General features: G+C 66.9%; 53 protein-coding genes (2 of these 53 cut by a window edge). 18 read left to right on the top strand and 35 right to left on the bottom strand.

Annotated features, from left to right (window positions below):
* A protein-coding gene (locus VFB33_15820) for a sulfatase (GenBank protein HZO83163.1) crosses the window boundary here: on the bottom strand, positions 1-1,520 show its 5' portion. 388 nt of this gene lie to the left of the window's left edge; 1,520 of the gene's 1,908 nt are visible here — the first part of the coding sequence; it begins with the start codon at positions 1,518-1,520; its stop codon lies off the left edge, out of view.
* A gap of 6 nt (positions 1,521-1,526) precedes the next feature.
* Complete coding sequence (locus VFB33_15815) at positions 1,527-1,835, bottom strand: hypothetical protein (GenBank protein ID HZO83162.1); 309 nt, start codon at positions 1,833-1,835, stop codon at positions 1,527-1,529.
* A gap of 102 nt (positions 1,836-1,937) precedes the next feature.
* Between VFB33_15815 and VFB33_15810 the strand changes: the two genes are divergently transcribed.
* The 5 genes from VFB33_15810 (at position 1,938) to VFB33_15790 (ending at position 7,121) form a co-directional block, all read left to right on the top strand.
* Positions 1,938-3,146 (top strand): FAD-dependent oxidoreductase, encoded by a 1,209-nt coding sequence (locus tag VFB33_15810; GenBank protein ID HZO83161.1) that lies wholly within the window; start codon positions 1,938-1,940, stop codon positions 3,144-3,146.
* A 97-nt stretch (positions 3,147-3,243) separates the two neighbouring features.
* Positions 3,244-4,209, top strand: a complete 966-nt coding sequence (locus VFB33_15805) for a MoxR family ATPase (GenBank protein ID HZO83160.1) — start codon at positions 3,244-3,246, stop codon at positions 4,207-4,209.
* A gap of 37 nt (positions 4,210-4,246) precedes the next feature.
* Entirely contained in the window at positions 4,247-5,659 is a 1,413-nt protein-coding gene (locus VFB33_15800) for a VWA domain-containing protein (GenBank protein ID HZO83159.1), read from the top strand.
* 140 nt (positions 5,660-5,799) lie between these two features.
* Entirely contained in the window at positions 5,800-6,336 is a 537-nt protein-coding gene (locus tag VFB33_15795) for a bifunctional nuclease family protein (protein HZO83158.1), read from the top strand.
* 53 nt (positions 6,337-6,389) lie between these two features.
* Positions 6,390-7,121, top strand: coding sequence for a tetratricopeptide repeat protein (locus tag VFB33_15790; GenBank protein ID HZO83157.1), 732 nt, complete (start codon positions 6,390-6,392; stop codon positions 7,119-7,121).
* Between the two features lie 258 nt (positions 7,122-7,379).
* Here VFB33_15790 and VFB33_15785 read toward each other — a convergent pair whose 3' ends face one another.
* From VFB33_15785 to VFB33_15765, 5 genes are all read right to left on the bottom strand, one after another.
* Entirely contained in the window at positions 7,380-8,438 is a 1,059-nt protein-coding gene (locus VFB33_15785; protein HZO83156.1) for a thioredoxin domain-containing protein, read from the bottom strand.
* 288 nt (positions 8,439-8,726) lie between these two features.
* Positions 8,727-9,080, bottom strand: a complete 354-nt coding sequence (locus VFB33_15780) for a glycine zipper domain-containing protein (GenBank protein HZO83155.1) — start codon at positions 9,078-9,080, stop codon at positions 8,727-8,729.
* 40 nt (positions 9,081-9,120) lie between these two features.
* Positions 9,121-9,750 (bottom strand): hypothetical protein, encoded by a 630-nt coding sequence (locus tag VFB33_15775; protein ID HZO83154.1) that lies wholly within the window; start codon positions 9,748-9,750, stop codon positions 9,121-9,123.
* A 261-nt stretch (positions 9,751-10,011) separates the two neighbouring features.
* Positions 10,012-10,677 (bottom strand): tetratricopeptide repeat protein, encoded by a 666-nt coding sequence (locus VFB33_15770; protein HZO83153.1) that lies wholly within the window; start codon positions 10,675-10,677, stop codon positions 10,012-10,014.
* A complete protein-coding gene (locus tag VFB33_15765; protein HZO83152.1) occupies positions 10,664-11,824 on the bottom strand; it encodes a deoxyguanosinetriphosphate triphosphohydrolase in 1,161 nt (386 codons plus the stop codon). The genes VFB33_15770 and VFB33_15765 overlap by 14 nt, the downstream gene beginning before the upstream one ends.
* Positions 11,825-11,991: 167 nt before the next feature.
* On the opposite strand from VFB33_15765, the gene VFB33_15760 reads away from it, so the two are divergent.
* From VFB33_15760 to VFB33_15750, 3 genes are all read left to right on the top strand, one after another.
* A complete protein-coding gene (locus VFB33_15760; protein HZO83151.1) occupies positions 11,992-12,681 on the top strand; it encodes a septal ring lytic transglycosylase RlpA family protein in 690 nt (229 codons plus the stop codon).
* Between the two features lie 218 nt (positions 12,682-12,899).
* On the top strand, positions 12,900-14,114 hold the full coding sequence (locus VFB33_15755; GenBank protein HZO83150.1) for a hypothetical protein: 1,215 nt from the start codon (positions 12,900-12,902) through the stop codon (positions 14,112-14,114).
* Positions 14,114-15,484 carry a hypothetical protein gene (locus tag VFB33_15750; protein HZO83149.1) on the top strand — a complete coding sequence of 457 codons (1,371 nt, stop codon included), beginning with the start codon at positions 14,114-14,116 and terminating at the stop codon, positions 15,482-15,484. Before VFB33_15755 ends, VFB33_15750 begins: the two co-directional genes overlap by 1 nt.
* On the opposite strand, the gene VFB33_15745 is transcribed toward VFB33_15750, so the two are convergent.
* From VFB33_15745 to mdh, 21 genes are all read right to left on the bottom strand, one after another.
* On the bottom strand, positions 15,481-15,969 hold the full coding sequence (locus VFB33_15745) for an NUDIX hydrolase (protein HZO83148.1): 489 nt from the start codon (positions 15,967-15,969) through the stop codon (positions 15,481-15,483). The genes VFB33_15750 and VFB33_15745 overlap by 4 nt on opposite strands.
* Before the next feature lie 5 nt (positions 15,970-15,974).
* Complete coding sequence (gene recG, locus VFB33_15740) at positions 15,975-18,062, bottom strand: ATP-dependent DNA helicase RecG (protein ID HZO83147.1); 2,088 nt, start codon at positions 18,060-18,062, stop codon at positions 15,975-15,977.
* Positions 18,063-18,121: 59 nt separating this feature from the next.
* A complete protein-coding gene (gene carB / locus VFB33_15735; protein ID HZO83146.1) occupies positions 18,122-21,352 on the bottom strand; it encodes a carbamoyl-phosphate synthase large subunit in 3,231 nt (1,076 codons plus the stop codon).
* A 47-nt stretch (positions 21,353-21,399) separates the two neighbouring features.
* On the bottom strand, positions 21,400-22,596 hold the full coding sequence (gene carA / locus VFB33_15730; protein HZO83145.1) for a glutamine-hydrolyzing carbamoyl-phosphate synthase small subunit: 1,197 nt from the start codon (positions 22,594-22,596) through the stop codon (positions 21,400-21,402).
* On the bottom strand, positions 22,596-23,972 hold the full coding sequence (locus tag VFB33_15725; GenBank protein ID HZO83144.1) for a dihydroorotase: 1,377 nt from the start codon (positions 23,970-23,972) through the stop codon (positions 22,596-22,598). Before VFB33_15725 ends, carA begins: the two co-directional genes overlap by 1 nt.
* Positions 23,969-25,915: a phosphoribosyltransferase family protein gene (locus tag VFB33_15720; GenBank protein ID HZO83143.1), complete on the bottom strand. Its 1,947-nt coding sequence runs from the start codon at positions 25,913-25,915 to the stop codon at positions 23,969-23,971. The genes VFB33_15725 and VFB33_15720 overlap by 4 nt, the downstream gene beginning before the upstream one ends.
* Before the next feature lie 6 nt (positions 25,916-25,921).
* Entirely contained in the window at positions 25,922-26,497 is a 576-nt protein-coding gene (pyrR, locus tag VFB33_15715; protein HZO83142.1) for a bifunctional pyr operon transcriptional regulator/uracil phosphoribosyltransferase PyrR, read from the bottom strand.
* Between the two features lie 267 nt (positions 26,498-26,764).
* Positions 26,765-27,460, bottom strand: coding sequence for a hypothetical protein (locus VFB33_15710; protein ID HZO83141.1), 696 nt, complete (start codon positions 27,458-27,460; stop codon positions 26,765-26,767).
* Positions 27,461-27,475: 15 nt separating this feature from the next.
* A complete protein-coding gene (gene lepB / locus VFB33_15705) occupies positions 27,476-28,216 on the bottom strand; it encodes a signal peptidase I (protein ID HZO83140.1) in 741 nt (246 codons plus the stop codon).
* Positions 28,217-28,228: 12 nt separating this feature from the next.
* A complete protein-coding gene (lepA, locus tag VFB33_15700; GenBank protein ID HZO83139.1) occupies positions 28,229-30,031 on the bottom strand; it encodes a translation elongation factor 4 in 1,803 nt (600 codons plus the stop codon).
* A 79-nt stretch (positions 30,032-30,110) separates the two neighbouring features.
* Positions 30,111-31,043, bottom strand: a complete 933-nt coding sequence (locus VFB33_15695; GenBank protein HZO83138.1) for an NAD-dependent epimerase/dehydratase family protein — start codon at positions 31,041-31,043, stop codon at positions 30,111-30,113.
* An 18-nt stretch (positions 31,044-31,061) separates the two neighbouring features.
* Positions 31,062-32,369, bottom strand: coding sequence for a UDP-glucose/GDP-mannose dehydrogenase family protein (locus VFB33_15690; protein HZO83137.1), 1,308 nt, complete (start codon positions 32,367-32,369; stop codon positions 31,062-31,064).
* A 1-nt stretch (position 32,370) separates the two neighbouring features.
* Positions 32,371-33,309, bottom strand: coding sequence for a glycosyltransferase family 2 protein (locus tag VFB33_15685; GenBank protein ID HZO83136.1), 939 nt, complete (start codon positions 33,307-33,309; stop codon positions 32,371-32,373).
* Complete coding sequence (locus VFB33_15680; GenBank protein ID HZO83135.1) at positions 33,294-34,217, bottom strand: PfkB family carbohydrate kinase; 924 nt, start codon at positions 34,215-34,217, stop codon at positions 33,294-33,296. Before VFB33_15680 ends, VFB33_15685 begins: the two co-directional genes overlap by 16 nt.
* A 72-nt stretch (positions 34,218-34,289) precedes the next feature.
* Entirely contained in the window at positions 34,290-35,153 is an 864-nt protein-coding gene (mtnP, locus tag VFB33_15675) for an S-methyl-5'-thioadenosine phosphorylase (GenBank protein ID HZO83134.1), read from the bottom strand.
* Between the two features lie 19 nt (positions 35,154-35,172).
* Positions 35,173-36,255, bottom strand: coding sequence for a 23S rRNA (adenine(2503)-C(2))-methyltransferase RlmN (gene rlmN, locus VFB33_15670; GenBank protein HZO83133.1), 1,083 nt, complete (start codon positions 36,253-36,255; stop codon positions 35,173-35,175).
* Positions 36,256-36,355: 100 nt separating this feature from the next.
* The gene (locus tag VFB33_15665; GenBank protein ID HZO83132.1) at positions 36,356-36,730 is read right to left on the bottom strand and encodes a nuclear transport factor 2 family protein; all 375 of its coding nucleotides are present in this window, start codon (positions 36,728-36,730) and stop codon (positions 36,356-36,358) included.
* Between the two features lie 34 nt (positions 36,731-36,764).
* Complete coding sequence (ndk, locus tag VFB33_15660; GenBank protein ID HZO83131.1) at positions 36,765-37,187, bottom strand: nucleoside-diphosphate kinase; 423 nt, start codon at positions 37,185-37,187, stop codon at positions 36,765-36,767.
* A 12-nt stretch (positions 37,188-37,199) separates the two neighbouring features.
* Positions 37,200-38,081, bottom strand: coding sequence for a succinate--CoA ligase subunit alpha (gene sucD, locus VFB33_15655; protein ID HZO83130.1), 882 nt, complete (start codon positions 38,079-38,081; stop codon positions 37,200-37,202).
* A 12-nt stretch (positions 38,082-38,093) separates the two neighbouring features.
* Positions 38,094-39,254, bottom strand: coding sequence for an ADP-forming succinate--CoA ligase subunit beta (gene sucC, locus VFB33_15650; GenBank protein ID HZO83129.1), 1,161 nt, complete (start codon positions 39,252-39,254; stop codon positions 38,094-38,096).
* Between the two features lie 73 nt (positions 39,255-39,327).
* Positions 39,328-40,269 (bottom strand): malate dehydrogenase, encoded by a 942-nt coding sequence (gene mdh / locus VFB33_15645; protein ID HZO83128.1) that lies wholly within the window; start codon positions 40,267-40,269, stop codon positions 39,328-39,330.
* A gap of 245 nt (positions 40,270-40,514) precedes the next feature.
* Here mdh and VFB33_15640 point away from each other — a divergent pair, with 245 nt between their 5' ends.
* Positions 40,515-41,039, top strand: a complete 525-nt coding sequence (locus VFB33_15640; GenBank protein HZO83127.1) for a nuclear transport factor 2 family protein — start codon at positions 40,515-40,517, stop codon at positions 41,037-41,039.
* A 33-nt stretch (positions 41,040-41,072) separates the two neighbouring features.
* Here VFB33_15640 and VFB33_15635 read toward each other — a convergent pair whose 3' ends face one another.
* On the bottom strand, positions 41,073-41,852 hold the full coding sequence (locus VFB33_15635; GenBank protein ID HZO83126.1) for a hypothetical protein: 780 nt from the start codon (positions 41,850-41,852) through the stop codon (positions 41,073-41,075).
* 174 nt (positions 41,853-42,026) lie between these two features.
* Positions 42,027-43,274: an NADP-dependent isocitrate dehydrogenase gene (gene icd, locus VFB33_15630; GenBank protein ID HZO83125.1), complete on the bottom strand. Its 1,248-nt coding sequence runs from the start codon at positions 43,272-43,274 to the stop codon at positions 42,027-42,029.
* Between the two features lie 193 nt (positions 43,275-43,467).
* Between icd and VFB33_15625 the strand changes: the two genes are divergently transcribed.
* Positions 43,468-44,682, top strand: coding sequence for an acyl-CoA dehydrogenase family protein (locus tag VFB33_15625; protein HZO83124.1), 1,215 nt, complete (start codon positions 43,468-43,470; stop codon positions 44,680-44,682).
* A gap of 397 nt (positions 44,683-45,079) precedes the next feature.
* Positions 45,080-45,553 (top strand): hypothetical protein, encoded by a 474-nt coding sequence (locus VFB33_15620; GenBank protein ID HZO83123.1) that lies wholly within the window; start codon positions 45,080-45,082, stop codon positions 45,551-45,553.
* Positions 45,554-45,734: 181 nt separating this feature from the next.
* Here the strand turns inward: VFB33_15620 and VFB33_15615 are convergent, their stop codons facing one another.
* Positions 45,735-46,172 carry a DUF4168 domain-containing protein gene (locus VFB33_15615; GenBank protein ID HZO83122.1) on the bottom strand — a complete coding sequence of 146 codons (438 nt, stop codon included), beginning with the start codon at positions 46,170-46,172 and terminating at the stop codon, positions 45,735-45,737.
* A 250-nt stretch (positions 46,173-46,422) separates the two neighbouring features.
* Here VFB33_15615 and VFB33_15610 point away from each other — a divergent pair, with 250 nt between their 5' ends.
* Together VFB33_15610 and VFB33_15605 are read left to right on the top strand one after the other, a co-directional pair.
* Positions 46,423-46,911 carry a sigma-70 family RNA polymerase sigma factor gene (locus VFB33_15610; protein ID HZO83121.1) on the top strand — a complete coding sequence of 163 codons (489 nt, stop codon included), beginning with the start codon at positions 46,423-46,425 and terminating at the stop codon, positions 46,909-46,911.
* 126 nt (positions 46,912-47,037) lie between these two features.
* On the top strand, positions 47,038-47,586 hold the full coding sequence (locus VFB33_15605) for a methylated-DNA--[protein]-cysteine S-methyltransferase (protein HZO83120.1): 549 nt from the start codon (positions 47,038-47,040) through the stop codon (positions 47,584-47,586).
* Between the two features lie 43 nt (positions 47,587-47,629).
* Here VFB33_15605 and VFB33_15600 read toward each other — a convergent pair whose 3' ends face one another.
* Together VFB33_15600 and VFB33_15595 are read right to left on the bottom strand one after the other, a co-directional pair.
* Positions 47,630-48,571: a GNAT family N-acetyltransferase gene (locus VFB33_15600; protein ID HZO83119.1), complete on the bottom strand. Its 942-nt coding sequence runs from the start codon at positions 48,569-48,571 to the stop codon at positions 47,630-47,632.
* 11 nt (positions 48,572-48,582) lie between these two features.
* A complete protein-coding gene (locus tag VFB33_15595; GenBank protein HZO83118.1) occupies positions 48,583-49,290 on the bottom strand; it encodes a gamma-glutamyl-gamma-aminobutyrate hydrolase family protein in 708 nt (235 codons plus the stop codon).
* A gap of 211 nt (positions 49,291-49,501) precedes the next feature.
* On the opposite strand from VFB33_15595, the gene VFB33_15590 reads away from it, so the two are divergent.
* The 5 genes from VFB33_15590 (at position 49,502) to VFB33_15570 (ending at position 56,073) form a co-directional block, all read left to right on the top strand.
* Entirely contained in the window at positions 49,502-51,175 is a 1,674-nt protein-coding gene (locus VFB33_15590) for an AMP-binding protein (GenBank protein ID HZO83117.1), read from the top strand.
* Positions 51,176-51,257: 82 nt separating this feature from the next.
* Positions 51,258-52,223: a cyclase family protein gene (locus VFB33_15585; protein HZO83116.1), complete on the top strand. Its 966-nt coding sequence runs from the start codon at positions 51,258-51,260 to the stop codon at positions 52,221-52,223.
* A gap of 22 nt (positions 52,224-52,245) precedes the next feature.
* Complete coding sequence (locus tag VFB33_15580) at positions 52,246-53,469, top strand: CoA transferase (protein ID HZO83115.1); 1,224 nt, start codon at positions 52,246-52,248, stop codon at positions 53,467-53,469.
* 57 nt (positions 53,470-53,526) lie between these two features.
* Complete coding sequence (locus tag VFB33_15575) at positions 53,527-54,747, top strand: CoA transferase (GenBank protein ID HZO83114.1); 1,221 nt, start codon at positions 53,527-53,529, stop codon at positions 54,745-54,747.
* Positions 54,748-54,873: 126 nt separating this feature from the next.
* Positions 54,874-56,073: a CoA transferase gene (locus VFB33_15570; GenBank protein HZO83113.1), complete on the top strand. Its 1,200-nt coding sequence runs from the start codon at positions 54,874-54,876 to the stop codon at positions 56,071-56,073.
* Between the two features lie 12 nt (positions 56,074-56,085).
* Here VFB33_15570 and VFB33_15565 read toward each other — a convergent pair whose 3' ends face one another.
* Entirely contained in the window at positions 56,086-57,150 is a 1,065-nt protein-coding gene (locus VFB33_15565) for a PHB depolymerase family esterase (protein HZO83112.1), read from the bottom strand.
* An 11-nt stretch (positions 57,151-57,161) separates the two neighbouring features.
* A protein-coding gene (coaBC, locus tag VFB33_15560; GenBank protein ID HZO83111.1) for a bifunctional phosphopantothenoylcysteine decarboxylase/phosphopantothenate--cysteine ligase CoaBC crosses the window boundary here: on the bottom strand, positions 57,162-57,201 show its 3' end. It continues 1,193 nt past the right edge of the window; the window shows 40 of its 1,233 coding nt (coding positions 1,194-1,233); its start codon lies off the right edge, out of view; it ends in the stop codon at positions 57,162-57,164.

Genomic DNA, 57,201 nt, shown 5'->3' with positions numbered 1-57,201 from the left:
ACCACGTAGCCGTGGCGTTGCCCGGGCAGCGAAATAAGCAGCGGGATGTGGGTCTCGGCATAATGCAAGTCCGGCGACTCGTGCGTCCACCATCCGTTGGCGAAGTTCTCGCCATGGTCGGAGGTGACCACCACAATCGCATTGGCGTCGCGGCCGCTCGTCCCCATCCAGTTGAGGAACTCGCCCAGCTCGCCGTCGCATTCGGCGATACTTTCGTCATAGCGCAGCCTGAGCTGATCGATCTCGTCTTGCATTGACGCTGGATAGGACGGACCGACCGCTTTCCACAGATACTGCACCTGCGTCGTGTAGGCTAAGCCTGCCGCAAACCGGCCGCGGAAGCGCGCGTCGGTCACGTACGGGGCGTGCGGCGGAAACAGGTGAATCCACAAAAAATAGGGCTGGTGCGCGCCGCGGATAAACTCGCGTGCCGCGTCGAATACCGGGCGCGGCGCGACCCAGGGCGCGCGGTTGAAGCGTCCAAACAGCCAGCCGAAGTTGCGCAGCGCGTTTACAGCAAGCCCGTTGGCGATGTCGAACAGCAGACTGTTACGCAATTGCATCAGGTACGTGCCCGCAGCGAACCACGGCGATATCGGCGGCGCCGGCAGGCTGGTGAAGGAGTCCGCAATGCGCAGAACTAGCGGATGCGCCGCCGGATTGGTGACGATCGCGGCGGTAGTGTAGCCGCGCTCGCGCAAAAGCCAGGCGATATTCTGCGAGCGCATGCGATGGGGGATATGCCCGTAGAGCTGGAAGACATGGTTGGTCAGCGGATATTGGCCGGTCAGCAGCGACGCAACCGCGGGCGTCGTGAAGTCGGAGCTCGAATAGAAATTGATGAAGTTGTAGCTGCGGCGGGCCAGCCGCTCGAACTCGGGCGTGGTCGGCAGCCGATAGCCGTACAGCGACATGTCCTGCGCGGCCAACGCGTCGAAGCTTATCAGCACGACGTTGGGCTGACGCGGCGGATCGCCTGCGACGCTTCGCGCGCTCGGTATCGCGTCATAGCTGCGCCATCCGAAGGCGCCGCCAAGGACGCCGACCAGCAGGAGCGGGCAGATTGTCAACACCCTCTGCGCCGAGCGGTTCAGGTTATTCAGCAGCGCGAAGGCCCGCCCCCATCCGAAGAAGCTGAGCGCGATAACGGCGGCGAGCGCAACCGTGGCCTCGATGCTCGCATTGGCGATCGGGCCGACCATCGAATCGAGCGGGCTCATCAGCGCGTAGAGCGCAAAGCCGATGCTGAGCAGCGCGAAAAGCCCCGCACTGATCGCGTCGGCGCGCTCGCTGCAAAGCCCGAGCGCACGTCCCGTCGAAAGGATGAACGCGAGGCACGCCGCGCATACAACCTGCAACAGCACGAACGCGGTCAGGTCGAGCGCAAGCTCGGCGACGGCGCCGCCAGGCGAAAGGAAGTAGGACAGTCCGCGAAGCTGCTGGGACACGAGGACCGGAGCGAAGAAAAGCACGGTCGGCACCGCGAGGCTGCGGAACAGCAACCACCATCGCGCGAGCATCGCGGCTTACTTTCCGGCTTCGCGGGCGGCTTCGCGCGCCCGGTGTCCTTTGAGTCGATCGCGGACGGATTTGAGCCGCCGCCTAAGTTCCTTGCGACAATAGAAAACGAACGAAAGAAATACCGCCACCAACGGCGCCAGAATCTGGGAGAGGAACCCGCCCGCGTTGGGGTCGATGTAGGCGAAGGACTCGCCGCGCCACGACAGTACCAGCGCGATCCCGATTGCAGCGACCAGAATCATCGAACGGGCGACGCTTGCGCAGCGCAGGTCGACCGAACCGGCGCACCACGCGTCGCGGCTCAAACTTGGCAAAAGCAGCCTGCGCTGCACAAGTAGGGCAGGGGGGATGGGGCGCGCTTGCGCATAGCGGGGGCAAGGACCGACGCTTTGCGATAGACTTTAGACGTGGCTCGGATGGCGCGCTACGACGTGGTACTGATTGGCGGCGGCGTGGTCGGCAGCTCGCTCGCGATGGCGCTGGGCGAGCGCGGCTTGCGCGCGGCCGTCGTCGATATCGACCTCAGCGGTCGGCTCAGTTCAAGCGAGAAGAACGCGGGCGGCGTGCGCGCGACCTGGTGGCAGCCGGTCAACGTCCGACTCTGCCGCGCTTCGATCGAGTACTACGAAACCGTCCGCGACGAGGTCGGTTTCCGGCAGAAGGGTTATCTGTGGCTGTACGACGCGGAGACCTGGCCCAAGGCCCTGGCCCATTTACCGCTTCAGCGTGAACTCGGCCATCCGATCGAGGAATTGGACGCCGGCGCAGTTAGTCGCCGGGTGCCCGAGATCGACCGCCTCGATGGAATCGCCGGTGCGACGTTCTCGCCCGCCGACGGGCTGATCAATCCCAATCTGCTCAAGGAGCACTACCGCTCCCGCTCGCGCGCGCTGGGCGCCGAATATCTCGACTCCGTCTTCGTGCATGCCATCGAGGCCGGCCCGAGCGAGGTGCGAATCGGATGCTGGCGGGCCGACGAGCCGCTGTCGGACGAGGCCCTGATACGGATGATGACCGAGGACGGCCCGGGCGAGGCCGCCGCCGGCCATCTGTTCGAGCTTGCGGCGGACGCGGTCGCGATAACCGGCGGCGCATGGTCGCCGACGGCGCTTAGGCTGGTGGGCCTGGAAAACCTGAGCCAGCCGATTCGGCGCCAGATCTGCCTCGTCGATAATCGCGCGACCAACCTCGCCGCCTACGGGATGATCGTCGATACTTCGGGCGTGTACTTCCACAACGACGGCGCCTACATCCTGGCCGGCTACTCGCCGCCCGAGGAGCCGCCCGGCTACCATTTCCACTACGACGGCGAGCGCTTCTTCCTCGACGAGGTCTGGCCGCGACTGTACGCGCGGATGACGTGTTTCGAGCGGCTGCGCCACGTGCGCGGATGGGCGGGGCTGTACGAGGTGTCGCCCGACCGCAGCGCGATCATCGGGCGCGCGGCGCCGCGGGTGTACGAGGCGCACTCGTTCAGCGGGCGCGGCGTGATGCAGTCCTACGGGGCGGGACAGGCGCTGGCCGAGTTGATTGCCACCGGCCGCTACGAGCGCTTCGACGCCGGCGCACTCGATCGCGCCCGCTTCGCACGCGGCGAGCCGGCACTTGAGGAACTGCACATCTGAGACGTCAGCCCCCGTTTTAAAGCGCGTCCGGCTCGTGATAAGCATTGACGATTGCGCGGCAGCCCCGGGGCGGTAGCCGCAGCGCCGAGGAGGATGAATGTTTTCGTCGATCGATGACGTAATCGAGCGCTTCGCCCAGCAGCGCTACATCGCCAGCCGCCGCATCGCGACCGTCGTGTACCTGGCCGCCGCGCTCAAGAAGCCGATCCTGGTCGAGGGCCCGGCGGGCGTCGGCAAGACCGACCTCGCCAAGGTGCTCGCCGCCGCGCTCGGTCACACCCTCATCCGCCTGCAATGCTACGAGGGACTCGACGAGGGCAAGGCGCTCTACGAGTGGGAGTACGCCAAACAACTGCTCTACACGCAGATCCTCAAGGACAAGATCAGCGAGGTGCTGACCGGCGCGCAGGGGCTGGCCGCCGCCGTGGACCGCATCGCCAAGGAGGACGAGGTCTTCTTCTCCGAGCGCTTCGTGCTACCGCGGCCGCTGCTCAAGGCAATCACCGCCGACGAGCCGGTGGTGCTGCTGATCGACGAGATCGACAAGGCCGACGCCGAGTTCGAGGCCTTCCTGCTCGAGCTGCTCTCGGACTTCCAGGTCACCGTGCCCGAGATCGGCACCTTCAAGGCGCGCCAGCTTCCGCTGGTGGTGCTGACCTCGAATAACGCGCGCGAGATGTCCGACGCGCTCAAGCGCCGCTGCCTGCACCTCTACATCGACTTCCCCGACCGCGATCAGGAGCTCGCGATCATCAAGCTCAAGGCGCCCGAGGCGGCCGACAAGCTGGCCACCGAGGTCGTCTCGGTGGTGCAATCGCTGCGCAAGCTCGACTTGAAGAAAACCCCCGGCATCAGCGAGACTATCGACTGGGTCAAGGCGCTGACGCTGCTCAACGTGCAGAGCCTCGACCAGGAACTGGTCAACGAGACCCTCGACACGATCGTCAAGTACGAAGGCGACGTGCGCAAGGCGCAGGACGAGCTCAAGGAGTACGTGCGGCGGGCGCGCGCGCGGCGCGGCAGCGACGCTGGGCCGGCCAGCGACAAGGACCTCCTCAACTAGCGCCCGATTGCCGGCCGCCGCCGCCCGCGGAGCCACGATGGAAGACAAGCTGGTCGAATTCGCCAACCTGCTTCGCCAGAACGGCGTGCGGGTGTCGCTCGCCGAGACGCTCGACGCCCTGGGCGCGGCCAACATGACTGGCCTCGGCGAGCGCGACGCGTTTCGCGCCGCGCTGCGGGCCACGATGATCAAGCGGGCGAGCGAGCTGCCGGTTTTCGAGGAGCTGTTCGACGTCTACTTCTCCGGGCTTGGCGAGATCATCAAGCAGGCCGGGCAGGCCGTGCAGGACGCGCTCTCGATGTCGGACCAGGATTTCCAGAAGTTCCTGGACGAGGTCGAAGAGATGCTCAAGAAGGAAGGGCAGAAGCTCTCGGAGCTGGCACGCGAGCTGCTTCAGAACCGCTCGGGCGCGCTCGAGAAACGCCTGCGCGAGGCCGCCCGCGCGGTGCGCCTGCAGGGTATCGAGCGGACCATCGAGGAGAACTACTTCGCCCGCGCGCTGGCGCGCGCGCTTGGCCTGGACCGCCTCGAGCAGGAGATCCGCGAGCTGCGCGAGCAGATCCAGAAGATGGAACTGGGCGGGGCGTTCAAGGCCCAGCTCGAAAAGTACCTCGAACGCCGGCTCAAGGCCCTCGACGATATCGTCCGCCGCTACGTCCGGATGGAGCGCGAGAAGCGCGACCTCAAGGCGCGCGAGGAGCAGCGCCTCAACCAGCTCTCGGACAAGAGCTTCTACTACCTGAGTGACGAGGAGCTGGACAAGATGAAGGAGGCGGTCGCGCGCCTGGCGCAGCGGCTGAAGAACGTGCTCGCGGTACGCCGCAAGCGGACCAAGAAGGGCCGCTTCGACATCAAGCGCACGCTGCGCAGCAACCTGGAGTACGGCGGGGTGCCGTTCAAGCTGCGCTTCGAGAAGCGCAAGCGTGAGAAACCGCAGGTGGTCATCCTGTGCGACGTCTCGGACTCGGTGCGCAACGCCTCGCGCTTCATGCTCCAGTTCGTCTATTCGCTTCAGGACCTCTACTCGCGCGTGCGCAGCTTCGTCTTCGTCTCCGACATCGGCGAAGTCACCGAGCACTTCCGCACCAACGATATCAAGGACGCGCTTGACGCCGCGCTCAAGGGCGACATCATCAACGTCTACGCCCACTCCGACTTCGGGCGCGCCTTCCGCAACTTCGTCGCCGACCACATCGGCGCGGTCAACAAACGCACCACCGTGATCGTGCTGGGCGACGCGCGCAACAACTACAACCTGCCGCACGACTGGTGCCTGCGCGAGATTCGCCAGCGCGCCCGCCGCATCATTTGGCTCAATCCCGAAAGCCGCAACACCTGGGGCTTCGGCGATAGCGAGATGGAGCGCTACGCCGTGCACTGCGATCTGGTCGAGGAGTGCCGCAATCTCAACCAGCTTTACCGCGTCGTGGACCATCTGGTCGCGCGCTGAGCGCGCGCCTGGCCGCGCTCTGGCGCTCACTCAGGTTGACCGCCGTGCGGCTTTGGTCCAAGATAAATGTGTGCCGCATTGAGCGTTCGCATGCGCTCGGGCGCGACGCGGGCTACCCGGCTGGAGTAAAGAAATTCGCCATGGCCGCGCAGAGGGAAGATTTTATTCTGATGATGGTCGGCGGGCTGACCCTCGATCCGACCACCAAGATGCCGATCGTCGTGCTCAAGGACCCGGACAACAAGCTCAATCTACCCATCTGGATCGGTCCGCTCGAGGCGGCTTCGATGGCGACCGAACTGGAGGGAATCCGTCCGCAGCGCCCGATGACGCACGATCTTTTGCGCAACGTCCTCGGTGAGCTGGGCGCCACGGTCGAGGCGGTCGAGGTCACCGAGCTGCGCGAGAACACCTACTTCGCGCGGATCATGATGCGCACGCGCGAAGGGCGCGAGATGGAGATCGACTCGCGCCCCTCCGACGCGATCTCGCTCGCTCTGCGGACCAAATCGCCGATCTACGTGGCCAAGAAGGTGCTCGAGATGTCGAGCGAGCTGCGCGAGCAGGCCGCCGAGCCCGCTAGCGGCGCCGATCAGAACCTCGCCGGCGTCTCGCGCGACAAGTGGTCGGAAATCCTCGAGCGGATGTCGCCCGAGGACTTCAAGTACAAGATGTAACTTGGCCCCCGCGTCTCCCGCGCGCCGGCGCGGCGGCGCGTCCACAGACCCACTTGGCGACCCGCCGCAAACTCAGCCGCAAAGAACTCAAGCAGCCAGACGAGTTTCAGACCGTCGTCGAAACCGTCAGCACGTTCCTCGAACTTCATTTGCGCGAGGTGCTGCTCGCAACCGGCGCCCTGATCGTTATCGCCGCGGTCGTGCTGGGCGTTTACTACTATGAGGCGCGCCGCGCGCGGCTGGCTGGGGAGCGCTTCGCGCAGGCGTTGAGCCAGCTCGAACAGCGGCAGTACCCGGCCGCCGAGGAGGCGCTGGGCAGGCTCGCGGCCGACGAGTCGCATCGCGCGGTCGGCCGGCTCGCCAACCTCTACCTAGCCAGCGCCTACCTGGCGCAGAAGGAGCCCGCCAAGGCGCGCGACGCGCTGCGCACCTACCTCGACCGCGGCGGCGATTCGATTTTTCGTGACACCGCCCTCAACAACCTCGCCGTCGCCTACGAACAACTCGGCGACTACAAGCAGGCCGCCGACGCTTACCGCGAGGCGGCAAAGCTAGCGGGGCCCGGGCAGGCGAGGGCGGAACTGGGCGCGGCGCGGATGCTGCTTAAGGAGGGCAAGCGCGGCGACGCGATCGCCGCCTACCGCGCCTTCGTCAGTGCGCATCCGTTTGCCGCCGAGCGCGAGAGCGTGCGCGAGACGCTTGCGCGCCTCGGCGTCGCGCCGCCGGGCGCGACGCCCGCACCGTCGGTCCAGCTCATCAAGCCCGCCAGCGTGCCGGCGCGCTGATTGTCGTCAGCGGGGCAGGGCTTCGCTCCTCCCGCCAAAGCCGCTTTGCCAGCTCCCGGCTCGATGCTCTCCATCCAAAGAGTTCAATCGCGTCGCGTGACGCGAGCGCTCTCCACCCCTGGACGAAGCGAGCAAACGCGAACGGAGTCGAAGGATCCCGGACGGCTGCGCGCAAGCGAAGCCGATACCGGTTCGCGAAGCCTCGCTTGTGTGCCGCCTGCGCTCGCGGCGCCGGAAGATGAAGCGCTTTGCGCGGCGCTACTTCTTCGCCTCGCGCTGCTTGAGCTCTGAATCGATCACTGAAGCGAAGGTTTTGTCGGAGGGGAGCCCGACCAACTCGATCCCGTTGACCAGGAAAGTCGGCGTGGAGTTGACGCCGATTGCATTGCCGTCGGCGCGGTCCTGGTTGACCTGCGCCTCGGCCGAGTCGCCGGCGATACAAGCGTCGAGCGCCGCCTCGTCCAGCCCGAGCTTCTTGACCTGACCGGTCACGTGCTCGCGCAGGTTCTGCGGCGTGATCTCGCCCTGGTCGCGGTAGATATCGTCGGCGAAGGGCCAGAACGCCTTGGGGTTCTGGCGCCGCACGCATTCGGCTGCGAGCGCCGCCTGCATCGCCCACGGATGAATGTTGAGCGGGAAGTTCTTGAAGATCAGCCGCACCTTGCCCTTGTAGGTCGTGTTGACCACGGTCTCGATGTCGCCGAAGGCGCGTGCGCAGTAGGGGCACTCGAAGTCGCCGAACTCGATAATGGTCACCGGCGCGTCCTCGGGGCCGAGCGTCGCGCGGTCGGCGAGACGCAGCTTGCTTGTGTCAACGCGCCCCCACGGGTCTTTGCTGAGGTCGAGCAGGCTGCCGACAAGCGCTTTGCCCGGCGACTCGGTGATCAGCTCCGAGCGCGGCGGCGAATTGGCGGGCGCGCCGACTGCGCGCAGCGGACGCGTCCACAGCCCATGCACGGGTCCGGGGGTGGCGGCGCCGATATCGATGTCGCTGATGATCGCCGTCTTCTGGGCGGCGTCGGTATAGAGGATGAACTTAGCGGTCTGGCCGCTTTCGGCGTGCAGAGTCACGACGCGGCTGAAGAGCCCCTTGATGTCGGACGGCTTGCGGGGGCCGAGCTCGACGTCGGCGGGGCTGCCGAGGCGGAAGTGATGCTGGATGAAGACTTGCAGATGCTGGTCGCTGCCGGCCGCGGCCTGGCTGGAGGCTTCGGCGGCGGCGCGCCCGCCGGTGGCCAGCGCTGGGACAGCGACAAGTCCTAGCATCAGCGCGCATGCGAGCGCCCACGTGAGTCCGTTCGGTCTGGGCTTGGGCATAACGGCATCCAATCATAGAGACGCGGGAGCGGCCGCGCCAGTACCGGACTAGGCCGGCGCCGCCACGCGCCACCCGTGGACGATTAAGCGCTTTATTGTACGAGCCGACAGTTCGTATAAGAAATATTATGTCAACTTGCCGAATGCTCCGGGGATGCCTCGGTTAGTGCTGTGCTCCACGGATGCGCTCGGTTAGTGGGGCGAGCGCAGGAGACGAGCGAAGCCGGCTGCAGCTGCTCAGCCCGGCTGCACCATCGCGGCCCTCCCAGGCCGATGCCGCCAACGCGGCTATTCGGTCTCGGACTGTTGCTGGAGGCGCTCGATTTCCCTGCGCTGGCGCTCGATCTCCTGCTGTTGCGTCTGGAGTTGGGACTGGGTCTGTTGCTGCGCGGCTTCCTGGTTCTGCATCTCGTTTCCCACCGCGAAGCCGCCGACTCCGCCCAGCGCGCCGCCGATTGCCGCGCCCGCGCCCGGCGCGCCCACGGCCGCGCCGATAATTGCGCCGGTTGCCGCGCCGAGTCCGCCGCCGAGCAGGGTCCCCTTCTCGCGCGTCGAGAGCGGCTGCCCGCTGCATCCCACAGCGGCGATCACGCACGCCGCCGCAAAAACTAGCACAAACGCCTTTCTCGACCGACGATCCATCGCAAAGCCTCCTTCGCTTCGCGTCAACTTGTCGGACGTTCTATGGTTGCGATGACGCGGCGTTGCCTGCGGGCAAGCCGGCGATCGTTTTGCCGTCGGCGCTGGCGAGCGCAAGACCCGGATTGCCGTTGGACTTGAGATAGAGCTGGGCGCGCTCCTTGCCGTTCTGATCAAACAGGGCGAGCGCGGGCTGCCCGGTCGCGGGCAGGCCGAGTCCCGCGCGCGCCTTGCCCGACTGATCGTAGAGGGTGAGACTCGCCTCGCCGTTTGGCGCGGCGCTCAGCCCGGCAAGCTGCGTGCCGTTGGGCCCATAGACGGCGATACCGCCGCGCCCGCCGTGGCTTTGGCCGACCACCGCGCGCCGCCGGCCCATCGCGTCATAAAACGCGACCGCCGACGAACCGTCGGCCATCGTCTTGAGCTCGGCGCGGCTCCTTCCGGCGGCGTCGTAGAGTGCAAGAGCGGCCATCCCGCGCGCCGTCACTTGCATCAGGCCGCGCTGGCTGCCGTCGGGCGCGACCAACTCGAATTTCTCCGCGCGAACGACGCGGCTATGGCGGGCAGCGGCCAAGGCGTCGGCGCGCGGCCAGAAATGCGTGGCGAGCCCGCTGCCGACGATTCCGCCGAAGAAGAGCGCCAACAGGCCGTAGCAGTGGTTTGCATGCTTCATGACAGGTCCCTCCCTCCAGGACGTTGGAATTGCGCGCTCACTGGATAACGGGCGTCCCGCGCGTGGTCAGACGCCATCCCCCGGATGCGCGTAACCGGTCACGCCGCAGCGCAGCCCTACCCGATCGTACCGCGGATCGGCGCCCTCGCGCCGCATCGGGGCGTTTGATTGTGCGAGTGTGACCAGTCTCCTACTTTCGTAGCGCTTTCTCAAATTCCATATTGCGCCGCGCCCGAGAGAACGCTGGCCGAGTTCGAATTGCTACCGGGCGTTGTCGCGTGTTCGGCCCGGATTTGCCGTTGCTCGCGCCCGCGCCTGGCGCGTCGCGCGCGGCTTGCGCCCGAGGTCGGCCAGCGTGCGCCGAATCGCGAAATTGTCGGGCGCAAGCTCACAGGCGCGTTCCAGATAGGCGACCGCTGCCGCTGTGCGCTCGGAAGCTGCCGCGACGCGGCCAAGCTCGTGCAGCAGCTCGGCGCTCTCGCCACCCGCCTCACGCGCCCGGCACAGCGTCCTAAGCGCTCCGGTCCAGTCCTCCCGCGCGGCCAGCAGGGTGGCCATCCCGCGCAAGGCGGCGACGTTCAGAGGATCAAGTTCGAGTGCTTCTTTAAATAAAGACTGGGCATTGCGCCGCGCTCCCTTGTGGCTGAGCGCGTCGGCAGCCAGCGCCAGCCGCGTCGCCTCCTCGGCAAGCCGCCGCACGCTGACTTCGATCTCGATCTGCTCTGCGCTCGCTTCGGCGCGCACGATTTTGATCCGCGGACCGAGGTACTCGCGCAGACGGTCGATTATTGTCTCGTGGTCGCCGCTTGCCGCCTCGAGGAAGGCGAAGCCCAGCGCATCGCCGACGTGGTCGTCGCGCCGGATGATCAGGCGCGACGTACTTCGCCCTCGCGCGGCGCCGCGCACGGTGCCGTCAGACGCGCTCATCGGGGTCGAAAAGCTTGCGGTACTCGTCAAGCGCGAACCGGTCTGTCATCCCGGCGATATAGTCGGCAATCACCCGCGCCAGCGGCTCGCCGTCGGCCTCGACGCGGCGCAGGATATGGTCGGGCAGTTGGTGCGGATCGCCCATGTAAGCGTTGAACAAGGCTTCGAGCACCCGCGCCGCCTTGCCGGTCATCCGGCTCACCCGGTAGTGCCGGTACAGGCGCTCGCGCATCAACTGCTTGAGCTCCTCGACCATCGGCGCCATCGCGGGGCTGAAGCCGGCAAGCGCGCGGCCGGCGCGCCGCACGTCGTCCACGCTCTGGATTGCCGCACGTCTGAGCTCGGCGTCGATGTTGGTGACGAGGTCGGTCACCATCGCATCGATCATCCGGATCACGGTCTGGTAGCGCGCGACGCCCGCCGCGGCGTGGGGGCTGGCGGCGCGGGCCGCGGCGTCTGATTCGCGGAACAGGCGCGAACGGTTAAGCTCGTCGAGCGTCAGCATCTGCGCCTTGTGCCCGTCGTCCACGTCGTGCGCGAGGTAAGCTATCTCGTCCGCCAGATCGACGATCTGCGCCTCCAGGCAGGGATAGAGCGCGGCGTCGAACTCCTGCGCGGCGGGGCGCGCGCGAAAGTCGGAGTGCTTGATGATCCCCTCGCGGACCTCGAAGGTGAGATTGAGCCCGCGGAAGTTCGGATAGCGCACCTCGATCCAGTCCACCGTGCGCAAGCTCTGCGCGTTGTGGTCGAAGCCGCCGTGCGGCGCCATCAGTTCGCGCATGATCTTCTCGCCCGCGTGGCCGAACGGCGTATGGCCGAGGTCGTGGGCGAGCGCGACCGCCTCTGCGAGTTCGATGTTGAGCCCGAGCGCGCGCGCGACCGTGCGCGTGATCTGCGCCGTCTCCATCGTGTGCGTGAGCCGCGTGCGGTAGTAATCGCCCTCGTGGTTGACGAAGACCTGGGTCTTGTACTCCAGACGGCGGAAAGCGGCGGAGTGGATGATGCGGTCGCGGTCGCGCTGGAAAGCCGTGCGCATCGCATGCGCGGGCTCGCTAAAGCGCCGCCCACGGCTGTCACGCGAACGCATCGCGTAAGGCGCAAGGTTACGTGCCTCGAGTTCTTCCAGCTCTTCTCTGCTCAGCAACATGACGGGCGCCGATGCCAGACTGCAGGTCAGCGCCGATGTTACCACGCAACCGCGCGGGTCCTGAACCGCACGGCTTTGCGGCTGTCAACAGACGCGCTCGCGGCGCGGCAGACCGGCTTCTGCGCGTGGCTCGTGCCGTCTATAATCGCGCGCAGGAGGCGGATGTGGTGGTGCGGAGGCCTGGGCGGCTGAGTGGCGCGTTCGTGGGCGGCGCGGCGATCGTCGCGGGATGCGCGATGATGGCGGGATGCGCCGCGCGAACGCCGCCGGTGGCTTTCACACCACCGCCGGCTCCGGGCGCTCCCGCGCCGATCCGTTCGGTCGTCGGCGTCGCCTCGTGGTATGGCCCCGGCTTCCACGGCAAACCGACTGCGAACGGCGAGATTTACGACCAGGCGGACCTCACCGCGGCGTCGAACATTTTTCCGCTCGGCTCGCTGGTCGTGGTCACCAACCTCGACAACGCGCGCGCGGTCGAGGTGCGAATCAACGACCGCGGGCCGTTCGTCAAGGGACGCGCGATTGATCTCTCGTGGGGAGCGGCGCGCGCGCTTGGGATGGTCGGGCCGGGGACGGCGCGGGTGCGGATGGACCTGGTGCAGACGGTGGCTGCCGACCCCGCCGGGCGCCCGCAATACTTCGTTCAGGTCGGATCGTTCGCCGCGCCCGCCAATGCCGAGCGCCTGCGCGCGCGGCTTGCCGCCTCCTGGCGCGACGTCAGCGTCGACGAGCTTGCTACCGGCGACAGGCGCTACTACCGTGTGCGGATGGGCGGGTTCGCGACCCGCGACGAGGCCCGGGCGCGTGCGGCTCAGATGGCGCGCCTCGGCCTGCCCATCATAATCCTCAACGAATGAAACCACGCGCGCGCCCTGCCCTGCTCCGGCTCCTGTCCCGCGCGTTAATCGCTTTCCTGCTCACGACGACTCCTGCGTTCGGCGCGCCGGCGCCGACGCCCGCGCAGGGCTCGCCGTCTCCGCGGCCGAGCCCGTCCGCCCATGGGACGCCCGGCGCGGGCGAGGCATCGGGCCCCGCTCAGAAGCAGGCCGCTGCCGTCGAGCAGGGAATCCAGCGCGTGCGGGCGCTGAAACTCAAGCACGGCGTGCCGATAGCGGAACGTACGTCGGAGCAGGCCACCCGGATGCTGGCGGCGGAAATCGATCGCGAATACACGCCGGAGCAGATCGACGCCGATGGGCGCGCCGGCGCAATGCTCGGGCTGTACCCGCGCGGAATCGATCTGCGGGCCGCCAACCTGAGCCTGCTCGAAAGCCAGGTGATAGCATTTTACGACTTCCACACCAGGCAGATGGTGATGGTCAGCGGCGCGCTCACCCGGGAGTTTCCCGGCCAGCCGCCCGAGGTGCGCGCCAAGCTCTCGCGGATGATCCTGGCGCATGAGTTCACCCACGCGCTCCAGGACCAGAACTTCGACTTCGGCGCCGAGGACGAAAAGCTCAAGACCAACGGCGACCGCTCGCTTGCGCTGCACGCCGTGGCCGAGGGCGACGCGACAATCGCCGGCTATGCCTTCATGCTCGGCGGGATCAATCCGACCCTGCTCGCCTCGCTCATTGGAAACCTGCAGAGCTTTGCGCAGGCCTTCACCGGCGCCGCCGCCGGCGTGCCCCGAGGCGTGGCGCAGCCGTTGATTTTCCAGTACACCGATGGCGTGCGCTTTGTCGCCGAAGCCTACAAGCACGGAGGATGGACCGCGGTGGACCGGCTGTACCGCAACCCTCCGCAGTCCACCCAACAGATTCTCAACCCCGAGCTCTACTATGACCATCCGGCACCGCCCGACAGCGTGAACGTCGGCGGCTACGAGGCGGTGCTTGGTGGATGGCACAAGGCCGACGAGGACACGTTGGGTGAGCTGGGTCTGCGGATCATCCTGGAGAACACGCGCGGCAGGACGTCGCCGGACTTCGCGCTCGCCAACAAATGGGCGGGCGACCGAATCGTAATGCTGCGCAAGGGCAAGGCCGTAAGCGTGATCTGGCTGATCGCGTTTCGCGACACCGATAGCGCGGCTCGCTTTGCCGCCGTTTACACAAAAGTGCTCGAGCGCCTGCACGGCCACCACACCGCCTATCGCGTCGCGAGGCGCCAGGATGCGGTCCTTGTTGCGGTGGGCGAGCCGGCCGCGCACTTCAAGCAGCTCGGACCGTCACTATGGAAGGCGAGCAGGATAACGGCGCCGCCGCCCGCGGCGCCGGCGAGTTCTGCTCCGTTGCAAGCCGGGGCACCGCCGCGGTCAAGGCAAGCTATGCAGGTGGCGATACGCTGATGAAGGGCTTCACGCATCGCATCAGCCGCCAGGCCGCAGGCGACCAGTCGCATCGCCGCCATCGAATCGGCGCGTTGCTCGCGCTCGGACTTGCCGGATGCGCGTATGCGGTGGTCAGCGGCGGCAAGGTCAACCGCGCCAAGGCGGATCAGATCTATGCGGGTTTGCAGGAGTTCCGCGGTCTGACCTTCAAGAGCGCCGTGCCCCTGGTGGTGATGAGTCCCGAGCAAGCCGACCGGGTGCTGCAATGCGAGGTGACCAGCCGCGGAGGCGATGTGGCGCTCGCGCGCGCGGCGCGGGTCGGCGCGATGACCGGGCTGTACGCACCTGCGACCGACCTTGAGGGGCAGACGATGCGAATGCTCGACAGCCAGGTCGCCGGCTTCTATTACCCTGGAAACAACGAGATGATCCTGGTCCAGGGCAAGGCGCCGCACAGCGTGCTCGAGGGGCTCGCGGGCTTGTTTACCGGCAGCGATCCTGCCAACGAGATGCTGATCGCGCATGAATTGACCCACGCGCTCCAGGATCAGCACTTCGATATCCATCGCGCGCTCGACCGCATCCGCTCGGACGACGACCGCAAGCTCGCGCTGAAATCGATCGCTGAGGGCGACGCCACGCTGACGGCCTATGGCTACGTCGAGGGCGGGCTTAGCGCGGCACGGATCGACGAGCTGGTAAGGCATCTTGCGCAGATGCCGCGGATGTTCGACGCCGAATCGCCCGGTACGCCGGCCGCGCTGCGCGAATCGCTAATCTTCCAGTACGCCGAAGGAACGCGCTTTGTGGGCGAGGCGTACAAGCGCGGCGGATGGGCCGCGGTCAACGCGCTTTACGCCCGGCCGCCGGCCTCGACGCGGCAACTCATCGACCCGGTGTCCTACTTCGACCGCTCCGCTTCGCCGGTCACGATAACGATAGCGGGATGGGAGCGGGTGCTGCCCGGCTGGCGCGCGGTCGCGCATAACACTTACGGCGAGCTGCTCCTGCGCGTCGTCCTGCAGCGCAATCCGAGCGATCAACCGCAGGTGGTGCTGGCACGCGGATGGCGCGGCGATCGGATGGCGGTGCTGGAGAAGGACGGCGCGCTGACCGTTATCTGGATCGTTGCGCTGGACGACGGCGACACCGCCGCCGCGTTCGCCGGCGTGTACCAGGGCATCCTGAATCGGCTTCCCGCAAGCGCGGGCGCGACGCTCCACGGCGTCGATCGGCGCGGCAATACGGTGCTCGCCGTGATCGGCCCCGGCGCCGCGCATTTCGCCGAGCTGAAGCCAGCGCTGTGGCGCGCGAGCGTAATCGACGAGGCGGCATCAGACGGTGCGCCGCGAAGCGCGCCGGCCGAGACGGTGGCTGACGAACGTTAGGCGCCGAGCAGCTGGCGCGCCTTGGCGATGAGCGCCTGTTCGCTCGCGTGGGTGGCGCGCCTGAGCGCGTCGTCGAAGCTGAGCCAGACGACTTCGTCGATTTCGGCGTCGTGGGCGGAGGGGTCGCCGCCTACGCATTCCATCAGGAAAAAATGCACGCGCTTGAAAATACGGGTGAGCGGTTCGCCCCGCGCATGGGCGGAAAAGACGTAGGAGATGTCGCCCAGCGGCTGCACTGCGCCGACAGTCAGCCCGGTTTCTTCGCGCACCTCCCGCCGCGCGGCGTCGAGCGGGCTCTCACCGGGCTCGAGATGCCCCTTGGGCAGGACCCAGGTCCTGCGTCCTGCCGGGCGCACCAGGGCGACCTGGTATGAGCCGGCGGAATTGCGCCGCCAGATCACGCCGCCGGCCGAAACTTCATGGCGCCTGCGGATTTCGCCGCTTGCCGTCGCTCGCTTTGAATTCGACCGTCTGGCCCGCGCCATCCCTTCTAGCCTACATCGCCCAGGCTGAAGCCGAAATCCAGCATCCGCCTGAGCGCCGCGCGCGTGCCGGCGGAAGCTGGCGATTCCAGTGCCGGGTCGCGCACTAGCCATCGCTCCGCCAGCGCGCGCGCCTGCTCGATAAGCCGGATATCGCGGATAAAGTCAGCGAAGCGCAGCGGCAGCGCGCCGCTCTGGCGGGCGCCGAGCAGGTCGCCTGGGCCGCGCATCTCGAGGTCGGCGCGCGCGACTTCAGCCCCGCTGCCTGCGCGCGCCATCACCTCGAGCCGCTTGCGCGCGCGGGCGTCCGCGCCGCGCGACAGCACCAGGCAGCATCGCGATGCCGCCGCGCCCCGCCCTACCCTGCCGCGCAGCTGATGGAGCTGGGCGAGGCCGTAGCGTTCGGCCGCGACCACGACGATTACGCTCGCTTCGGGAACGTCGATGCCGACTTCGACCACAGTGGTCGAGACCAGCACGTCGAGCGCGCCGTCGCGAAAGGCGCGCATCGCCCGCTCCTTGTCCGCCGGGCGCATCCTGCCGTGCAGCGTGCCGATTTTGAACCCGGCGAGCGCTCCTGTGTTCAGCCGCTCTGCCATCGCGGAAACCGACATCCGTTCGTCGCTGTCATCATCGCTCTCGATCAGCGGCACCACGTAGTAGGCGCGCCGGCGGGCTTCGAGTTCCCGGCGCACCGCCGCGTCAACTTCAGCCATCCGATCCTCGGTGAAAACCTCGGTCCTGATCGGTGTCCTGCCGGGCGGCATCTCGTCGAGCACGGAGATTTCGAGGTTGGCAAGCAGGGTCAACGCGAGACTTCGCGGGATCGGCGTCGCCGTCATCAGCAGCGCGTGAGCGCTCGGTCCCAGCGCTTTCAGCCGCGCGCGATCGAAGACACCGAAGCGATGCTGTTCATCGACGATGGCCAGACCCAGCCGGCCGAATGCGACACCTTCCTGGATCAGCGCCTGGGTGCCGAAGACGATGGGCAGCGCGCCGGAGGCGAGCAGGCGCAGCGTACGGGCGCGCTCGGCCGGCGGCGTCTTGCCAAGCAGGAGCGCGGCCGGTACGCCGAGCGGCGCGCACAGCCGGGCGAAGCTCTGGTAGTGTTGCTCGGCGAGCAGTTCGGTCGGCGCCATCATTGCGACCTGCCATCCCGACTCCGCCGCGCGCAGCGCCGCCCACAGCGCGACCAGCGTCTTGCCGCTGCCCACATCGCCCATCAGTAGACGGTTCATCGGATGGGGCCCGGAAAGGTCGGCGCCGATCTCGTCGATCGCGCGAAGCTGCGCGCGGGTCGGCGCGAACGGCAGCGTCGCCAGCAGGCGCGCGCTCAGTGTCGGCAGGGCGTCGATACGCGCGCCGGTCCGCCGCGCCGCCCGCATGCGGTCGATAGCCACCGCGAGCTGAAAGGCGAACATCTCGTCGAACGCAAGCGCATACTGCGCCGGGCTCTCGCCTGCCTCCAGAGCGGCCGGCTCGGCGTCGGCGGGCGGCTGATGCAGAAAGCGCAGCGCGTCGTACGGCGGCATCAGGGCCGCCTCGGCGCGCAACTCGGGCGGCACCGCGCCCTCCACTCGGCCGCCGATCCCGTCCAGCGCCTGCGAAACCAGCGCACTGTAGACACGCTGGCCGATCTCCGATGGCAGGCTGTAGACGGGACGTACGGCGGGCGGCGCGCCGCCGTCGAGGGTGTAAACCTCGGGATGGATGATTTCGAGCGTGCCGTCGGGGGACTCGCCGACCCGCCCGTGCATCACGACCCGCCCGCCTTCGGGCATGCGGCCCTTCATGTAGGCGGGCAGATTGAACCACACGACGCGCACGCGTGCGCCGTGGGTGTCCTGGAGCCATCCGACGGCCATCCGTCGCCAGCGCATCCCGCGCATCGGCCGCTCCTTGAGCCCGAGCAGACGTCCTTCCACCACAGCGGCGGTCCCGGGCCTGATTTCGACAAGCGGCGTGCGGATGCGCCAGTCCTGGTAGCGCAGCGGCAGGTTGAAGAGCAGGTCGGCGACGGTCGTGATACCGCGCTCGGCGAGCGCGGCCGCACGTTTGGGGCCAACGCCGCTGAGCGCGGCAACCGGGGTTTGCATGTCGAGCGGCATTGCGCGAAGCGAGGGGCGCAACCCGGATGGCGTCCGCCCGGGCGCGTCTATCCGCGCGCCTGCTCCGGCGGCGGCTTCTGATGGTAGTCCTGGAGCGCGCGCACTTCGAGGCGCTCGCGCTTGAGCGCCGCGATACCTTCGACCGCCGCCTGCGCGCCGGCCATCGTGGTGAAGAACGGCAGCCGCATCTCCAGCGCGGTGCGCCGAATCGAAAGCGAGTCGGCGGTTCCCGAGGCGTCGGGTGTATTGATCACCATCGCAATTCTGCCCTCGCGCATCAGGTCCACGACATGCGGCGATCCCTGCCCGACCTTGTTCACGGTTTCGCAGGGGATGCGCAGGCTCAGGATGTGGCGGGCGGTGCCGTCGGTTGCGATCAGCTGAAACCCCATCGTGGCAAGCCCGCGTGCGATTGGCTCCAGCGCCGGCTTGTCCTCGTCGCGGACGCTGATAAAGGCGCGACCGTCGGCGGGGAGATCGGTCGAGGCCGCCAGTTCCGCCTTGGCGAAAGCCATCGCGAACGAGCGATCGATTCCCATCACCTCTCCCGTCGACTTCATCTCCGGACCGAGAATCGTGTCCACGCCGGGGAAACGGACGAAGGGGAAAACCGACTCCTTGACCGATACGTGAACCGGCGTGCGCTCGGTGGTAAAGCCGAGCTCGCCGAGCTTGCGTCCCGTCATTACAAGCGCTGCGAGCTTGGCCAGCGGCACGCCGATCGCTTTACTGACGAACGGGATGGTGCGCGAGGCGCGCGGATTGACCTCCAGGATGTACACCTCGCTGTCGTAGATCGCGTACTGCACGTTGATGAGGCCGACCACGCCGAGCTCGCGCGCGAGCAATCGGGTCTGTCGTATCAGTTCGTCCTGTATCACGGTGCCGAGTGTGCGCGGCGGCAGCACGCAGGCGCTGTCGCCGGAATGGATACCGGCGTGTTCGACGTGTTCCATGATCCCGCCGATCACGACCGCCTCGCCGTCGGCGATCGCATCGACGTCCACTTCGATCGCGCCCTGGAGATAACGGTCGATGAGCAGCGGGCGCTGCTCGGAGGCGAGCAGCGCCTGCTCCGCATAGCGGCGCAGCGCGGTCTCGTCGGCGACCACCTCCATCGCGCGGCCGCCGAGCACGTAGGATGGCCGGATCAGTACCGGGTATCCGATCTCGGCTGCGCCGCGCATCGCCTCGGCCAGCCCGCGCGCGAGCACGCCGCGCGGCTGCTTGAGGCCGAGCTTTTCGACCATCCGGTTGAAGCGCTCGCGATCCTCGGCGCGGTCGATCGCCTCCGGCGGCGTGCCTAGTATCGGCACGCCGGCGCGCTCCAGCGGCACGGCCAGCTTGAGCGGGGTTTGCCCGCCGAACTGCACGATCACGCCCAGCGGACGCTCGCGCTCGACGATGGCGAGAACGTCTTCGAACGTCAGCGGCTCGAAGTACAGGCGGTCGGAGATGTCGTAGTCGGTCGAGACGGTCTCGGGGTTGCAATTCACCATGATCGTCTCGAAGCCGGCCTGCTTGAGCGCGAGGCTCGCATGCACGCAGCAGTAGTCGAACTCGATACCCTGGCCGATCCGGTTGGGGCCCCCGCCCAGGATCATCACCTTGGGGCGCGCCTCGGGCGGCGCCTCGTCCTCGCCCTCGTAGGTCGAATAGAGGTAGGGGGTGAACGCCTCGAACTCCGCGCCGCAGGTATCGACGCTTTTGAAGACCGGGCGGATGTCGGCCTCGCGCCGCGCGCGTGCGACGGTTTCCTCGTCCGTGCCGACCAGCGCCGCGATGCGCTGGTCTGAGAAACCCATCGCCTTGGCCTCGCGCAGCAGCACCGGGTCGAGCGGGCCGGCCGCGATCCGCGCCTCGGCCTCGACCAGTTCGGCGACCGCGTCGATGAACCAGGGGTCGATGCGGGTCAGGCGATGGACCTCCTCGCGCGGCATTCCCAGCCGCAGCGCGTCAGCGAGGTAGTACAACCGATGGCTGTTGGGCAGCGCGAGATGGGCGCGCACGGTAGCGAGCGCCGCCGGTTCGCGCATGCCCAAGACGCGGCTCTCGAATCCGAACGAGCCGATCTCGAGCGAGCGCAGCGCCTTGTGTAGCGATTCCTTGAACGTGCGCCCGATCGCCATCACTTCGCCCACCGATTTCATCTGCGGCCCCAGTTCATCGGCGGCGCCGCGGAACTTCTCGAAGGCAAAGCGCGGGATCTTGGTGACCACGTAGTCGATGGTCGGTTCGAAGCAGGCCGGGGTCTTGCGCGTGATGTCGTTGGAGATCTCGTCGAGGCGGTATCCGACCGCCAGGCGCGCCGCGATCTTGGCGATGGGAAAGCCGGTCGCCTTCGAGGCGAGCGCGGAACTGCGCGAGACCCGCGGGTTCATCTCGATAACGACCATCCGGCCGCTGCGCGGGTCGATGGCGAACTGGATGTTGGAGCCGCCGGTATCGACGCCGATCGCGCGGATAATCCGCAGCGCCGCGTCGCGCATCAGTTGGTATTCCTTGTCGGTCAGCGTCTGGGCCGGCGCCACCGTGATCGAGTCGCCCGTATGGACGCCCATCGGATCGAAATTCTCGATCGAGCAGATGATCACAACGTTGTCCGCGCCGTCGCGCATCACCTCAAGCTCGAATTCCTTCCAGCCCTCGACCGACTGCTCGATCAGCACCTCGTGGTTGGGCGACATTCCAAGCCCCCACGCGACCTTGGAGCGGTACTCGGCGATGTCGCGCGCGATCGAGCCGCCGGTGCCGCCCAGCGTGCGCGAGGGGCGGATAATGAGGGGCAAGCCGAGCCTTTGCCGGATCCGTTCGGCGTCCTCTTCGGAGTGGGCGATTTCCGAAGCCGGCACTTCCAGCCCGATCTCAATCATCGTGCGCTTGAAGAGGTCGCGGTCCTCAGCCTTCTTGATCGCGTGCAGCTTGGCGCCGATAAGCTCGACGCCGAAGCGATCCAGCACTCCCGATTCCGCGAGCTCGATCGCCAGATTGAGCGCGGTCTGCCCGCCGACCGTCGGCAGCAGCGCGTCGGGGCGCTCGTGCTCGATTACGCGCGCGATGGCCTGCGCGGTCATCGGCTCGATATAGGTGCGGTCGGCCAGTTCCGGATCGGTCATGATCGTGGCCGGGTTGGAGTTGACCAGGATAAGCCGCAGCCCTTCCTCGCGCAGCGCCTTGAGTGCCTGCGTTCCCGAGTAGTCGAATTCGCAGGCCTGGCCGATCACGATCGGGCCCGAGCCAATCAGCAGTACGGAGTTGAGGTCCTTGCGCAGTGGCATCTAAAGCTTCAGGTCCATTTGGTTCGCTTCGGCTCCCAGCAATTGTGTCACGCGACGGCTCCGTGCCCTTCCTCCGTCGCGATCCGATCCAGCGCCTCGGCACCCCAGCGCGGGAACGCCTCGACCAGGCGGCGGAAGCGGCGGAACAGATAGCTCGCGTCGTGCGGCCCGGGCGAGGCCTCGGGATGATACTGCACGGAGAAGAACGGCACCCCGACGCCGCGCAGCCCTTCGACGGTTCGGTCGTTGAGGTTGAGATGGGAAAGCTCGGCGCGTCCGGCCAGCGAATCGGCGTCCACCGCGAAGCCGTGATTCTGCGAAGTGATTTCCACCCTGCGCGTGCGCAGATCCATTACCGGATGATTCGCGCCGTGATGGCCGAAGGTCAGCTTGTAGGTCCGCCCGCCGAGCGCGAGCCCGAGAATCTGATGACCGAGGCAGATGCCGAAAATCGGCTTTTTGCCGATCAATTCGCGTACGGCCGCATGCGCATACGGCAGCGCCGCCGGATCCGCCGGCCCGTTGGAAAGAAAGACGCCATCGGGGCCGGCCGCCAGCACCTGCTGCGCGGTTGCCGTCGCTGGCATCACGCGCACCCGAAAGCCGCTCGCGACCAGGCGGCGCAGGATGTTCCGCTTGGCCCCGTAGTCGAGCGCAACGACCAACGGCGCCGCGCGCAGCTCCTCTGTGGTGGGGCGGTGATAGCCCTCGCCCAGCGTCCAGTCTCCGAGTTCCCAGTCGAATGAGGCCTCGCAGGTGACTTCCTTTACCAGGTCGCGCCCGACGAGTCCGGGCGAGGCCTTGGCGCGCGCAACCAGCGCGGCCGGGTCGAGGTCCAGGCTGGAAATCACCGCCTCCTGCGCGCCGTGGGTGCGGATGTGGCGCACCAGCGCGCGAGTGTCGATTCCCTCGATTCCGACCACCCCTGCGCGTTCGAGGTATTCGCCGAGCGTCATTTCCGAGCGCCAGTTCGACGGCCGCGGGCAGTACTCCTTGACCACGAAGCCTTCGACGTATACGCGCTGCGACTCGGCGTCCTCCGCGTTGACCCCGACGTTGCCGATTTCGGGGTAGGTCATGCACACGATCTGCCCTTTGTAAGAGGGATCGGTGAGCACCTCCTGGTAGCCGGTCATGGCGGTGTTGAAGACGATCTCGCCGACTGTTTCGCCAATCGCGCCGAAGGCGCGGCCGCGAAAGATGCGCCCGTCAGCGAGCGCCAGTATCGCCTCGCCCGCCGCCATCAGACCCGCGCCTCCGTGCGCGCGTCATACACGATTTCGCCGGCCACGATCGTCACCATCGCCTTGCCCTCAAGCTCGCGCCCGCCAAACGGCGTATTGCGACTCTTCGAGATGAACTTCATCGGGTCCACCGTCCACTTACTGTTTGGGTCGATAAGCGTGAGGTCCGCACGTACTCCCGCCTCGATGGCGCCGCCGTCGATTCTGAGCAAACGCGCCGGATTAAGCGACATCATCCGGACCATCCGCGGCGCGTCGATGACCCCGCGATGGACCAGCCCGAGCGCCAGGCCGAGCGCGGTCTCCAGCCCCACTACGCCGTTGGCCGCATGGCTCAGCGCCTCGGCGGCGTCCTCGGGCAGGCGGCCGCATTCGCGGTCGGCGCCGAAGAATCTGGCAAGGCGCGCCATCCGCTTGGAGTCCGGGTCGTGCGGAGCATGATCGGTAGCGATCATGTCGATCGTGCCGTCGGCGATCGCGGCCAGAACGGCTTCAACGTCGCGCGGACTGCGCAGCGGCGGCGCCATTTTGGCGTTCGGCCCCCATCTGAGCGCTGCCCGCTCGTCGAGCGCGAAATGATGGGGTGTCACTTCACAGGTGACCTGGGCGCCGCGCTTGCGCGCGGCGCGAATCAGCTCGAGCGCTTCGGCGGTCGAGACGTGCGCGACATGCACCGCAGCTCCCGCGCCGATCGCCAGCGCGAGGTCGCGACGCACGCGATCGATCTCGGCGGCCGCAGGAGCGCCGGCCACGCCGAGGCGCTTCGAGACCTCGCCGGCGTTGACCGCGCCGCTGCCGGTCAGCGCGCGGTCCTCTTCGTGCAGCGAGATGGCGAATCCGGCCCGCGCCGCTTCCTCCAACGCCCGTGCCAGCAGCGCCTGATCATCGATCGGAATCCCGTCGTCGGAGAACAGCCGCGCGCCCGCCGCGGCCATCGCCGCGAAATCGACCATCTCGCCGCCCTCAAGGTCACGCGTCACGGCCGAGACCGGGATGAGCCGCGCGGCGTGGACTTCGGCCGCTTGAGCGAGCATGTAACGCGTGATCTCGGGGCAATCATTGACCGGCGACGTGTTGGCCATCGCGGCTACCGCCGTAAAGCCGCCTGCGGCCGCCGCACGCAGGCCCGTAGCGATAGTCTCCTTTTCGGGAAAGCCGGGATCACGCAGATGGACGTGCGGGTCGATCAGCCCCGGCACGACCCACCATCCGGCGGCATCGATCACCGGCGCACCCGGCATCGCAGCGCCGGCTTGCGGGTTCCCTGTCCGTACGATCGCCTCGATCTCGCCATCCGCGATCAGCACGTCGCAAACCTCGTCGCGGGAATTGGCTGGATCGATCAGGCGTCCGCCGCGGATCAGGAGCCGGCTCATGCCGCACCCTCGCCTTCCTTGAGTGACTCGACCATCGAGTAGATAACGACGCGGTCCTGTGTCTTGGTCCGCGCCGAGGCGCCGTCGGGGGGCACCAGGCGGACCTGTACGCGCTCGGCGCGCGCGGTTGGGATGTTCTTGCCGACGTAGTTGGGTCGGATCGGCAGCGCGCGATGGCCGCGGTCGATCAACACGGCGAGCTTGACCGCGGCCGGTCGCCCGCGCTGCCACAGCGCCGTCATTGCGCGCTGGACGGTCCATCCGCTGTTGATCACGTCGTCCACCAGGACGATCGTGCGATCCTCGACGTCGAGGGCGGAGCCGCCATCCAACGGATGCAGCGCGGCCTGGCCGCCGAAGACGTCGAGCGCGCCGCACGGCGGACGCACGCCCGTCTCGGCCTCGATCAGATCCCGCAGGCGGAGCGCGAGCAGCGCACCGTGGCTGACCACGCCGACAATCGAAACCGCCGCGAGGTCAGGAAGATCGGCGATGATTTGCTTCGCCAGCGCGCCGCACGCGGCGGCGACCTCGCCCGCATTCATGATTTCGCGCTGCGGGCCGCGCCGATACGGCTCGTAGCCGTCCTCTTCGGCTTGCTTGACGCTCTCGAAGGCGGCGAGCGAACCCTCGTCGATCCATCGGCGGACGTATCCGTACAGGCTCTCGTCGAAATGGTAGTAGCGGCGGGTGCGCGCGTGGCCGACGTACTCAACCCGAAGCTCGCGCTCGCATAGCTCGCAAATCAGCACCAGCGCCGAGGATGGGGCGGCGCGGCCGAGCCGGAAGCGCGGCGCGATGTAGGAAGTTTCGTGGCGGCTGATGCAGCTCGGGTTCGGGCAGCGCGGCGCCGGATGGGCCTTGAAGCGGATTGCGCCCGGCCCGGCGTCATGCGCGGCGCTTTCGGTCTGCTCGAGCAGCCACGCGATCAGCGCCATCCGCACCGGAACTCCCGCGGCGGCCTGCTCGAAGTACACGGCGCGCGGGTCAGTGTCGAGTTCGTAGGCGAGCTCGTCTGTGCGCGGCAGCGGATGCATCACGACCGCCTCGTGAGTGCGCGTGGTCCTCAGCGCGCGCGCGTCGAAGTGGCCGTAGGGTTGCACTCCCGCCCCCTTGTCACCCATGCGCTCGCGCTGCAGGCGGGTCAGGTAGAAGGCGTCGAGCGCGGCCGGCGGCTGGGCGGCAGGCGGCGGGCCCTCCAGCGGCATCTCCGCGGTGAACAGCGCCATTTGATGGGGCGCGCTGGGCGTGAGGTAGAGCGCGTCGATTCCGCCCGCGAGCCCGCGCAACTCCTCCATCGTGACCGTCGAAAAGCCGTAATTGCGCTCCGCCGCGACGCGTTCGAGCACATAGCCCGGCACGTTCATCCCGTGGTACGGCACGGCAACGATGTTGGCGCCGAAGCGGGCCAGCGCGTAAATCAGTGAGTGCACGGTGCGGCCGAACTTCAGATCGCCGCAGATCGCGACAGTCAGGCCGCGCAGGCGCCCCTTCTTGCGCCGCAGGACGTAGAGGTCGCACAGGGTTTGAGTTGGATGCTCGCGGCTGCCGTCGCCCGCGTTGAGCACCGGGCACGGCGCGTACTCGGCGGCGACCCGCGCCGCCCCGTCGCACGGATGGCGCACTACGATAAGGTCCGCATACGAACCGACCACGCGCACTGTGTCGGCCAGCGTCTCGCCCTTGGCGGCCGAGGAGGCCTGCATGTCGGGCGAACTGATGACCGCGCCGCCCAGGCGATGCATCGCGGACTCGAAGCTCAGCCGGGTGCGGGTCGAGGGTTCGTAAAAAAGCGTCGCCATGATCAGGCCGCGCGCGCGCTCGAACGTCTCGCCGCTCTCGAGCGCGGTGGCGAAAGAGTCGGCGAGCTCGAAGATGCGCTCGATGTCGGCGGTGCTGAGGTCCTCGATCGAGACGACGTCGTTTTTGAACAACCGCGCCATCGCCGCTCAGCTCGTCGTTTCCTTCTTGCTTTCGCCGACGACGACTTCATCAACGCCGTCAACTTCGGCAAGCCGCACGTACACGCGCTGGCCGCGCGGCGCCTCGATGTTGCGCCCGACGTAGTCTGCGCGAATCGGCAGCTCGCGCTCGCCGCGATCGACCAGCACCGCGAGCTGGACCGCTTCGGGATGACCGAGGTCGCTGAGTGCGTCGAGCGCGGCGCGCACGGTGCGGCCGGTGTAGAGCACGTCGTCCACCAGCACCACCCGCGCGCCGTCGAGCGCGAATGGGATATCGCGTCCGAGCAGGCGCGGATCGCCCGGCGCGCCGCGGCCGTCGTCGCGATACGAGGAGATATTGAGCGTGCCGACCGGCACCGCCGGCCGCCCAGCCTCCGCCATCGCCGCCGCCATCCGCTCGGCGAGCTTCGCGCCGCGGCGCACGATGCCGACCAGCACGACGTTGGCGGCGCCGTTGTTGCGCTCGATGACCTCGTGCGCGATGCGCTTGACCGAGCGCGCGATCGCGCCGGCGTCGAGCGCCGGCGCCGGCTTGTTGTTGTGCTGATGCGGCGCGCTCACCGCAGGCTCCGCCGCCGCGCGCAAAAAAAGACCCGCCTGCGGATGCAGCCGGGTCGCACAGTATGCAATTCCATCGTTACGCCCTTCCCGCCATCTCAGTGACGGGTTAAAGGTCACCTTCTTTTGTACCGGCGTGCCGCCCGCCAATCAAGCCGGGATGGGCGGTTCACCCGACTTTTCCAAGAAATAAGCCGTCGCGGCCGCCGCAGCCGCGAACACGAATCATTCGTTGGTGCTCAGGACTACGGCCAGTGCCTTGTGCGAGCCCTAGCCCGCTTTGCGGTTGCGCTCGAGCTTGCGCATGCGCTGTTCCTGATCGCGGGTCTGGATCGTAATGCGGTCGTCGAAGCGCTCGAACTTGCGCGCCAGCTCGGCGACCGCTTTGTTGGTCTGCTTGAGCTCGGCGGAGAGCTTCTTGGTGGTGGCTTCGGCCGCGGCCGCGACCTCGGCCTTAAGCTGGGCGGCGGCCTCGCCGATTGCGCGGTCCACGCCTTCGCGGACGGCGGTCGAGGGTCGCTTGCCCGTCTCGGTGCGCACGGCGTCGCGCAGGGCGTCGATCTCCTGGCCGAGATGGATGCGGACCTCCTCGGCGCGCCGGTTCATCTCCTCGCTGAGCTGATCGCGCGCCTGCGCCGCGCGCACGCCCATCTCGTTCTGGAGCGCGAGCTTGAGCGCCCCGAGCTGTTCGCGGAATTCGACCCGTGTCGCGCCCAAGGTCTCGCCCAGGCGCACGATTTCGGCACCGAGGTCGGCGCGCACGCCGCCGATGCCGTCGCGGTTCTCGGCGATCTGCTCGGAAAGAAAGCGGATCTGGCGGCCGACCTCAGTGAACTGGCCCAAGACCTCCTCGCGCAACGAATCGAGCCGCCCGCCGAAGCCGGACACCGCCTCCAGCACGAGCTCGAAACGCGCGCCGAGCTGTTCCAACAACGCGCCCACCCGGGCCCCCGCTTCGTCCGACACTTGCTCCTCCCCCTGCTACCTGACGGCCTTGCCGACGCGGTTCCAGCGTATGCCGAAAGTCGAGTGGCTGTCATCACCCCACGACCAATATATGAACAGGGCGTGCCCCTCGATCTGGTCGAAGCTGACGGTGCCCCAGAATCGGCTATCGTAGCTGTGGTCGCGATTGTCGCCCATCATGAAGAACTTGCCTGCCGGCACCGTGAACGGGCCGTAGTTGTCGCGCGGCGAATAGGCCGAACGTTCGCGGGTGGGGACCTCGAAATGCGCGTGCGGATCGGGCATCGGCTTGCCATTGAGCCAGACCACGCCGCTTTTGACCTCGATCGTGTCGCCGCCGACGCCGATCACGCGCTTGATGAAATCCTTGGTCGGGTCCACTGGGAAGACGAAGACCACGACGTCCCCGCGATGGACCTGGCCGAAGCGGAAAAGGTACCGACCGTAGGGGATTTCGCCGGCCAGCGGCGTGAAACCGAACAACGAATCGGGCATCCGCAGCCCGTAGGCGACCTTGTTGACCATGATGTGGTCGCCAATGAGCAGCGTCGGCTCCATCGAGCCCGACGGAATTTTGTAGGCCTGGATCAGGAAGGTGCGCAGGATGACGGCGAGGAAGAAGGCGACGACGATCGCCTCGACCCATTCGCGCACCTCCGAGCGCTGGGGCCCGGGCAGTTCGGCCGCCCGCCGCGCCGCGACGGTACCTTCCTCGGGCGGAATCTTGCGCACGCTGCCGGCCGGTGGAGGGGCCATATCAGAGGTGCCTCACTCGCCGACCTTGAGCAGGGCCAGAAACGCCTCCTGCGGAATTTCGACCCTGCCAACCTGCTTCATCCGCCGTTTGCCTTCCTTCTGCTTTTCGAGGAGCTTGCGCTTGCGCGTGACGTCGCCGCCGTAGCACTTGGCGGTGACGTTCTTGCGCAGCGGCTTGACGCTCTCGCGCGCGAGAATCTTTGCCCCGATCGCGGCCTGGATTGCCACCTCGAACATCTGGCGCGGGATGAGCTCGCGCATTTTCTCGCACAGCGCTCGCCCGCGCTCGTAGGCCCGTTCCCGATGGACGATCACGGAGAGGGCGTCGACCACCTCCCCGTTTATCCGGAGGTCCAATTTAACCAGAGACTCCGCCCGGAAGTCCAGAAATTCGTAGTCCAGCGAAGCGTAACCGCGGCTGAGTGACTTCAGGCGGTCGTAGAAATCGAAGACGATCTCGGCCAGCGGCATCTCGTAGTGCAGGATCGCGCGCCCGCGCCCGGCAAACCGCAGGTCGCGCTGGACGCCGCGGCGCTCCTCGCATAGGCGCATCACCGCACCCAGGTACTCCTCGGGCAGATGGATCGTCGCCAGGATGAATGGCTCCTCGATGCTCTCGATTTCCGCTTCGTCGGGCAACCGCGACGGATTGTCCACCATCACGATTTCGCCGTCGCTCCTGCGCACCCGATAAACGACGGTCGGCGCGGTCACGACCAGGTTGATGCCGAACTCGCGCTCCAGCCGTTCCTGCGCAATCTCCATATGCAGCAGGCCAAGAAAGCCCGCGCGGAATCCGAAGCCGAGCGCCTGCGAGGTTTCAGGCTCGAACACCAGGCTCGCATCGTTCAGGCGCAGCTTGTCGATCGCGTCGCGCAGCGCGCCGTACTGGTTGGCCTCGGTCGGGTAGAGCCCGGCGAAGACCATCGGCTTGAGCTCCTTGAAGCCGGCCAAGGGCTGCGCCGCCGGCCGCACCGCGTCGGTTATCGTGTCTCCAACCCGCAGGTCGGCGACGGTCTTGATCCCGGCGGCGATGAGCCCGACCTCGCCGGGCCCGAGCGCTTCGACCTCCACCTCGTGCGGCGTGAATAATCCCAGGCGCATCACCTCGCCGCTCTTGCCCGTGCTCATCAGGCGCACCTGTGCCCCGCGGCGTAACTCGCCGTCGAAGACACGCACCAGCCCGATCGCGCCCTGGTAGGCGTCGTACCAACTGTCGAAGATGAGCGCGCGGGTGGGCGCGCCGGGCGTCAGGCGCGGCGGCGGGATGCGCGTCACAACCGCTTCGAGCACCTCGTCGATCCCGATTCCTTCCTTGGCGCTGGCCAGGATCGCTTCCGCCGCGTCGAGTCCGATCACTTCCTCGATTTGCGCCCGGGTGCGCTCGACGTCGGCGCCGGGAAGGTCGATCTTGTTGATAACCGGCACGATTTCCAACCCGTGGTCGAGCGCCATGTACACGTTGGCCAAGGTCTGCGCCTCGACGCCCTGGCTGGCGTCGATTACCAGCAGGGCGCCCTCGCAGGCGGCCAGGCTGCGCGACACCTCGTAAGCGAAGTCAACGTGGCCGGGAGTATCTATCAGGTTGAGGGTGTAAGTTCTGCCGTCGTGTGCGGTGTAGCTGAGGCGCACGGCGCGCGCCTTGATTGTGATACCGCGCTCGCGCTCGAGATCCATCGAGTCGAGGAACTGCTCCTTGAGCTCGCGCTTGCTGAGCGCACCAGTGCGTTCCAGCAGGCGGTCGGCGAGCGTCGACTTGCCGTGGTCGATATGCGCGATGATGGAGAAGTTGCGGATCAGCGCGGGATCGGTCATTGGCGTGGCGCGCGGGCGGTCAGCCGCGCACGATCACCCTCCAGGCCATGCAGCACACCTGCCATCATAGCATTTCGCTTCAGTGCGCCGTGCGTTCGCGGAAGAATTGCAGGGTTTGGGCAAGTCCGTCTCTGAGCGCCACCGCCGGACGCCAGCCGAGCTCACGCGCCGCGCGCGCGGCCGAAATGACCGAGCGGCGCTGCTCGCCCGGGCGCGCCGGTGCGTACTCGGGCGGGCGGCTGACGCCGGCGCACGCCGCAAGTTCCGCGTAGAGCTGGTTGACGCTAGTCTCGAGGCCGGTGCCGATGTTGAAGGTGCCCGACACAGTGGCCTCGAGGGCCGCCAGGTTGGCACGCACGACGTCGCCGACGAAGACGTAGTCGCGGGTCTGCTCGCCGTCGCCGAAGATCGTGACCGGACGCCCTTCGAGAATCCGTCCACAGAAGATCGCGACCACGCCCGCCTCGCCGTGCGGGTCTTGGCGCGGCCCGTACACGTTGGCGTAACGCAGCGCCACGTAATCGATGGCGTACTGCACACGGTAGAAGAACAGGTACTTCTCGGTCGCCGCCTTGGCCACCCCGTAGGGGCTTACCGGGCGCAGCGGATGCTCCTCGTCGCAGGGGAACTGGTCCTGCTCGCCATAGATGGCACCGCCGGTGGAGGCGAAGATCACCCGCCGCAGGCCGTGCTGACGCGCCGACTCCATCAAGTTGAGAAACCCCACCAGGTTGACCTGCGCGTCGAAAACGGGATCGGCGACCGAGCGCCGTACGTCCATCTGGGCCGCCAGATGGACGATAATTTCAGGCCGCTCGCGCTCGATGATGCCGCGCACCGCGCCTGCGTCGCGCAGGTCGGCCTGATGAAAGCGCGCGGCCGGGTTGACTTGCTCGCGCTTGCCCGAGGAGAGGTCGTCGAGTACGACAACTTCGCATCCGCCACGCGCGAGCAGCGCGTCGACCGTATGCGAGCCGATGAAGCCGGCGCCGCCGGTTACCAGGATACGCATCGCCAGCTCCTCGACCGGCTACACCGGCCGGCGCCCGATCGAGTAGTAGCGGAACTCCAGCGCCTTCATCAGCGCCGGGTCGTAAAGGTTACGGCCATCGAAGATCACCGGATGCTTGAGCATCGTGCGGATGCGCTGGAAGTTGGGATGACGGAACTCGGGCCACTCGGTCAGGATGAGCAGCGCGTCGGCGCCGGCCAGCGCCTCGTAGTTGTTCTGATGGTAGGAGATACGGTCGCCGAAGAAGCGTTGCGCGCTGCGCAGCGCCTCGGGATCATGCGCCTGCACCCGAGCGCCCGCCGCCATCAGCTCTTCGATAACGGTCAGCGAGGGCGCCTCGCGCATGTCGTCGGTGCGCGGCTTGAAAGCCAGCCCCCATATCGCAAACGTGCGCCCCTTCAGATCGGCGCCGAAGTGCTGGCGGACCCGGTCAGCGAGCAGATGCTTCTGGCGCGCGTTGACCTCGTCGGTCGCCCGCAGGAGGGTGAAATCGAGATGATGCTCGGCGGCGCTGTGGATCAGCGCCTGCACGTCCTTGGGAAAGCACGAGCCGCCGTAGCCGACGCCGGGAAAGAGAAACTGCGAGCCGATCCGGCGGTCGGAGCCCATCCCGCGCCGCACGTCGTTAATCTCGGCGCCCACCGCCTCGCACAGGTTCGCCATCTCGTTGATGAAGGACACCCGCATCGCGAGCATCGCGTTGCACGCGTACTTGGTCAGCTCGGCCGAGCGCGGTTCCATCACGATCACCGGGTTGTCGGTGCGCAGAAACGGCGCGTGCAGCTCGCGCAGGATCGCGGTCGCCTGCTCGCTGGTCGAGCCGATCACGACTCGGTCCGGCCGCATGAAATCCTCGATCGCGGAGCCTTCCTTGAGAAACTCGGGGCACGAGCAGACGTCTACGCGATGGCGCGCTACGGCCTTGACGATCTCGCGCACGCGGTCGTTGGTTCCGACCGGAACGGTGCTCTTGACCGCGACGATGTGATAGCCGGCGACCGCGCGCGCGATATCCTCAGCCGCCCGCATCACGCCGCTTAGGTCGGCGGCGCCGCTTTTGCTCATCGGCGTGCCCACCGCGATGAACGACACCATCGAGGAGCCGACCGCCTCGGCGACGTCGGTGGTGAAGCGCAGCCGCCCCTCCTTGACGTTGCGCCGGACCAGTTCTTCCAGCCCGGGTTCGTAGATCGGCACGCCGCCGGCGCGGAGCTGCTCGATCCGCGCGCGGTCGATATCCACGCAGACCACTTCGTTGCCGCTCTCGGCGAAACAGGTACCGCTGACCAGCCCCACATACCCCGTTCCCACAACCGCGATGTTCATCTCAGAATTGTTCCTTGATCACGTAGATCGGCTTGCCCTGCGACTCATGGTAGGTCCGCGTCAGCATCTCGCCGAGCAGACCGAGGCTGATGAACTGCACGCCCACGATGAGCAGGAGGATTGCCAGCAGAAGCGCCGGGCGGTTGTGCAGCTCATAGCCAAGCGCAATTTTCTCCACCACTAGTATACCCGTCCAGACGGCCCCGATTAGCCCCGTCACCAGGCCGATCGCGCCGAAAATCTGGATCGGGCGGGTCGAGTAACCCGACAGAAACTTGACCGTCAGCAGGTCGAGGAAGGTCCGGATGATCCGTCCGGGGCCGTACTTGGAGCTGCCCGCCCGCCGCGGCCGGAAATTGACCTCGACCTCGGTGATCCGCGCGCCGTGTTCGGCGGCGATCGCGGGGACGAAACGATGCATCTCGCCGTAGAGCATCAGGCGCTGCGCAAGCTCCCGCCGGTAGGCCTTGAGCGTGCAGCCGTAGTCGTGCAGACGCACCCCGGTCATCCACGAAATCAGCCGGTTGGCCGCGACCGACGGCAGCCGGCGCGTCAGTCGCGCCTTCTTCCATCGCTCGGTACGCCAGCCGCTGACGAGGTCGTAGCCCTCGCCCATCTTGGCGAGCAGGCGTGGGATGTCGGCGGGGTCGTTTTCCCCGTCGCCGTCGAGCGCGACCACCGTCTCGCCCGCCGCGTTGTGCAGGCCGCAGGCGAGCGCGGCGGTCTGGCCCGAGTTGCGCGCGAGCCGGATGACGCGGACGTGCGGATCGGTCGCCTTGAGCGCGCGCAGGACCTCGGCGCTGCCGTCGGTCGAGCCGTCGTCAACGAACAGCATTTCCCATGACGAGGCCAGCTTCGGCAGCACGCGCGCGAGCTCCTCGTGCAACGGACCGAGGTTATCCCGCTCGTTGAAAAGCGGAACAACTATTGAGAGGTCCATCGCGAGTACTGCGAATCGGTCAGCTCGATGAAGCTGCGGAAGCGGCGGTCGATCTCGTCCCACGTCAGCCCCACCAGCCGCTCGACCGAAAAGCGCTCGACCACGAAGGAGGCAAGCACGCTGCCGTAAACCACGGCCGTGCGCAGCAAGGGTTCGTTGACCCGGCCGTGGCGCGCCAGCCAGCCCATGAAGCCGCCGGCGAAGGTGTCGCCCGCGCCGCTGGGGTCGATCACCTCCTCCAGCGGATAGGCCGGCACCGCGAACATCGACTCCTTGCCGAACTGGAGCACGCCGTACTCGCCGCGCTTCACCAGCACCGTGCCCGGGCCCATCCTGAGGATGGCGCGCCCGGCGCGCACCAGGTTGTGCTCACCGCTGAGCAGCCGCGCCTCGTCGTCGTTGACCGTCAGAATGTCGATGCGCGAGAGCATCCGGGTCAGCGCGGCGCGCTCATTTTCGATCCAGTGGTTCATCGTATCGGCGGCGACGACCTTGGGGTTCTGCACCTGCCCGAGCACGTGGCTCTGCAGCTCGGGCGCGATGTTGCCGAGGAAGACGTAATCGGCGCGGCGCTGGTCGGGCAGCAGGTCGGGCGCGAAGTCGGCGAAGACGTTAAGCTTCAAGTCGAGCGTGTCGCGCTTGTTCATGTCCTCGTGGTAGCGGCCGTGCCAGCGCATCGTGGGCCCCTCGCGCCGGGCCAGCGCGCGCACGTCGATGTTGCGCTCGGTAAACAGGCGCAGGTCGCCGGGGCGGAAATCGCTGCCCACCGCGGCGACCACGCTGACCGGCGAGAAAAAGCGCGCGGCCAGCGCGAAGAAGCTCGCCGAGCCGCCGAGGACGTCGTCCGCCCTGCCATTTTGGGTCTCGATCGTGTCGTAGGCGACCGAGCCGACCACTACGATGCTCATACCGAACGATACGCCGGGGCGTGCCTCATCGCGCTCCTCTGTGACGTTGCTGCGGGTTAGATTTGCCGCGGGTTAGAGATATTTGCCGATAAGCGGCCGCAGAGCGGCGGCGACCTTGGGCGGAATTACGGCCTTGTCGGTGACGATCGTATCGCGCAGCGCGGTGGGACAGGCGCAGTCGCGCGTGCGCGGGGCGACCCGCCGCGCGAGGTTGGCGATCGCCTGCTGGGCGCGCTCGACGTTGAGCCGCATCACGCGCAGGATTTCCGCGATATCCACCGCCGCCACGCTGTGATGCCAGCAGTCGTAGTCGGTGACCAGGACCAGCGCCGCGTAACACATCTCGGCCTCGCGCGCCAACCGCGCCTCCTGCATCGCGGTCATGCTGATTACGTCGGCGCCCCACTGCCGGTACAGGTTGGACTCGGCGCGGGTGGAGAACTGCGGTCCCTCGATACAGAGGTAAGTGCCGCCACGATGGACACGCGAGGCGGTCTGCCCCGCCGCCGCGGCCAGCTCGCGGCTGAGCGCCGCGCACACCGGGTCGGCCAGCGAGACGTGGACCACGATGCCTTCGCCGAAGAAGCTCTCGGGGCGTTTGAAGGTGCGGTCGATGAACTGGTCGGGTACCACGAGGTCGCCGGGCTGAAGCTCCTCGCGCAGACTGCCCGCGGTGCTGACCGAGATCAGGTGGTCCACGCCGAGCTGCTTCATCCCGAAGACGTTGGCGCGGAAGTTCAATTCGGAGGGCATCATGCGATGGCCGCGGCCGTGACGCGAGAGGAAGACCACCTCGGCATCGCCGAGCCAGCCGCGGAAGTAGGGGTCCGACGGGCGGCCGAAGGGCGTGTCGAGTTCAACCTGCTCGACGCGCTCCAGACCCTGCATCTGGTAGAAGCCGCTGCCGCCGATTACTCCCAGCACCGTTTTCGCCATCGCCGAAACCCAACCCTCCTCAGGCGCGTTGCCGCTCCGCGTACAGCTGTCCGCAGGCGGCGGCGATATCCCCTCCGCGACTTTCGCGGACAGTTGCGGTCAAATTACCCTGCCGCAGAATCGCTTGAAAGCCCTCGACTGCGGCGCGCGGCGACGGCGTGAAGGAGGCGCCGGCGAACCGGTTGAAGAAGATCAGGTTGACCTTGGCCCGCAGCGGCCCGAGCATCCGCACCAGCCGGCGCGCGTCGTCCGGTCCGTCATTGACCCCGGCCAGCATCACGTACTCAAAGGTGATTCGATCGCGCCGCTTGATCGGCAGCCGCCGGCAGGTCTCGATCAGCGCCGCCAGCGGATAGCGCCGGTTGATCGGGGCGAGACGGTCGCGCGTTTCGTCGGCAGTCGCGTGGAGCGAAACCGCGAGGTTGATCGACGGGAATTCGGTCAGCAGCCGCTCCATCGCGGGCACCAGCCCGACGCTCGAAACCGTGATCCGCCGCGGCGAGATTCCCATCCCCCACGCCGAGGTCATGATCCGCAGCGCGCGCGCCAGGCGCGGATAGTTGGCGAGCGGCTCGCCCATCCCCATAAAGACGTAATTGGTCAGCTCCTCGCCGGGCGCGAGCGCGCGGCGCGCCGCGGCAACCTGACTCACGATTTCAGCCGCGCTGAGATTGCGATGGAGCCCCATGCGGGCGGTGGCGCAGAACTCGCACGCCATCGCGCATCCGCACTGGCTCGACAAGCACAGCGTAACGCGCTCGCCAGCCGGGATAATGACGGTTTCGATTGCCTCGCCGTCGACAAGCGCGACCAGCAGCTTGCGCGTACCGTCGGCGGAGCGAGCGACGGCGGCGTTGGGGATTGGGTTGATTTTAAAGTGTTTCTTTAGATATTCGCGGAACTCCGCCGGCAGGTCAGACATCGCGTCGAAGTCTGTCGCTCCTCGCCGCCACAGCCAACCCATCACCTGGTGCGCCCGGAACGCGCGCTCGCCCGCGGCGACGACGAACTGCTCCAGTTCGTCGAGCATCAGCTCACGGATGTCGCGCGGTTCGGGGGCCGCCGGCGTCGGATAATGCGTTGGATGGGTCTGCAAGGCCACGAGGCTAGAGTCTAAACGAAAACGCGGGCGGTTCGGAGAGGGGTGACCGCCAGTGTTTATCCATCGTGGCGAGCGGGGGCGTCGCCCACCGCTCAGCCCGCTACGACGCGATCTGCGTGCCCTGCGCAGCGACCAGCCGCCATCGGCCGTGCTGCCTGATGTAGACGTGGGTGTAGCGGCTGCGCACCGCGAAGGGCGTCTGCTCGACACGCCCGCGCATCTCGGTGCGACCGGTGATCACTGCGGCTGAGCCGTAGAGCCGCGCGCGCGTTTCAGCGGACTCGACCGGCTCGAAACTCAGCCGTCCCGACCGGATCAGTGCGAGCATCGCGGCCTTGGGAACCTCGGCGCCGCGCATCACTTCGATCAAGGTGAAATCGTCGGCCAGAATGCGGTCGAGCGTTTCCGCGTCGCCCTCGGCCAGCGCCGCGAAGAACTCGCGATCGGCGGCCAGCGCAGTGGATTCGTCCTTCATCGCTGAACTCCAATGAAGACGGAAAGGTTGGAGTCTAGCTGACGATATCGAGGCCGCTGAAGAAGAACGCGACTTCGCGAGCGGCGGTTTCCGGAGCGTCAGAGCCGTGCACAGCATTCTGCTCGACGTTCTGTCCGAAGTCCTTGCGAATCGTGCCCGCCGCCGCCTTGGCCGGGTCGGTCGCGCCCATCAGCTCGCGCCAACGCGCGATCGCGCCGTCGGCCTCCAGCACCGCGACCACCACCGGCCCCGACGACATGTACTCGCACAGCGAGGAGTAAAACGGCCGCGCCTTGTGCACCTCGTAGAACGACTCGGCCTGCGCGCGTGTCAGCCGCATCAGGCGCATCGCGCGCAGCTTGAGCCCCCTGCCCTCGATGCGCTTGAGGATATCGCCGGTAAGCCCGCGCGCGACCGCGTCGGGCTTGATGATTGCCAATGTCCGTTCCAAGGCCATCGCGCTTGCGCCCTAATTGCGCCGCGCGTCGAGCGCGGCCTTCATCGTGATGCCCAGCTCGGCCGGACTCTTCGCGACGTTGACCCCGGCGGCCTTGAGCGCCGCGATCTTGTCGGCGGCGCTGCCGCGTCCGCCCGAGATGATCGCGCCCGCATGGCCCATCCGCCGTCCCTTGGGCGCGGTCTGGCCGGCGATGAATGCGACCACGGGCTTGCGGAAGTTCTGCTTGATATAGGCGGCCGCCTCTTCCTCGGCGGTGCCCCCGATCTCGCCTATGAAGATCACGGCGTCAGTGTTGGGATCCTTGTTGAACAGCTCGAGCACATCGATCTGGCTGGTGCCGATGATCGGATCGCCGCCGATGCCGACGCAGGTTGACTGCCCGATGCCGAGCTGAGTGAGCTGATGCACCGCCTCGTAGGTCAGCGTGCCCGAGCGCGAGATCACACCCACGCGCCCGGGCTTGTGGATATAGCCCGGCATGATTCCGATCTTGCACTCGCCCGGAGTGATCACGCCGGGACAATTGGGACCGATGAGGCGCGAGTTACTGCGGGCGAGGTAGTGTTTGACCTTGACCATGTCGAGCACAGGGATGCCCTCGGTGATGCAGATGATGAGTTCGATTCCGGCGGCGGCGGCCTCGAGGATGGCGTCGGCGGCGAATGGCGGCGGCACGTAAATGACGCTGGCGTTGGCGCCGGTCGTCTTGCGCGCCTGCTCGACGGTGTCGAAGATCGGGATGCCCTCGAAGTCCGTGCCGCCCTTGCCGGGCACCACTCCGCCGACCATCTGGGTGCCGTACTCGCGGCAGGCGCGGGTATGGAACTGGCCGGTGGCGCCGGTGATGCCCTGAGTGAGGACGCGGGTGTTCTTGTTGACCAGGATGCTCATCGAAAAGTCCTGCTAGCGGATCGCTTCGACCACGCGGCGCGCCGCGTCGGCCATGTCGTTGGCGGCGATGACCTTGATCCCCGACTCGGCGAGGATCCGTTTACCCTGCTCGACGTTGGTGCCTTCCATTCGCACCACCAGCGGCACGCTCAGCTTGACCTCGCGCGCCGCCTCGACCACGCCGCGGGCAAGCACGTCGCACTGCATGATCCCGCCGAAGACGTTGATCAGCACCGCCTTGACGCGCGAGTCGGAGAGCAGGATGCGGAAGGCGGCGGCGATTTTCTCGGCGTTGGCGCCGCCGCCGACGTCGAGGAAGTTGGCTGGCTCGGCGCCGTAGTACTTGACGATGTCCATCGTCGCCATCGCCAGCCCCGCGCCGTTGACCATGCATCCGATGTTGCCGTCGAGATGGACATAGCTGAGGTCATACTTGGCGGCTTCGGTCTCGGCCGGGTCCTCCTCGTTGGGGTCGCGCAGTTCGCGGATGTCGGGATGGCGAAACAGGCCATTGTCGTCGAAGGCGATCTTCGCGTCGAGGCACATCACGCGCCCGTCCTGGGTGACCACCAGCGGATTGATTTCGATTAGCGAGGCGTCGGTGTCGACGAACGCCTTGTAGAGCGCGCCGAGCAGGCTTGCGAACTGGCCGACCTGCTTGTCCTTCAGCCCGAGCGCAAAGGCGATCTTGCGCGCCAGAAACCCGCTCATCCCGAGCAGTGGATCGACCGGCTCGGTGATGATCTTGTCGGGCGTCTTCGCCGCGACCTCCTCGATCTCCATTCCGCCTTCGGTGCTGGCGATGACCGCGACGGCAGCCGCCTTGCGATCGACCACCATCCCCAGGTACAGCTCGCGCGCGACCGCGCTGGCCTCCTCGACGTAAACGCGGCGCACGACGCGCCCCTCGGGGCCGGTCTGATGGGTCACCAGCGGCTTGCCGAGCAGTTGGGCGGCAAACTCGCGCGCCTCGTCGGCGGAGTTTACGAGCTTTACCCCACCGGCCTTGCCGCGGCCGCCGGCGTGGATCTGCGCCTTCACCACCGCCTTGGGCTGGCCGAGCGCGCGAAAGGCGGCCGCCGCCTCGTCGGGCGTGGAGGCGGGTTGGCCCTTGGGCACCGACGCGCCGAAGCGGCCGAGGATCTGTTTGGCCTGGAATTCGTGGATGTTCATGCTTTTCCTTGCTGGTGCAGACCGGCTCGCTGCGCTGGGTGATCGATGGCGATGCCCGGCGGCCGCCGCGCGTTCAGCCCGCGACCGCCTTGTCCATCGCCTCGACCAGCTCGCGCACGTGCGCGACCGAGCTGTCGAAGGCGGCCTTCTCGGCCGCGGTGAGCTGGATTTCGACCACGCGCTCGACACCGCCGGCGCCGATCACGACCGGCACCCCGGCGTACAGCCCGCGCACGCCGTATTCGCCCTCGAGGTAGGCGGCCGCAGGCAGCACTTCCTTGCGGTCGAGGACGAACGCTTCGACCATCCGGAACACCGCCGCGCCCGCCGCGTAGTACGACGAGGTCTTCATCAGCTCGACGATCTCGCCGCCGCCGTTGCGCGTGCGTTTTTCGATCTCGTCGAGGCGCTTGGGCGCGATCATCCGCTCGATCGGGACTCCGCCGGCGGTGGTGTAGCTGCGTACCGGCACCATGTCGTCACCGTGTCCGCCGAGCACCATCGCGCCGACGCTATCCACCGAAATGCCCAGCTCCATCGCAAGGAACGTCCGATAGCGCGCGGAATCGAGCACGCCCGCTTGTCCGACCACGCGGTTTTTAGGAAAACCGGTCACCCGTTTGATCTGCGTCACCATTGCGTCGAGCGGATTGGTGACGACGATCACGAAAGCCTCGGGCGCATGCTGCTTGATCGCGCCGCCGACCTGGTTCATCACGCCGGCGTTGATCTTCAGCAGGTCGTCGCGGCTCATCCCGGGCTTGCGCGGCGAGCCCGAGGTCACCACGCAGCAGTCGGCGCCCTCGATTATCCGGATGTCGGTCGAGCCGCTGACGTTGACGTCGACGCCGAGCACCGGCGCCGATTCGAGCATGTCGAGCGCCTTGCCCTGGGGCAGGCCATCGATGATGTCGAAGAGCGCGATATCGCCCAGTTTGCGCAGAAAGCACAGGTGGGCACAGGTTGCGCCGACGTTGCCGGCGCCGATGAATGCGATTTTCCTACGTTTGATCACACCCTTGCCGCGAGGGGCGAGGCCCCCGCCTCCGTGAGGCTAACTTATATCTCCGCTATCGTCGCGCGCACAAATCTTCTTGGAAAAAGTGCGCGGCCCGCTTCACCGCGCCGTCCGCGACCCTTTTCCAATACCAGCCCGCGACCGCGATGGGAAGGCGCGCGGCGCCTGCGCGGCCGTTTTGTGGCCGGCGCCCGGCCGTGTTAGACAACCCTCGAAACAGGCAAAGAGGAGGGACATCAGCAATGGCGGCCGATCTCGAGGCCCGCGTACGCGAACTCGAAACCAAAGTGCGGGAGCTTGCCGACCGCGAAGCCATCCGCGACCTGCGCAATCGCTACCACGAATACATCAACGACGCCCGCTTCGACGAGATCGCCGACCTCTTCAGCGACGACGGCGAGATCAACTTCGGCCACCTCGGCACCGCCCACGGCCGGGAGGAGATCAAGCGCTTCTTCGGCGGGCTGCGGCCGCGCAATCCCGACAGCGGCGCCACTAAGGACTGGCGCCCGCGGCTCTCGCGCGTGCGCCAGTTCATCCACAACCACGTCGTCGAGGTCCACGGCGACGTCGCCCGCGGCTTCGCCTACCTCGAAGCCAAGCCGGTGTACAAGGGCGAGAGCTACGTGGTGGCGGCGCGCTATGACGACGACTACGTCCGGCAGAACGGGAAGTGGAAGTTCAAGCGGATGGTGCTGACGCCGTATTTCATGGTCCCGCTCAAGGAAGGCTGGGCGCAGGACGACCTGCTCAAGATGGGCCACTAAGGCCGCGGCGGCTTGGCCAGCCAGCCTTCGGGTTCAGTGGGCGAAGATTTCCTGCTCGGTTTTCGCCCACGGATAGACATGCACCATCCATCCGAAGATCTGCGGATAGAAGCGCCCGCCCGCCGCTTCGCACGCCGCCCTGGTTGAGATCGACCCGGCGACGCCGAACCTGGTCCAGTCCGCGTTGCGCATCCGGCCCTTGGGCGGGAAGCACAGATTGACGTGGCGATGCCACGTCGCGACGCTCAGAGGCACACGGGCGTCGAGTTGCGCCTCGCTGGCGCCGCGCGGCGCGGTATACATAGCCCCCACCAGCTGGTAACCGCCGTCGGCGGTTCTCCTGTAGAGCAGCGAGGTTGGCGCGGCGGGGTCGAAGGTGAACGCCGCCTTAAGCCCGTTCTGCCAACGGGTGAAATGATAGAAGCGCTGCGGCAATTCGGGATGGAAGGGCTTGAAGCCGTCGGCCTCGGCGACGTGATAGTCCTTGTACTTGGCAAGGGTCGCGCGCAGGGTGGCGACGAGCTGCTCGGCACGCTCGCGGTCGGCGGCGGTCTCGGGCCGCGTATGGCTCCACGCCATGTGCGCCGCCATCGCGGCGTGCGCGACCATGTGCTCGGACGCCATCGCAGAGTCGGCGGCGTCCGGATTGGTGCCTGCGCCGCGCATGCCCATCATCGCGGCAGGCCCCGCATCCTCCGCCGCGTCGGCTTCGCCGTCTGACCCGGCCGGCATCTGATGCGCGCGGGCGGGGAGCGCCGCCAGCGCGAGCATCAACGCCGTCGCCGCCGCGATGGCCGCGTCACGCAACGTCATCCTTGTCTCCCGCTCCTCGCATGCCCTGCATCGCCGAGTACGCTCGCAGCGCCTTCCGGTTACGTCACGAAACGCTGACGCAAGACGCACAGCCGCCCGCGGCCGTCGAGCCGCGGGCGGCTTGCGTATCGATCGCTTTGGGCGACGCCGCGTATCCGCGCCGCGCGGGCAAGGCTACATGTTCTCGACGATCGCCTTGCCGAACTCCGAGCACTTGAGCAGCTTCGCGCCCGTCATCAGTCGCTCGAAATCGTAGGTCACGGTCTTGTTGGCGATCGCCCGCTCGAGTCCGCGGATGATCCCGTCGGCCACCTCCTGCCATCCCATGTGCTCGAACATCAGCACGCCCGACAGGATTACCGAACCCGGGTTGACCTTGTCCTGGTTGGCGTACTTGGGCGCGGTGCCGTGGGTCGCCTCGAAGATCGCGTGGCCGGTGACGTAGTTGATGTTGGCGCCGGGGGCGATGCCGATGCCGCCGACCTGCGCCGCCAGCGCGTCGGAGAGATAGTCGCCGTTGAGGTTCATCGTGGCGACGACGTCGAACTCGTCGGGACGGGTCAGCACCTGCTGGAGGGTGATGTCGGCGATGTTGTCCTTGACCAGGATCTGTCCCGCGGGCGGCTTGCCCCCGCAGTCGTCCCAGCCGACCGCCTTGCCCTTGAACTCGCGCCGGGTCAGCTCATAGCCCCAGTCGCGGAAGGCGCCCTCGGTGAACTTCATGATGTTGCCCTTGTGCACGAGGGTGACGCTCTTGCGCTTGTGCGAGATCGCGTAGTTGAGCGCGGCGCGAATAAGCCGCTCGGAGCCCTCGCGTGAGACCGGCTTGATCCCGATGCCCGAGGTGTTGGGGAAGCGGATCTTGGTGACGCCCATCTCCTCGATGAGGAACTTGATAACCTTACGCGCCTCGGGCGTCTCGGCCTGCCATTCGACGCCGGCGTAGATGTCCTCGGTGTTTTCGCGGAAGATGACGACGTCGAGCTTCTCGGGATTGCGCACCGGGCTCGGCACGCCCTTGAAGTAGCGCACCGGGCGCAGGCAGACGTAAAGGTCGAGCATCTGGCGCAGGGCGACGTTGAGCGAACGGATGCCGCCGCCGACCGGCGTAGTCAGTGGGCCCTTGATTCCGACCAAATATTCCTTGAAGGCCTCGATGGTTTCGTCGGGCAGCCAGTTGTTGAACTGGTTATAGGCTTTCTCGCCCGCCCAGACCTCCATCCAGGCTACCTTGCGCTTGCCCCCGTAAACCTTGGCCACCGCGTGATCGAAGACGTACTGCGAAGCGCGCCAGATATCCGGTCCGGTACCGTCGCCCTCGATGAAGGGAATGATCGGGCGGTCGGGCACGCGCAGCCTGCCGTCGGAGCCCATCGTGATCTTTTCGCCGTCGCTGGGAACCTTGATCGTCTTGAACGCCATCTGCCTTTAGCACCCGCTTTGTCGGAGTATGCGCCGCGCTTGCCGAATTGGTGGCGAGCGCGATCAAGCTGACATGGTATAGCAAAGGCGCTCCGGCGCGGGCAAAGCGGAGTTAACGCCCGCGCCGCCCGCTTGCTATAGTTCGGCGCGCGCCCGTCGTGGCTTGTGGCGGCGCTCAACGCGGAGATCAACCATGGATTTCAGCTTCACCCCCGAGCAGGAAGCCTTTCGTACGCGGTTGCGCGAATGGCTGGAGAATACGTCGGCCGAGGTGTTTGGCCGGCGCGCCGACGCGATCGGCGCCTCGACCGCCAGCCTGCTCGATGTCGGCGACGACAGCAAATGGCAGCGCCTGCTCGACTACCATCGGCGGCTGTACGATGCCGGCTACGTCGCGCTGCACTGGCCCAAGGAATGGGGCGGCGGCGGCGCTTCGCTCATCGAGCAGGCGATCTACCAGGACGAGGTGTTGCGCCTGGGCCTGCCGCTGTACGGCGCGAACCAGCTCGCCATCGACCGCATCGGCCCCACCCTCATCATGATGGGCACCGAGCAGCAAAAGCAGCGCTACCTGCGCAGGATGCTGACCGCCGAGGAGATCTGGTGCCAGGGCTACTCCGAGCCCAATGCGGGTTCCGATTTGGCCGGCCTCCAGACCCGCGCGGTGCTTGACGGCGACACCTTCGTAGTCAACGGGCAGAAGGTCTGGACCAGCCTCGCTCAGCGCGCCCACATGCAGGTCCTGCTCGTGCGCACCGATCCAGCGGCGCCCAAGCACAAGGGCATCAGCTATCTGCTGGTGGATATGAAGAGCCCCGGCATCACGATCCGTCCGCTGGTCCAGATAACCGGCGAGGCCGGCTTCAACGAAGTCTTCTACGACAACGTCCGCGTGCCGAAGGAAAACCTCGTCGGCGAGATCAACCAGGGATGGCAGGTTTCGATCGCCACGCTGATGTGGGAGCGCCTCTCCGGCGGCACACGCCATCCGGTCGAGCGCACGATAAACGAGTTGCTGGAACTTTCGCGAAAGGTCGAGTTCGAAGCGATGCCCGCGCATCGCCATCCCTATGTTCGCCAGCACCTCGCACAGTTCGCGATCGAGGCGCGATGCCTGAGGCTGAGCCGCTATCGCGGGCTAACCGCGCAGCTCAAAGGCAAGGTGCCGGGAGCCGAGAGCTCCTTCGGCAAACTGTTTGCGACCGAGCTCAACCTGCGCGTGGCGATGTTTGCCGACGAGCTGCTCGGCCCGTACGCCTCGTTGATGAAGGATTCGATCGGCGCGGTCGAAGGCGGGCGATGGACGATGCGCACGCTGGCGGCGCGCGGGCTGACCATCGCCGCAGGCTCCAGCGAGATCCAGCACAACATCATCGGCGAGCGCGTTCTCAAGCTGCCCAAGGGCTAGGTGAAAATCACAGCGGCTCCCGCCGCATCACGATCCAGAGCACGCAGGAAAGCCCGACCAACAGAACGGGGGCAGCGCTTATCACCAGAATCACATGTGCCATGACAATTCCCTGGCCCGCCGCGACATGCGCGCGTTGAGCGTAGGGTCTTCGCGGAGTCGGCTGCGCAGGGCGGCCGGACGAGTTCGCGCAGGTCTCATATTTCGGACGCGGCTGGTCAAAGCGGTATTCGAGCGCCGCGCGAGCGCCGCACGGCGCGCCGAGTCAAAGCGCGCGGCAAATCATCTTTGAACACTTATTCGGTCGCGAGCTCCGGATTTGAGTTAATCCGCATGCAAGAATAAAAGAGCGGGACTGGCCGCGACTCAGCGCGGCCAAATGCAGGAGGGGAAGCCAATGAGGCAGCGGCTGACGGGTATCGTGCGGATTGCGGCGATTGCGGCGATAGGCTTCGCCGTCGCGGGCGGGGCGACGCGCGCGCGGGCAGCCAAACCGCATCAGCACATATACAACGCCTACCACAAGCTGCGGCGGGCGCACTATGTGATCTCGCATGGCTGCACTCATCTGGGTGGCCATCGCGAAGCAGCCATGCGTCAGGTGGAGGCGGCCAACGGCGAACTGAAGCTGGCGATGGCGAGCGTCCACGGCACTCTGCCCACAACCCCCGAAGGCGGTCCTATCCGCGTCGTCGCCGGCCAGGTTCACCCTTACATGATCGACGCCCTTCGGGAATGTCGCGAGGCCAAAGCGGCGCTCGCCAGCGCCGCGCATGACTTCGGCGGGCACCGAGTCAAAGCGATACAGCACATCGACATCGCAATCGCGGAACTACAGGAGGCCATCAAGGAGCCTGCCTGCAAGAAATAGGGCGCTTCGCGCCAAATCAGCCGGCGGGCGGCCGGCCGGAGGCAGCATGCCGGCCGCTCGCGCGGCTTTTCGGACGCGAAGACTTGCGGCGGACGATTCGCCGTAAGTTCTTCAGATAGCGTGTAAATCTTTCACAGGCCTGACACCGTGAGTCTGGCACCTGCCGTACGATCGTGCCACGCTACATCGTTCCGCTCGGCGCGCCCTGCGCTTGGTGGACGTAGCCGAGAAACTTGTGCTGTAGGTTGTTATCGGCCTGCACTAGCATGATCACGCGATTATATTCCTGCGGCTGCATACCCTGAGCTTTGACCGCCGCAATCTTCTCCGATTCGGCCTTCTCCAGAATCTCGTTCTTTTGCGACTCGTTTTCGGTGTTGTTCAGCACCTTGCGGGTCTTGAGCGTGATGTCCTGCACTTTGACGTAGGCTGCGGCGGCGCGCTTGAGCGTCGCGTCGTCAACCTTCTGCGAATTGGCCGCGCCCGCATCGCCTGAATAGCTGGGTGCGCCGGGCTCTGCGGGCGGTTGACCCATCCCGGCCTGCGCGCCCGCGGCTATCGCAACGGTTAGGCCCAACGTTATAGCACATACTGCCAGCGCTCCGTTCAAAAACTTCATCTGCATGGCTCCTCCCTCTCTGTGTTTCCATGAGCGTCGTGCCGCACGGCTCGCTCACGATGGTTAGACAGCGGCACGTGGGCGAAAGTTCCACCGAAAATTCCCGGCACGAATCTTGGACCCTCAATCACCGGACTGGCGACCACCCGCGTGACCGAATTCGCGGTATCGGCGGTTTAGCGGTGACTATTGCCGGCGCTTCGCTGCCGCTGCCGGGATTTCAATGGGCTGCGACCTTGTGCGAGTTATGATGCGCGATCTTAAGCGCCGTATCGCCGACGAACTCCCCTACCTGCGCCGCTGCGCGCTCGCGCTGGCGCGCGACCCGGACCTGGCCGACGACCTGGTGCAGGATTGCCTGGAGCGCGCGCTGCTCAAGCGCCATCTCTGGCTGGGCAGAGGACATCTTCGAACCTGGCTCTACCGGATGCTCCACAATGTTCATGTCAACGGGCGCCGGGACCCCGCGCACCGTTACCTCAGCGTGCTTGCGCATGACGAGATCGTCGCGCGAGGGGCCGAAGCCGCACGCCAGGAGCAGCGCATCGAATGGTGCGACATGGCCGCGGCGCTCGAAAGGCTGCCCGCAGAACAGCGCTCGGTGATCGTGCTCGTCGCGCTTCAGGGGCTGGCATACGAGGAGGCGGCCGGGATGCTCGGTGTGCCCGTGGGCACTGTCCGTTCGCGCCTGTCGCGCGGGCGCGAGATGCTACGGCTGATGATCGAACCACAGATATAGCGCCTACGAGCGGGCCGGCTCGCCCGACGCGGCTGCGCGCGCCGGTTTTACAATTTCGGCCGTCCGGGGTTTAAGCTTTCGATCCGATTTTCTGAAAGCGGGGATGGCATCCGAATGAGCCGACGGATGGTTTGCGCTTCCTGGGGACCTCACGGGCGCGGCGCCGAGATCGCCTACACGATTGTCGATTCGCCGTTCGGACGGATGCTGGTGGCGGTGACTGCGCGCGGCATCTGCGCCCTGTCAGTCCATCAATCGGATGAATGGCAGGAGAGCGAGCTCAGGCGCGATTTCCGCGAGGCCAAAATTCGCCGCGACCCGACTGCCGCGGGCCCGGCCGCCGATGCCGTCCTGCGCTACCTGCGGGGCGAGAGCCCTGAATGCGAGGTGCCGCTCGACGTGCGCGGCACGCCCTTCCAGCTTCGCGTATGGGAGGAGTTGTGTGCGATCTGCGCGGGTGCGACACGCAGTTACAGCGAGATCGCCGCGCGCCTCGGTCGTCCCTCAGCCGCGCGCGCGGTCGGCCACGCGGTCGGCGCCAATCCGGTATCGCTCCTGATTCCTTGCCATCGCGCAATCGGCTCGGACGGTTCGCTCACCGGCTATCGATGGGGCCTCGAGATCAAAAAGAAACTGCTCGCCTACGAGCGTGAGCGCGCCGGCGTTCAAGGCTAAGCGCCGCGCACCCAGTGTCATCGGCCCCCGCGCCTGGCGCGCGCTATCGCCAATCGTTGAGTACGTAGAGGCCGGGGCGGCTGAAGCCCGGATCGTTGCGCTGATGCATCGCGACGCCGGTCTGCACGACCCGGAAGCAATGACCCAGCATCGCGCGATACGCCTCGTGATGGCTCATGTTGACGCCCGCTTCCAGGCGCGAGGCGCCCTGCTCCGCCGCGAAGGCTTGGCACGCGCGCAGCAAGCGCTCAAACGTCTCGGCGGCCGCCGCATCGGGACGAACCGCGCCAAATTTGACGTAGCAGCATCCGCTGCCGGCCTCGGTGCCCGCGCCGACGTGGCAAACCGCGAAAGCCGATACCTTCGAGCCGTCGAGGAGCGCGAGCGTGTCGCCCAGCCGCTGCGACTCAACCGCGCGCGTTTCGCGCGAGACGTCCAACCCGTCATAGAGCGCGTCGGTCAATTCGCGGCAGGCGGCCAATACGCTTTGCTTCTCGTCGGCATCGAGTTTCGACAGCCGGATGTAATCGGCGCTTGCTCCGGTGGGAGAAAGCTCGCGCGCCATCACTGGAGTAAGAAAGCGCGGCCAATAATCGAATTTCTGATACAGCCCGGCATGTTTGGGACTGTCGCTGAACGTAAAGAGCCCAGTGAGCCGGCATCCCGATGCGGCGAACAGGTCCATCGTGCGTTCGAGCAGCCGCTGCGCGATACGCTGGTCCCACAGCTTTGGCTCGACCGTGAGCGGTCCGAAGAACCCGAAGCTTCCCCAGTTGGTCGCGAAATTCGAACCGACCAGTGCGCCGTCGGCCTCGGCCGCCAGGGCCAAATCCGGCGCGGCCTCATAGCGCGTACGCGTGAGGTCGCGATCGCCGAAGGTCGCCGTCGGATCGGGTACGCCCATGAACGTGCCGAAGGCGACGCGAAAGATACGGTCGGCCTCGGCAAGGTCACGCCGCTTAAGCGGGCGAATTCGCACTTCCATAGTCCACTTTCCTACGTCCCCTGAATTGGGGCGGCCCAGCGGCCGAAGATAGTCTCCGCGATTTCGCCAAGCCGCGGCAGATGTTCCGGCGCCTGCGCCAGGATGGCGTCGCCGTCGATTCCAACCCGCTTGAGCCCCTCGGCGTTCTCATGCACCAACGCCGCGATGATCTGCTGAGTCATCTCGGCGTGGAACAGCAATCCCCACGCCTTGTCGCCGTAGCGAAACGCCTGATGCCGGGTGAGCTCTGACGAGGCGAGCGCCACCGCGCCCACCGGCAGGTCGAAAACGTCGCCGTGCCAGTGGCAGGGCACGAACTCCGAGGGCAGACCCTGGAAGAGACGGTCATCCGCGGCTTCGGGCCGCAGCCGCACCGGATACCATCCGATCTCCTTGCGCGCGCCGCGCCGCACGCTGGCGCCCAGCACCGCGGCCAGAAGCTGGCTCCCGAGGCACACTCCCAGCACCGGCTTGCCGAGCTTCAGCGCGTTTTCGATCAGCGCCATCTCGGCGCGCAGGTACGGATAGCGGTCAAGCTCATAGACCGCCTCGGGCCCGCCCATCACGATAAGCCCGCCCGCCCCTTTCATGTCGGCGGGCGCCTGTTGGCCGTCGAAGACACGCACGTACTGCCACGCCAGCGCCGCCGATTCGAGCGCCTCGGCGATCAGTCCGAGGTTTTCGGCCGGATGATGTTGGAGCACCCAGATTTTCGCCATTGTCGCGCTCCTAGCCCGCTTCCGCAGGCGGCAGTATTCCAGATTCGATTGCGCACGGCCCGGCGTCAAGCGCGGCCGCGGGCTGTGCCTGCGGCAACCCGGCGGGCACGTTGATGCAATTAGACGGACGGATTAGGCTCCGGTTCAGGCGGTTGTGTGAAATCCGCCCTCTCCGCAGCAACGTCGGAGCCCGATCCCGGAGGAGACAGGCATGAGCTATATCGGCCTTCGCGAGCAGACAGTTCACGGGGCGAAGAGCGTCGCCGAGGCGCGCGCCCGCCACCGATGGAATATCCCAGCGAACTACAACGTCGCCATCGACTGCATCGACCGCCACGCCGACCTGCGTGACAAGCCCGCGCTCTACTACGAGGACGATGAGGGCCACGCCGAGAAATACACCTTCGGCCAGATCGGCGCGCTCAGCCGGCGCTTTGCCAACGCGATAGCGGCCCTGGGCGTGGGGCGCGGCGACGTGGTCGCGGTCCATCTGCCGCAACGCCCCGAGACCGCGATCGCCCACATGGGGCTCTACCGGGTGGGCGCGATCGCGCTGCCGATTTCCAAACTGTTCGGGCCCGATGCCCTCAAGTACCGGCTCAACCATAGCGCGGCCAAGGCGATCATGCTGGAGCCCGAGAGCCTCGAGAAACTCGATCCGATCCGCAACGACGTGCCCGCGCTACGCCATGTGATTATCGCCGGCGGCAACAAGGGCGGGCTAGGCTTCGACGAGCTGATCGCTAAAGGCTCCGAGCAGTTCACGATGGGCCCGACCAACGCCGAGGATCCGATCCTGCTGATGTACACCTCGGGCACGACCGGCGATCCCAAGGGCGTGCTGCACGCGGCGCGCTATGTGCTCGGACACAACGGAATCGACTACTCTTACAATTTCCTGCGCGAGGGCGACCTTTACTACAGCCCGGCCGACTGGGCATGGGCGGGCGGCCTGCTCGACGGCCTGCTCGCGATCTGGCCCTACGGAATCCCGGTCCTCGCCTACCGCAGCAAGGCGCGCTTCGATCCCGACGTGACGCTGCGCCTGGTCGAGAAGTACGGCGCGACGGTCGGGCTCTATCCGCCGACCGCGCTCAAGTCGCTGCGCGAGATCAAGAATCCGCGCGAGAAGTACCGCAGCCTGCGCCTGCGATGCATCGTCAGCGGGGCCGAGCCGGTCAGCCCCGAGCTTGCGCGCTGGGTGGACGAGCAGCTCAAGGTCGAGTTCAACCAGGCCTTCGGCCAGACCGAGGCGAACTACTTCATCGGCAACTGCACCGCGCTGGAGAAGGCCAAGCTCGAGCCCCTGGGCAAGCCCTACCCCGGCCACGACGTCGCGGTGGTCAATCCGGAGACCGGCGTTCCGGTCAAAACCGGCCAGACCGGCGAGATCGCGATCCGCGTCGAGGACCCGGTGGTGATGAAGGAGTATTGGAAAAACCCGGGCGCGATGAAAGAGAAGTTCGTCAACGGATGGTGCGTGACCGGCGACCTCGGCCACATGGACGACGAGGGCTACGTCTATTTCCAGGGGCGTTCCGACGACGTCATCAAGACCTCGGGCTACCGGGTCGGCCCGGCCGAGGTCGAGGCCAAGATAATCGAGCATCCGGCGGTCGCCTCGTGCGCGGTGGTTGGCGTGCCCGACGAGCGGCGCGGCCAGGCGATCAAGGCCTTCATCAAGCTGCTCCCCGGCCATCAGCCCTCGCAGCAATTGATCGACGAGATCCAGAAACACGTAAAAACGCGGCTGGCCGCGCACGAGTATCCGCGCGAGTTCGAGTTCATCGACGAGTTCCCGATGACCGTCACCGGCAAGATCCGCCGGCGCGACCTGCGCGAGCGCGAATTGCAGCGGCGCGCGGCCGCCGCAGGCGCCCGCTGACCCGCGGCGCCGGTCATTGCTTCAAACGGCGCAACGGGCTAAGGAAACGGATCGCTCAAACCAAGCCTCAGCGGGGTTAGATATGGCCAACAAGCCGGTACCATTCACCGAACTGCTCAAGAGCGCGCCCAAGAACTGGGGGCGCTTCGGACCCAACGACGAGATCGGCGCGCTCAACTTCCTGACCAGCGCCGAAGTCCTGCGCGGCATCCGCTCGGTCAAACAGGGCAGGGTCTTCACCCTCGGGGTGCCGGTAGCGCGCCCGCAGGGCGACCCGCTCTACCCGTCGCGCTCGCAGCCTATTCGGACGATGGCGATGGACAAGGGCTTTTACCTCAACGGCCGCGCGCAGCCCTTCCCCGGCGGCGGCGAGTACGCCGACGACGTGATCACGATGTACCTCCAGGGCACCACGCAGTATGACGCGCTCGGCCATGTCTGGCACGGCGACACCATCTACAACGGCTACGACGCCAAGACCACGATGGGCGGATTGCAAAAGTGCTCGATCCAGCCGATCGCTGAGCACGGCGTGGTCGGGCGCGGCCTGCTGATCGACGCCGCGAGCTACAAAGGCAAGCCAAACCTCGACGCCGGCGAGCGGATCACGCTTGACGATCTGCTGGGCGCGGCCAGGAAGCAGAACAGCCCGATCGAAAAGCACGACATCCTGATCATCCACACCGGCTGGCTCAAGCGCTATTACGATCTTGGCGTCGAGGGCATCTTCCCCAAGGGCGCCTTCAACGAGCCGGGCCTCGGCTACAGCCCCGAACTCGTGAAATGGTTCCACGAGATGGAGATCCCATCGGTTGGCAGCGACACGATCGCTACCGAGCAGACGTTCCATGAAGAAAGCGGCACGATGATCCCGCTGCACATGGCGCTGCTTCACTACCAGGGGGTTATTTTCAACGAAATCGACTGGACCCACGATCTCGCCGAGGATTGCGCCAAGGATGGGCAGTACAGCTTCCTGTTCGTCGGCGCGCCGCTGAAAGTAGTGGGCGGAGCAGGCTCGCCGGTCAACCCGATCGTGATCAAGTGACGGTCACGGGAAGGCACGGAAGATGAGCACAGCCAAGAGAGATCCGCGCGGCCTGGGCGCGATCAGGATCGTCGAGTGCGGACAGGGCGTGTCGGCCGCCTACGGGGCCAAGATGATGGCCGACCTCGGCGCCGAGGTCATCAAGGTCGAGCCGCCCGCCGGCGACCTGGCTCGCACGCGCGGTCCGTTCCCCAACGACAAGCCCGACCCCGAAAAAAGCGGGCTTTTCATCTACCTGAACACCAACAAGCGCGGCGTGACCGCCGATCTTACCAAGCCCGAGGGGCGCGAGATCCTCGGGCGGCTGCTCGAAAGCGCCGATATTCTGATTCACAACGTGCCGCCATATGAGCGGGCGAAGATGGGCCTGGAGAGCGAGGCGCTGTGTGCGAAGTACCCGGGGCTGATCGTGGCCTCGATCTCGATGTACGGCGATCGCGGGCCGCGCGCCAACTGGCGCGGCTACGAGCTCAACGCGTCCAACGCCGGCGGCTGGGCCTTTCTCAGCCCCGGCGCCTCGCCCTACCCCGAGCTGCCGCCGCTCAAGCCGTTCGGCGCGCAGTGCGACTACCAGGGTGGTGCGCACGCGGCGATCACCGCGCTGGCCGCCTACCGGCACAAGCTGCGCACCGGACGCGGCCAGGCAATCGACGTCTCCGAGCAGGAGACGATCGCGGCGATGCTCGAGATGAACTTCATGCACTGGACCTACGCCGGGCGCGAGACCTCGCGCCTGGGCTCGCGCGCCCTGGGCCCGTGGTTCATCACCGACTGCGCAGACGGCAAACTCTTCGTGCTTTCAGTCGAGGAAGATCAGTGGAAGCGGCTGGTTGAGCTGATGGGCAACCCGGAGTGGGCCAAGGAGGAAATCTTCAAGGACCGCGTGACCCGCGCGCAGAACATGGACGCGCTGCGCGCGCTGATGGACGAGTGGCTGCGCTCGAACAAGGTGATCGAGCTCTACCGCAAGGCGCAGGAGAACCGCATCCCGTTCGCGCCGGTTAATACCATGCAGCAGATGTACGAGAGCGAACATCTGCGCGAGCGCGGCTTCTTCGTGCGTTTCGAGCAGCCCGGCGTCGGCACGCTCAATCTGCCCGGCGCGCCCTCCCAGTACGGCCGGACCAAGTGGTCGCTGCGCCGGCCCGCGCCGCGCCTGGGCCAGCATAGCGAGGAGATCTTATGCGGCGAGCTCGGGATACCGCGCGAGCGGCTGGCCGCGCTCAGACAGGCGGGCGCCATCTGAGCGGCGCCGATCGGGCGCCGTCCGAGTTGCCGGACCATCTTCGTGGAGAAAAATGCTATGGCCGATCTACCTCTTAGCGGCGTGCGCGTGCTCGATTTCACCTGGGCATGGGCGGGGCCGTTCTGTACCCAGACCCTGGCGCATCTCGGCGCCGAGGTCATCCGTATCGAAACCACCGCGCGCCCGCCGTGCGTGACGCGGGCGATCCCGCCGTTCGCCGACAACATCCCCGGCCCCAACCGCGCCGGTTACTTCAACCAGTACAACCAGGGCAAGCGCAGCATCCTGCTAAACCTTCAGAAGCCCGAGGCGGTCGACCTCGCTTACAAGCTGGTGCCGCACTGCGACGTCGTCGCGGACAATTTCGCGGCCGGGGTGATGGAGAAGCTCGGCTTCGGCTACGACAAGCTGCGCACGCTCAAGCCGGATTTGATCCAGATCTCGATGTCCGGCTACGGGCAGACGGGCCCGTTCCGCCGCTTTGTCGGCTACGGCCCGCCGGCCTCGGCCCTTTCCGGCCAGTTTTGGCTGACCGGTTACGAAGGGGGCGAGCCCTCGGAGATTGGCGTTTCCTACCCTGATCCGAACGCCGGCGTGATGGGCGCCTACGCGATCATCGCCGCCGTGCTCCATCGCGATCTTACCGGCGAGGGCCAGTACATCGATCAGTCGCAGTGGGAAGCCGTGCTGGTGCACATGGCCGAGGGACTGCTGGAATACGACATCAATCATCGCGAGCCCGCACGCCGGGGCAATCACGACCCGATGATGTCGCCGCACGAGACCTACAAGAGCAAGGGCAACGACGATCAGTGGGTGTCGATCGCGGTCGGGACCGAGGAAGAATGGCGCGCGCTGTGCGGCGCGATTGGCCAGGCTGGGCTCGCCGACGATCCGCGGTTTAAGACCGCCGCCCTGCGCAAGCGTAACGAGGCCGCGCTCGACGAGATCATCTCGGCCTGGACGCGCGAGCGCGACAAGTGGGAAGCGGCGGAAACCCTTCAGCGCGCGGGTGTCGCCGCCTTTCCGTCGATGAGCAACCGCGATCTTGCCGAGGATCGCCACTTGATCGAGCGCGGCTACCTGGTGCAGCTCGAGCATCCAGAGGTCGGGCGCCGTAAGCACGCCGGAATCCCATGGAAGATGTCCGGCACGCCCTGCGAGGTCCGCAGCCCCGCCCCGCTGCGCGGCGCCGATACTGACGACGTCCTGCGCTCGCTGCTCGGGATGTCGAGCGACGAAATCAACCGGCTGCGCAAGGCCGGGATCGTCGCCTGACGCCGCGGCGCCTGGGCAAAGCCTGATCCAGAGGCGGCGCGCTACAGCGGCGCGTCGCCTCTGCTATAAGGGGGCGTGAGTGCGCGCGGCATCCCACACCTTCGCCGCGCGCCCGGGGGTGCGACTGTGCCGGCTCTTCCACTCGACGACATCCGCGTGCTCGATCTGACCCACTTTTACAACGGCCCGTACGGGACGCTGCTGCTCTCCTACCTCGGGGCGGACGTGATCAAGATCGAGCCGCCCGGCCACGGCGAGGGCATGCGCGCGCTGTACCGCGCCCCGGAGCGCGAGATCAGCCTGGGCTTCGCGATCCTCAACGTCAACAAGCGCTCGATAACCCTCAATCTCAAGAGCGAAGATGGAGGCGAGATCTTCAAGCGCCTGGCCGCGCGCGCCGATGTCGTAGTCGAGAATTACGCCTACGGCGCAATGGAGGGCTTCGGAGTGGGCTGGGACGTCCTGCACGCGCTCAATCCGCGGCTCATCTACGCGACCGGCAAAGGCTACGGGCTCAGCGGCCCCTACCGCGACCTGCCCGCCTTCGACCCGGTGGTGCAGGCGATGAGCGGCGTGCTGGCGACCACCGGCGAGGCCGACGGGCCCCCGATGAAGGCCGGGCCGGCGGTGGTGGACATGCTCGGCGGCGTCCATCTGGCCGCCGCTATCCTAGCCGCCCTGCGTCATCGCGACCGCACCGGCGAGGGCACGCTGGTCGAGGTCGCGCTCCAGGATGCGGTGGTGCCCACGCTGACAACGCATATTGGCGCGCACTACGGGATGGGAATCCGGAGCACGCGCGACGGCAATCGCTCCGCCGGCGGCGTGATCGTGCCGTACAATGTATATCCCGCGCGCGACGGCTACGTGCTGATCCTTGCTGCCGACCATCATCGATGGCGCCGGTTGTGCGAGCTGATGGGCCGGCCGGAACTAGCCGACGATCCGCGCTTCGTCAACGTCCGCGCGCGCGCCAAACGTATCGACGAGGTTGACGAGCTGGTCTCGAACTGGACGCGGGCCCATACGCGCCAGGAGTTGATGACGGCGCTCGGCGCCGCCGACGTCTTTTGCGGCATCGTCAAGGAGCTGGACGAGGTGATGACCGACGCCCATCTGCACGAGCGCGGGATGTTGCGTGAGATCGACGACCCCCGCCTGGGGCGGATCACGATCTGGACCTCGCCGCTGAGGATGAATGCCGAAGCTGCGGAGCCGCGCTCGTGCGCGCCCGCGCTCGGCGCCGACACTGATGATTTTTACCGCTCCGAGCTTGGGCTCGATGACGCAGCGCTCGCCGGGTTGCGGGCCCGCAAGGTGATTTGAAGCTTGTGCGCCTCAGAACGGCACTGCGGTGGGACGGAGCGGATGGGCGCGCAGAAAGTCGAGCATCGCGGGCGTCCATTGCTTCGGCCACCGGTTGTGGCGGCTGACCCCCAGCGTCCATCCGATCGGATTGCGCAACAGGCTCAGGTCGCCGTCAGGATTGTCCCCGCACCATGACCAGCACGCATCCACGCGCTTGCCGGCGCCGTCGATGATCACATCGTCGAGGCTGACGCCGGCGGCGCGCAGCTCGGTCGCCAGCCGCTCGCCGTTGGGACAGAGGCCCGCGATATCGCAGCTATTGTGCACGTGCATCACGGGCAGCCGCGGATTGAAGATCTGAATGTGCCGGACGCTCGTCGCCGGGTCCGCTACCGGCGCCTGTGGGCACGGGTCGCCGAACGCCCCAAAGGGGTCGGGCGCCGAATAGACCGCCGCCGCCGCGATATTGGGCCGGTTGAGCGCGTAGAGCAGCGCCATCGCTGCGCCATTGGACCATCCCGTGACGTAAATCCGCCGCGAATCGACCCTGCCGCTCGCCGCGGCCTCCGCTACGAAGTGATCAATCGCCGCCGCGTCGGCGTTCTCGCGATAGACGGTCGCGCCAATCCTGACGTCGCCCGCCGGGTTGAGCTGCCGGTACCAGTTGTCCCAGCCGCTGCCGCTGCGGTCGGGATGTGGATAGTAGTGGGTGGTGTTGCGGCCTTGTGGCGCGAGCACGACAAACCCCGGCCGTTTGGGATCGCCGCTCAGCGCATATTTCGCCGCGAGGTCCAGCAGCCCAGCCTGGCTTGCCGTGGTCGGGCCGAACAGCGAGGGATGAAGGTAAACCACCAGTGGCAGGCGGTTCTGCCGCGAGGCCGACGCCGGGGCGAACAGGCAGGCGTAGCGCTGGGCGCCGTCGCCATCCCGCCACGGCCCAAGCAGTTCGCCGTCGCCGCAGGAGGGCTTGTCCGCGCCCAGCAGCTTGGCTGGTGCGTCGCCAAACGGCCCGCACGCGCCCTCGCCGGCCGCCGCACTTCCGACCGCCAGCACCATGGCCACGAGCGTGGCGCACGCCAGCGCCTTTGCGAGCACGTGCGGGAGGCTCAGCGGACGGCGCGCAGCGTTCGGCGCCCGGACTTGGCC

Source organism: Candidatus Binataceae bacterium, assembly GCA_035650475.1.
Lineage (GTDB): Bacteria > Desulfobacterota > Binatia > Binatales > Binataceae > JAKAVN01.
Note: the sequence above shows the minus strand (reverse complement) of the source record. Positions and strands in the feature narration are given on the sequence as shown.

Bases quoted from the DNA above. Each gene is read 5' to 3' on its own strand.
- carB (HZO83146.1), bottom strand. From the start codon at position 21,352: ATGCCACTGCGCAAGGACCTCAACTCCGTACTGCTGATTGGCTCGGGC.
- VFB33_15595 (HZO83118.1), bottom strand. From the start codon at position 49,290: ATGGCGAAAATCTGGGTGCTCCAACATCATCCGGCCGAAAACCTCGGA.
- sucD (HZO83130.1), bottom strand. From the start codon at position 38,081: ATGAGCATCCTGGTCAACAAGAACACCCGCGTCCTCACTCAGGGCATC.
- VFB33_15785 (HZO83156.1), bottom strand. From the start codon at position 8,438: ATGCCCAAGCCCAGACCGAACGGACTCACGTGGGCGCTCGCATGCGCG.
- ndk (HZO83131.1), bottom strand. From the start codon at position 37,187: ATGGCCTTGGAACGGACATTGGCAATCATCAAGCCCGACGCGGTCGCG.
- VFB33_15810 (HZO83161.1), top strand. From the start codon at position 1,938: ATGGCGCGCTACGACGTGGTACTGATTGGCGGCGGCGTGGTCGGCAGC.
- VFB33_15605 (HZO83120.1), top strand. From the start codon at position 47,038: ATGGTTTGCGCTTCCTGGGGACCTCACGGGCGCGGCGCCGAGATCGCC.
- VFB33_15665 (HZO83132.1), bottom strand. From the start codon at position 36,730: ATGAAGGACGAATCCACTGCGCTGGCCGCCGATCGCGAGTTCTTCGCG.
- VFB33_15625 (HZO83124.1), top strand. From the start codon at position 43,468: ATGGATTTCAGCTTCACCCCCGAGCAGGAAGCCTTTCGTACGCGGTTG.
- VFB33_15610 (HZO83121.1), top strand. From the start codon at position 46,423: ATGCGCGATCTTAAGCGCCGTATCGCCGACGAACTCCCCTACCTGCGC.
- VFB33_15635 (HZO83126.1), bottom strand. From the start codon at position 41,852: ATGACGTTGCGTGACGCGGCCATCGCGGCGGCGACGGCGTTGATGCTC.
- VFB33_15585 (HZO83116.1), top strand. From the start codon at position 51,258: ATGGCCAACAAGCCGGTACCATTCACCGAACTGCTCAAGAGCGCGCCC.
- VFB33_15805 (HZO83160.1), top strand. From the start codon at position 3,244: ATGTTTTCGTCGATCGATGACGTAATCGAGCGCTTCGCCCAGCAGCGC.
- VFB33_15750 (HZO83149.1), top strand. From the start codon at position 14,114: ATGAAGGGCTTCACGCATCGCATCAGCCGCCAGGCCGCAGGCGACCAG.
- VFB33_15765 (HZO83152.1), bottom strand. From the start codon at position 11,824: ATGTTGCTGAGCAGAGAAGAGCTGGAAGAACTCGAGGCACGTAACCTT.
- mtnP (HZO83134.1), bottom strand. From the start codon at position 35,153: ATGGCGAAAACGGTGCTGGGAGTAATCGGCGGCAGCGGCTTCTACCAG.
- VFB33_15775 (HZO83154.1), bottom strand. From the start codon at position 9,750: ATGAAGCATGCAAACCACTGCTACGGCCTGTTGGCGCTCTTCTTCGGC.
- VFB33_15590 (HZO83117.1), top strand. From the start codon at position 49,502: ATGAGCTATATCGGCCTTCGCGAGCAGACAGTTCACGGGGCGAAGAGC.
- VFB33_15580 (HZO83115.1), top strand. From the start codon at position 52,246: ATGAGCACAGCCAAGAGAGATCCGCGCGGCCTGGGCGCGATCAGGATC.
- VFB33_15800 (HZO83159.1), top strand. From the start codon at position 4,247: ATGGAAGACAAGCTGGTCGAATTCGCCAACCTGCTTCGCCAGAACGGC.
- VFB33_15745 (HZO83148.1), bottom strand. From the start codon at position 15,969: ATGGCGCGGGCCAGACGGTCGAATTCAAAGCGAGCGACGGCAAGCGGC.
- lepB (HZO83140.1), bottom strand. From the start codon at position 28,216: ATGGCCCCTCCACCGGCCGGCAGCGTGCGCAAGATTCCGCCCGAGGAA.
- VFB33_15695 (HZO83138.1), bottom strand. From the start codon at position 31,043: ATGCGTATCCTGGTAACCGGCGGCGCCGGCTTCATCGGCTCGCATACG.
- VFB33_15685 (HZO83136.1), bottom strand. From the start codon at position 33,309: ATGGACCTCTCAATAGTTGTTCCGCTTTTCAACGAGCGGGATAACCTC.
- VFB33_15690 (HZO83137.1), bottom strand. From the start codon at position 32,369: ATGAACATCGCGGTTGTGGGAACGGGGTATGTGGGGCTGGTCAGCGGT.
- VFB33_15640 (HZO83127.1), top strand. From the start codon at position 40,515: ATGGCGGCCGATCTCGAGGCCCGCGTACGCGAACTCGAAACCAAAGTG.
- VFB33_15620 (HZO83123.1), top strand. From the start codon at position 45,080: ATGAGGCAGCGGCTGACGGGTATCGTGCGGATTGCGGCGATTGCGGCG.
- VFB33_15725 (HZO83144.1), bottom strand. From the start codon at position 23,972: ATGAGCCGGCTCCTGATCCGCGGCGGACGCCTGATCGATCCAGCCAAT.
- VFB33_15575 (HZO83114.1), top strand. From the start codon at position 53,527: ATGGCCGATCTACCTCTTAGCGGCGTGCGCGTGCTCGATTTCACCTGG.
- VFB33_15615 (HZO83122.1), bottom strand. From the start codon at position 46,172: ATGAAGTTTTTGAACGGAGCGCTGGCAGTATGTGCTATAACGTTGGGC.
- VFB33_15770 (HZO83153.1), bottom strand. From the start codon at position 10,677: ATGAGCGCGTCTGACGGCACCGTGCGCGGCGCCGCGCGAGGGCGAAGT.
- recG (HZO83147.1), bottom strand. From the start codon at position 18,062: ATGCAAACCCCGGTTGCCGCGCTCAGCGGCGTTGGCCCCAAACGTGCG.
- carA (HZO83145.1), bottom strand. From the start codon at position 22,596: ATGGCGGCGGGCGAGGCGATACTGGCGCTCGCTGACGGGCGCATCTTT.
- VFB33_15795 (HZO83158.1), top strand. From the start codon at position 5,800: ATGGCCGCGCAGAGGGAAGATTTTATTCTGATGATGGTCGGCGGGCTG.
- VFB33_15600 (HZO83119.1), bottom strand. From the start codon at position 48,571: ATGGAAGTGCGAATTCGCCCGCTTAAGCGGCGTGACCTTGCCGAGGCC.
- VFB33_15780 (HZO83155.1), bottom strand. From the start codon at position 9,080: ATGGATCGTCGGTCGAGAAAGGCGTTTGTGCTAGTTTTTGCGGCGGCG.
- VFB33_15680 (HZO83135.1), bottom strand. From the start codon at position 34,217: ATGAGCATCGTAGTGGTCGGCTCGGTCGCCTACGACACGATCGAGACC.
- sucC (HZO83129.1), bottom strand. From the start codon at position 39,254: ATGAACATCCACGAATTCCAGGCCAAACAGATCCTCGGCCGCTTCGGC.
- VFB33_15720 (HZO83143.1), bottom strand. From the start codon at position 25,915: ATGGCGCGGTTGTTCAAAAACGACGTCGTCTCGATCGAGGACCTCAGC.
- icd (HZO83125.1), bottom strand. From the start codon at position 43,274: ATGGCGTTCAAGACGATCAAGGTTCCCAGCGACGGCGAAAAGATCACG.
- lepA (HZO83139.1), bottom strand. From the start codon at position 30,031: ATGACCGATCCCGCGCTGATCCGCAACTTCTCCATCATCGCGCATATC.